This window comes from Mesorhizobium sp. CNPSo 4688, assembly GCF_057784295.1.
Genome location: NZ_JBWLUY010000011.1, coordinates 1 through 54908, shown reverse-complemented (window position 1 = coordinate 54908; position 54908 = coordinate 1). Strand labels below are relative to the sequence as shown.

The 54908-nt window shown below is 63.0% G+C and carries 60 protein-coding genes and 3 pseudogenes (1 of these 63 running past the window's edge); 22 read left to right on the top strand and 41 right to left on the bottom strand.

Annotated features, from left to right (window positions below):
- Positions 1 to 264, bottom strand: the 5' portion of a protein-coding gene (locus AC04SH_RS21705; RefSeq protein ID WP_488576572.1) for a LysM peptidoglycan-binding domain-containing protein. Its footprint begins 1227 nt before the window's first position; the window shows 264 of its 1491 coding nt (coding positions 1-264); its start codon is at positions 262 to 264; its stop codon lies beyond the left edge, outside the window.
- Between the two features lie 125 nt (positions 265 to 389).
- On the opposite strand from AC04SH_RS21705, the gene AC04SH_RS21700 reads away from it, so the two are divergent.
- From AC04SH_RS21700 to AC04SH_RS21690, 3 genes are all read left to right on the top strand, one after another.
- Positions 390 to 1001 carry an LOG family protein gene (locus AC04SH_RS21700; RefSeq protein ID WP_192256764.1) on the top strand — a complete coding sequence of 204 codons (612 nt, stop codon included), beginning with the start codon at positions 390 to 392 and terminating at the stop codon, positions 999 to 1001.
- A gap of 202 nt (positions 1002 to 1203) precedes the next feature.
- Positions 1204 to 1500, top strand: a complete 297-nt coding sequence (locus tag AC04SH_RS21695) for a GNAT family N-acetyltransferase (protein WP_488576571.1) — start codon at positions 1204 to 1206, stop codon at positions 1498 to 1500.
- A 138-nt stretch (positions 1501 to 1638) separates the two neighbouring features.
- Positions 1639 to 2637, top strand: coding sequence for a transporter (locus AC04SH_RS21690; RefSeq protein ID WP_488576570.1), 999 nt, complete (start codon positions 1639 to 1641; stop codon positions 2635 to 2637).
- Positions 2638 to 2648: 11 nt separating this feature from the next.
- Here the strand turns inward: AC04SH_RS21690 and AC04SH_RS21685 are convergent, their stop codons facing one another.
- The 9 genes from AC04SH_RS21685 to cysS form a co-directional block, all read right to left on the bottom strand.
- Positions 2649 to 3335, bottom strand: coding sequence for a glutathione S-transferase family protein (locus AC04SH_RS21685; protein WP_488576569.1), 687 nt, complete (start codon positions 3333 to 3335; stop codon positions 2649 to 2651).
- Between the two features lie 11 nt (positions 3336 to 3346).
- Positions 3347 to 4276 (bottom strand): EamA family transporter RarD, encoded by a 930-nt coding sequence (rarD, locus tag AC04SH_RS21680; RefSeq protein WP_488576568.1) that lies wholly within the window; start codon positions 4274 to 4276, stop codon positions 3347 to 3349.
- Between the two features lie 124 nt (positions 4277 to 4400).
- Positions 4401 to 6017: a citramalate synthase gene (gene cimA / locus AC04SH_RS21675; protein ID WP_488576567.1), complete on the bottom strand. Its 1617-nt coding sequence runs from the start codon at positions 6015 to 6017 to the stop codon at positions 4401 to 4403.
- A 46-nt stretch (positions 6018 to 6063) separates the two neighbouring features.
- Positions 6064 to 7032, bottom strand: a complete 969-nt coding sequence (gene pip / locus AC04SH_RS21670; protein ID WP_488576566.1) for a prolyl aminopeptidase — start codon at positions 7030 to 7032, stop codon at positions 6064 to 6066.
- Complete coding sequence (locus AC04SH_RS21665; protein ID WP_488576565.1) at positions 7029 to 7505, bottom strand: GFA family protein; 477 nt, start codon at positions 7503 to 7505, stop codon at positions 7029 to 7031. The genes pip and AC04SH_RS21665 overlap by 4 nt, the downstream gene beginning before the upstream one ends.
- Positions 7502 to 7993 carry a GFA family protein gene (locus AC04SH_RS21660; protein ID WP_488576564.1) on the bottom strand — a complete coding sequence of 164 codons (492 nt, stop codon included), beginning with the start codon at positions 7991 to 7993 and terminating at the stop codon, positions 7502 to 7504. The genes AC04SH_RS21665 and AC04SH_RS21660 overlap by 4 nt, the downstream gene beginning before the upstream one ends.
- A gap of 22 nt (positions 7994 to 8015) precedes the next feature.
- Positions 8016 to 8402 (bottom strand): VOC family protein, encoded by a 387-nt coding sequence (locus AC04SH_RS21655; RefSeq protein ID WP_192256744.1) that lies wholly within the window; start codon positions 8400 to 8402, stop codon positions 8016 to 8018.
- Entirely contained in the window at positions 8399 to 8809 is a 411-nt protein-coding gene (locus AC04SH_RS21650) for an endonuclease domain-containing protein (protein ID WP_488576563.1), read from the bottom strand. Before AC04SH_RS21650 ends, AC04SH_RS21655 begins: the two co-directional genes overlap by 4 nt.
- A gap of 280 nt (positions 8810 to 9089) precedes the next feature.
- Positions 9090 to 10523: a cysteine--tRNA ligase gene (gene cysS / locus AC04SH_RS21645; protein WP_488576562.1), complete on the bottom strand. Its 1434-nt coding sequence runs from the start codon at positions 10521 to 10523 to the stop codon at positions 9090 to 9092.
- 438 nt (positions 10524 to 10961) lie between these two features.
- On the opposite strand from cysS, the gene AC04SH_RS21640 reads away from it, so the two are divergent.
- Positions 10962 to 11117 carry a hypothetical protein gene (locus tag AC04SH_RS21640; protein WP_112560752.1) on the top strand — a complete coding sequence of 52 codons (156 nt, stop codon included), beginning with the start codon at positions 10962 to 10964 and terminating at the stop codon, positions 11115 to 11117.
- 132 nt (positions 11118 to 11249) lie between these two features.
- On the opposite strand, the gene AC04SH_RS21635 is transcribed toward AC04SH_RS21640, so the two are convergent.
- Positions 11250 to 12014, bottom strand: coding sequence for an SOS response-associated peptidase (locus AC04SH_RS21635; protein WP_488576561.1), 765 nt, complete (start codon positions 12012 to 12014; stop codon positions 11250 to 11252).
- 125 nt (positions 12015 to 12139) lie between these two features.
- Here AC04SH_RS21635 and AC04SH_RS21630 point away from each other — a divergent pair, with 125 nt between their 5' ends.
- The 4 genes from AC04SH_RS21630 to AC04SH_RS21615 all read left to right on the top strand — a co-directional run bounded on the left by AC04SH_RS21630 (position 12140) and on the right by AC04SH_RS21615 (position 14510).
- Entirely contained in the window at positions 12140 to 12565 is a 426-nt protein-coding gene (locus AC04SH_RS21630; protein ID WP_488576560.1) for an NUDIX hydrolase, read from the top strand.
- A gap of 49 nt (positions 12566 to 12614) precedes the next feature.
- Positions 12615 to 12989, top strand: coding sequence for a TIGR02301 family protein (locus AC04SH_RS21625; protein WP_488576559.1), 375 nt, complete (start codon positions 12615 to 12617; stop codon positions 12987 to 12989).
- Positions 12990 to 13322: 333 nt separating this feature from the next.
- Entirely contained in the window at positions 13323 to 13580 is a 258-nt protein-coding gene (locus AC04SH_RS21620; RefSeq protein ID WP_477234348.1) for a hypothetical protein, read from the top strand.
- Between the two features lie 126 nt (positions 13581 to 13706).
- Positions 13707 to 14510, top strand: coding sequence for a hypothetical protein (locus AC04SH_RS21615; protein ID WP_488576558.1), 804 nt, complete (start codon positions 13707 to 13709; stop codon positions 14508 to 14510).
- A 15-nt stretch (positions 14511 to 14525) separates the two neighbouring features.
- Here AC04SH_RS21615 and AC04SH_RS21610 read toward each other — a convergent pair whose 3' ends face one another.
- Positions 14526 to 15857 (bottom strand): dihydroorotase, encoded by a 1332-nt coding sequence (locus AC04SH_RS21610; RefSeq protein WP_488576557.1) that lies wholly within the window; start codon positions 15855 to 15857, stop codon positions 14526 to 14528.
- A gap of 82 nt (positions 15858 to 15939) precedes the next feature.
- Between AC04SH_RS21610 and ygfZ the strand changes: the two genes are divergently transcribed.
- From ygfZ to AC04SH_RS21595, 3 genes are all read left to right on the top strand, one after another.
- Positions 15940 to 16800 carry a CAF17-like 4Fe-4S cluster assembly/insertion protein YgfZ gene (ygfZ, locus tag AC04SH_RS21605; protein WP_488576556.1) on the top strand — a complete coding sequence of 287 codons (861 nt, stop codon included), beginning with the start codon at positions 15940 to 15942 and terminating at the stop codon, positions 16798 to 16800.
- The gene (locus tag AC04SH_RS21600; protein ID WP_477234340.1) at positions 16800 to 17438 is read left to right on the top strand and encodes an HD domain-containing protein; all 639 of its coding nucleotides are present in this window, start codon (positions 16800 to 16802) and stop codon (positions 17436 to 17438) included. The genes ygfZ and AC04SH_RS21600 overlap by 1 nt, the downstream gene beginning before the upstream one ends.
- 66 nt (positions 17439 to 17504) lie before the next feature.
- Positions 17505 to 19643 (top strand): putative bifunctional diguanylate cyclase/phosphodiesterase, encoded by a 2139-nt coding sequence (locus AC04SH_RS21595; RefSeq protein WP_488576555.1) that lies wholly within the window; start codon positions 17505 to 17507, stop codon positions 19641 to 19643.
- Here AC04SH_RS21595 and AC04SH_RS21590 read toward each other — a convergent pair.
- Positions 19612 to 20460 carry an AraC family transcriptional regulator gene (locus AC04SH_RS21590; protein ID WP_488576554.1) on the bottom strand — a complete coding sequence of 283 codons (849 nt, stop codon included), beginning with the start codon at positions 20458 to 20460 and terminating at the stop codon, positions 19612 to 19614. The two genes, AC04SH_RS21595 and AC04SH_RS21590, sit on opposite strands and share 32 nt — an antisense overlap.
- A gap of 91 nt (positions 20461 to 20551) precedes the next feature.
- Here AC04SH_RS21590 and AC04SH_RS21585 point away from each other — a divergent pair, with 91 nt between their 5' ends.
- The gene (locus tag AC04SH_RS21585; RefSeq protein WP_488576553.1) at positions 20552 to 21733 is read left to right on the top strand and encodes a M20 aminoacylase family protein; all 1182 of its coding nucleotides are present in this window, start codon (positions 20552 to 20554) and stop codon (positions 21731 to 21733) included.
- Between the two features lie 10 nt (positions 21734 to 21743).
- Here AC04SH_RS21585 and AC04SH_RS21580 read toward each other — a convergent pair whose 3' ends face one another.
- Complete coding sequence (locus AC04SH_RS21580) at positions 21744 to 22661, bottom strand: fatty acid desaturase family protein (RefSeq protein WP_488576552.1); 918 nt, start codon at positions 22659 to 22661, stop codon at positions 21744 to 21746.
- A gap of 87 nt (positions 22662 to 22748) precedes the next feature.
- Between AC04SH_RS21580 and AC04SH_RS21575 the strand changes: the two genes are divergently transcribed.
- Entirely contained in the window at positions 22749 to 23648 is a 900-nt protein-coding gene (locus tag AC04SH_RS21575) for a LysR substrate-binding domain-containing protein (RefSeq protein ID WP_488576551.1), read from the top strand.
- Between the two features lie 12 nt (positions 23649 to 23660).
- On the opposite strand, the gene AC04SH_RS21570 is transcribed toward AC04SH_RS21575, so the two are convergent.
- From AC04SH_RS21570 to AC04SH_RS21535, 8 genes are all read right to left on the bottom strand, one after another.
- Positions 23661 to 23933: a DUF3303 domain-containing protein gene (locus tag AC04SH_RS21570; RefSeq protein ID WP_477234328.1), complete on the bottom strand. Its 273-nt coding sequence runs from the start codon at positions 23931 to 23933 to the stop codon at positions 23661 to 23663.
- A 19-nt stretch (positions 23934 to 23952) separates the two neighbouring features.
- Positions 23953 to 25416, bottom strand: coding sequence for a RimK family ATP-grasp domain-containing protein (locus AC04SH_RS21565; RefSeq protein WP_488576550.1), 1464 nt, complete (start codon positions 25414 to 25416; stop codon positions 23953 to 23955).
- 5 nt (positions 25417 to 25421) lie between these two features.
- Positions 25422 to 26519 carry a peptidase C39 family protein gene (locus tag AC04SH_RS21560; protein WP_488576549.1) on the bottom strand — a complete coding sequence of 366 codons (1098 nt, stop codon included), beginning with the start codon at positions 26517 to 26519 and terminating at the stop codon, positions 25422 to 25424.
- Positions 26520 to 26725: 206 nt separating this feature from the next.
- Positions 26726 to 27517 (bottom strand): anti-sigma factor family protein, encoded by a 792-nt coding sequence (locus AC04SH_RS21555; RefSeq protein WP_488576548.1) that lies wholly within the window; start codon positions 27515 to 27517, stop codon positions 26726 to 26728.
- A complete protein-coding gene (locus AC04SH_RS21550) occupies positions 27514 to 28032 on the bottom strand; it encodes a sigma-70 family RNA polymerase sigma factor (RefSeq protein ID WP_488576547.1) in 519 nt (172 codons plus the stop codon). Before AC04SH_RS21550 ends, AC04SH_RS21555 begins: the two co-directional genes overlap by 4 nt.
- 162 nt (positions 28033 to 28194) lie before the next feature.
- Positions 28195 to 28611 (bottom strand): type II toxin-antitoxin system VapC family toxin, encoded by a 417-nt coding sequence (locus AC04SH_RS21545; RefSeq protein ID WP_477234318.1) that lies wholly within the window; start codon positions 28609 to 28611, stop codon positions 28195 to 28197.
- Positions 28611 to 28853, bottom strand: coding sequence for a type II toxin-antitoxin system VapB family antitoxin (locus AC04SH_RS21540; RefSeq protein ID WP_477234316.1), 243 nt, complete (start codon positions 28851 to 28853; stop codon positions 28611 to 28613). The genes AC04SH_RS21545 and AC04SH_RS21540 overlap by 1 nt, the downstream gene beginning before the upstream one ends.
- A 47-nt stretch (positions 28854 to 28900) precedes the next feature.
- On the bottom strand, positions 28901 to 31690 hold the full coding sequence (locus AC04SH_RS21535) for a DUF2339 domain-containing protein (RefSeq protein WP_488576546.1): 2790 nt from the start codon (positions 31688 to 31690) through the stop codon (positions 28901 to 28903).
- Between the two features lie 246 nt (positions 31691 to 31936).
- Between AC04SH_RS21535 and AC04SH_RS21530 the strand changes: the two genes are divergently transcribed.
- On the top strand, positions 31937 to 32401 hold the full coding sequence (locus AC04SH_RS21530; RefSeq protein ID WP_477234312.1) for an NUDIX hydrolase: 465 nt from the start codon (positions 31937 to 31939) through the stop codon (positions 32399 to 32401).
- Positions 32402 to 32416: 15 nt separating this feature from the next.
- Here the strand turns inward: AC04SH_RS21530 and AC04SH_RS21525 are convergent, their stop codons facing one another.
- The 9 genes from AC04SH_RS21525 to AC04SH_RS21485 all read right to left on the bottom strand — a co-directional run bounded on the left by AC04SH_RS21525 (position 32417) and on the right by AC04SH_RS21485 (position 38888).
- Positions 32417 to 32935: a PaaI family thioesterase gene (locus AC04SH_RS21525; protein ID WP_477234310.1), complete on the bottom strand. Its 519-nt coding sequence runs from the start codon at positions 32933 to 32935 to the stop codon at positions 32417 to 32419.
- A gap of 7 nt (positions 32936 to 32942) precedes the next feature.
- Positions 32943 to 33719, bottom strand: a complete 777-nt coding sequence (recO, locus tag AC04SH_RS21520) for a DNA repair protein RecO (protein ID WP_142867706.1) — start codon at positions 33717 to 33719, stop codon at positions 32943 to 32945.
- A 102-nt stretch (positions 33720 to 33821) separates the two neighbouring features.
- Positions 33822 to 34715: an aminoglycoside phosphotransferase family protein gene (locus AC04SH_RS21515; protein ID WP_488576545.1), complete on the bottom strand. Its 894-nt coding sequence runs from the start codon at positions 34713 to 34715 to the stop codon at positions 33822 to 33824.
- Between the two features lie 45 nt (positions 34716 to 34760).
- A complete protein-coding gene (gene era, locus AC04SH_RS21510) occupies positions 34761 to 35693 on the bottom strand; it encodes a GTPase Era (protein WP_477234305.1) in 933 nt (310 codons plus the stop codon).
- The gene (rnc, locus tag AC04SH_RS21505) at positions 35690 to 36406 is read right to left on the bottom strand and encodes a ribonuclease III (RefSeq protein WP_477234303.1); all 717 of its coding nucleotides are present in this window, start codon (positions 36404 to 36406) and stop codon (positions 35690 to 35692) included. The genes era and rnc overlap by 4 nt, the downstream gene beginning before the upstream one ends.
- On the bottom strand, positions 36406 to 37155 hold the full coding sequence (lepB, locus tag AC04SH_RS21500) for a signal peptidase I (RefSeq protein ID WP_112560730.1): 750 nt from the start codon (positions 37153 to 37155) through the stop codon (positions 36406 to 36408). Before lepB ends, rnc begins: the two co-directional genes overlap by 1 nt.
- 95 nt (positions 37156 to 37250) lie before the next feature.
- Entirely contained in the window at positions 37251 to 37664 is a 414-nt protein-coding gene (gene acpS, locus AC04SH_RS21495) for a holo-ACP synthase (RefSeq protein ID WP_477234301.1), read from the bottom strand.
- Positions 37661 to 38245 (bottom strand): DUF2062 domain-containing protein, encoded by a 585-nt coding sequence (locus AC04SH_RS21490; RefSeq protein WP_142867701.1) that lies wholly within the window; start codon positions 38243 to 38245, stop codon positions 37661 to 37663. The genes acpS and AC04SH_RS21490 overlap by 4 nt, the downstream gene beginning before the upstream one ends.
- A gap of 262 nt (positions 38246 to 38507) precedes the next feature.
- Positions 38508 to 38888, bottom strand: coding sequence for a VOC family protein (locus AC04SH_RS21485; RefSeq protein WP_477234298.1), 381 nt, complete (start codon positions 38886 to 38888; stop codon positions 38508 to 38510).
- A gap of 121 nt (positions 38889 to 39009) precedes the next feature.
- Here AC04SH_RS21485 and AC04SH_RS21480 point away from each other — a divergent pair.
- Together AC04SH_RS21480 and AC04SH_RS21475 are read left to right on the top strand one after the other, a co-directional pair.
- A pseudogene (locus AC04SH_RS21480) lies at positions 39010 to 39175 on the top strand (type II toxin-antitoxin system HicA family toxin).
- Between the two features lie 5 nt (positions 39176 to 39180).
- Positions 39181 to 39582, top strand: coding sequence for a type II toxin-antitoxin system HicB family antitoxin (locus AC04SH_RS21475; protein WP_488576544.1), 402 nt, complete (start codon positions 39181 to 39183; stop codon positions 39580 to 39582).
- Between the two features lie 47 nt (positions 39583 to 39629).
- Here the strand turns inward: AC04SH_RS21475 and pyrE are convergent, their stop codons facing one another.
- From pyrE to rpoZ, 3 genes are all read right to left on the bottom strand, one after another.
- A complete protein-coding gene (pyrE, locus tag AC04SH_RS21470) occupies positions 39630 to 40208 on the bottom strand; it encodes an orotate phosphoribosyltransferase (protein ID WP_477234292.1) in 579 nt (192 codons plus the stop codon).
- Between the two features lie 24 nt (positions 40209 to 40232).
- Positions 40233 to 42464 carry a RelA/SpoT family protein gene (locus tag AC04SH_RS21465; protein ID WP_477234290.1) on the bottom strand — a complete coding sequence of 744 codons (2232 nt, stop codon included), beginning with the start codon at positions 42462 to 42464 and terminating at the stop codon, positions 40233 to 40235.
- A 127-nt stretch (positions 42465 to 42591) separates the two neighbouring features.
- Complete coding sequence (gene rpoZ, locus AC04SH_RS21460; protein WP_027045279.1) at positions 42592 to 42993, bottom strand: DNA-directed RNA polymerase subunit omega; 402 nt, start codon at positions 42991 to 42993, stop codon at positions 42592 to 42594.
- Between the two features lie 331 nt (positions 42994 to 43324).
- Here rpoZ and AC04SH_RS21455 point away from each other — a divergent pair, with 331 nt between their 5' ends.
- Together AC04SH_RS21455 and AC04SH_RS21450 are read left to right on the top strand one after the other, a co-directional pair.
- Positions 43325 to 43906, top strand: a complete 582-nt coding sequence (locus AC04SH_RS21455; RefSeq protein WP_112560724.1) for a LabA-like NYN domain-containing protein — start codon at positions 43325 to 43327, stop codon at positions 43904 to 43906.
- 12 nt (positions 43907 to 43918) lie between these two features.
- On the top strand, positions 43919 to 44569 hold the full coding sequence (locus AC04SH_RS21450; RefSeq protein ID WP_477234287.1) for a uracil-DNA glycosylase: 651 nt from the start codon (positions 43919 to 43921) through the stop codon (positions 44567 to 44569).
- Between the two features lie 9 nt (positions 44570 to 44578).
- On the opposite strand, the pseudogene AC04SH_RS21445 reads toward AC04SH_RS21450, so the two are convergent.
- A pseudogene (locus tag AC04SH_RS21445) lies at positions 44579 to 44776 on the bottom strand (zinc-binding dehydrogenase); the annotation flags it as partial.
- Here AC04SH_RS21445 and AC04SH_RS21440 point away from each other — a divergent pair.
- Positions 44777 to 45013: pseudogene (locus AC04SH_RS21440) on the top strand (winged helix-turn-helix transcriptional regulator); the annotation flags it as partial.
- 16 nt (positions 45014 to 45029) lie between these two features.
- Here the strand turns inward: AC04SH_RS21440 and AC04SH_RS21435 are convergent.
- On the bottom strand, positions 45030 to 45503 hold the full coding sequence (locus tag AC04SH_RS21435; RefSeq protein ID WP_477234285.1) for an Lrp/AsnC family transcriptional regulator: 474 nt from the start codon (positions 45501 to 45503) through the stop codon (positions 45030 to 45032).
- 139 nt (positions 45504 to 45642) lie between these two features.
- Here AC04SH_RS21435 and AC04SH_RS21430 point away from each other — a divergent pair, with 139 nt between their 5' ends.
- A complete protein-coding gene (locus tag AC04SH_RS21430; protein WP_488576543.1) occupies positions 45643 to 46554 on the top strand; it encodes a DMT family transporter in 912 nt (303 codons plus the stop codon).
- Between the two features lies 1 nt (position 46555).
- On the opposite strand, the gene AC04SH_RS21425 is transcribed toward AC04SH_RS21430, so the two are convergent.
- From AC04SH_RS21425 to dapA, 3 genes are all read right to left on the bottom strand, one after another.
- Positions 46556 to 47284, bottom strand: coding sequence for a glycoside hydrolase family 25 protein (locus AC04SH_RS21425; RefSeq protein WP_477234281.1), 729 nt, complete (start codon positions 47282 to 47284; stop codon positions 46556 to 46558).
- A gap of 89 nt (positions 47285 to 47373) precedes the next feature.
- Positions 47374 to 47853: an SsrA-binding protein SmpB gene (gene smpB, locus AC04SH_RS21420; RefSeq protein ID WP_025583626.1), complete on the bottom strand. Its 480-nt coding sequence runs from the start codon at positions 47851 to 47853 to the stop codon at positions 47374 to 47376.
- Between the two features lie 25 nt (positions 47854 to 47878).
- Positions 47879 to 48760, bottom strand: a complete 882-nt coding sequence (gene dapA / locus AC04SH_RS21415; RefSeq protein WP_488576542.1) for a 4-hydroxy-tetrahydrodipicolinate synthase — start codon at positions 48758 to 48760, stop codon at positions 47879 to 47881.
- Between the two features lie 242 nt (positions 48761 to 49002).
- Between dapA and AC04SH_RS21410 the strand changes: the two genes are divergently transcribed.
- Together AC04SH_RS21410 and AC04SH_RS21405 are read left to right on the top strand one after the other, a co-directional pair.
- Positions 49003 to 51036, top strand: coding sequence for a lytic transglycosylase domain-containing protein (locus AC04SH_RS21410; protein WP_488576541.1), 2034 nt, complete (start codon positions 49003 to 49005; stop codon positions 51034 to 51036).
- 435 nt (positions 51037 to 51471) lie between these two features.
- Positions 51472 to 52371: an alpha/beta fold hydrolase gene (locus tag AC04SH_RS21405; RefSeq protein ID WP_488576540.1), complete on the top strand. Its 900-nt coding sequence runs from the start codon at positions 51472 to 51474 to the stop codon at positions 52369 to 52371.
- A gap of 60 nt (positions 52372 to 52431) precedes the next feature.
- Here the strand turns inward: AC04SH_RS21405 and AC04SH_RS21400 are convergent, their stop codons facing one another.
- Both AC04SH_RS21400 and AC04SH_RS21395 read right to left on the bottom strand, forming a co-directional pair.
- Positions 52432 to 53505: a tyrosine-type recombinase/integrase gene (locus AC04SH_RS21400; protein ID WP_488576539.1), complete on the bottom strand. Its 1074-nt coding sequence runs from the start codon at positions 53503 to 53505 to the stop codon at positions 52432 to 52434.
- 238 nt (positions 53506 to 53743) lie between these two features.
- Positions 53744 to 54908 (bottom strand): porin (locus AC04SH_RS21395; protein ID WP_488576538.1); only part of this gene is annotated, 1165 nt, incomplete at its 5' end.

Below are 54908 nucleotides of genomic sequence, written 5' to 3'. Positions count from 1 at the left end.
AGCCGGTGCTCCCGGGGCTGTCGCGGGAGCTGTTGCGTCGGCAGGCGCCGGTGCCGGCACAGCCTTGGCATCGGTTGGGGCGGCAGGCGCCGGCGGCAGCCTTCCCTCGGTCCCGGAGTCGGCCGGCGGCGTCAGCGACGCAATCTCCGCCGGCGGCGTGGGATTGAGATACGGGTCGAGTGCACCCGATACATAGGCCGTTCCGACGACCGCGACGGTCCCACCCGCCGCGAACAGAAACGCCTTCAATGGATTAACAGCCATATTTCCCCTGCCCCTTAGCCACCTAACGCCGGTCTAGCGCGTTTTGCCGGAACCGACAAGAAAAAGCCCGGGCTTGGAAGCCTCTGGGGCTTGACCCCGCATTCAGACCCAATCACCAATCACGCATGAACACGATTCGATCCGTCTGCGTCTACTGCGGCTCGTCTCCGGGCCGCGATGAAATCTACGCCAAGGCCGGACACCTGCTTGGCCGCTCGCTCGCCAAATCCGGCCTGCGACTGGTCTACGGCGGCGGCACCAAAGGCATTATGGGCGCCGTTGCCGAAGGCGCGCTCAAGGCCGGCGGCAAGGTAACGGGCATCATTCCGCGCTTCCTCATCAACAAGGAGGCGACCGAAACCGCGCTTGACCGGCTCGACGAGTTGCTGATCACCGACAACATGCACGAGCGCAAGCACAAGATGTTCGAAAAATCCGACGCCTTTGTGGCGCTGCCGGGCGGCATCGGCACGGTCGAGGAGATCGTCGAAGTCATGACGTGGGGCCAGCTCGGCCATCACCGCAAGCCGATCGTCTTCGCCAACGTCAAAGGATTCTGGAATCCGATGCTGGCGCTGCTCGACCATATGTCGAGCGAAGGCTTCATTCACACCGCGCAGCGGGTCAAACCGTTGGTGATCGAAGACCCCGAAGCCATCGTCGCCGCCATCATGGTGGCGGGCTCGTCGGTCGATGCGCCGACGGAAGGCGTGCAGTCGGTGATTGATAAGATGTAGGGAATAAGGGAGTACGGCAGTATGTTTAGAAGGCCTCGAGCCTCTCTCTACTGCCCTACTGCCCTACTGCCCTACTGCCCTACTGCCCTACTGCCCTACTGCCCTACTGCCCTACTGCCCTACTGCCCTACTGCCCTACTGCCCTACTGCCCTACTGCCCTACTGCCCTACTGTCTCCCTCAACTCCGCAATCACCGCTCGCTTGTCCTGGCGCCGCCAGGCGAGATGGATCGAGACGGTGCGCTCGAACCAGGGCAGGTCACGAAACGCGATCCCTGACGGTGCAGCACTCCGGAGGTTTGCCTGTAGGCCCGATCTGCAGGGCCAGGGCGTGAATCCGGTGGTGCTGCGCCGCGTCGTGCTGGCGCTAAAAGCCGCCGGCTATGAGACGCTGGGCAACACCTGGATAGGCGACACCAACACGGCCAGCCTCGCCCAGAAGCAGAAGTCCAATGCCAGGCCGCTGCATCGCCTGCATCTGTTTCGCAAGAATCTCTGACGCCGGGCATCGCTGATCGACGGACTGTGATCGCCCTGTCAAGAAACTGTCACACAGAACCCGGTTAGCCCATGCTACGAATGGCGTGCCGGCATCCGCGCACGGCGTGGTCGAAATCTGTATCTGGCGAGGCGAGCCGTGAACATCGCTCTCAACGCGGAAGGCACTCCCCTGTCGCCTTACCTGCCCGACGAGCACGGGCTGTTCTTCATCTATCATTTCACCGCCGACGGCCTGCGCACCAAGGACGCGGCCGAGGCTGCGTGGACATGGCGCAGCTACCAACTGTCCGACCTGCGCGCCCGCCGCGAGATCGCTGCCGAGCAGGCACTGCCGGCGCCGGTGCGCGAAGCCTTTCTTGGCGCCAGCCAGGGCTGCCATATCGATCTCGAGGATGACTGGCTCTATGGCGATCTGCCGGATCTGCGGCACGACTATTCGGCGGAGGCGCGCGGGCTCGGCCATTTCCGCTTCGCCCTCAACGAAAAAATGCTGATCGGCGCGCGCAAGCAGCCGTTGGAATCGGTCGATCTAGTCCGCAAGGCGGTCGAGAGCGGATCGCGCAAATTCCGCTCCCCGGCCGACCTGATCGAGGCGGTGATGGGCCAGTCGCTCGACGGCATGGCGGCCGAGCTCCACGGCCTTGGCGATACGCTGGACGGCATCGAGGACCGTATCGTGCGCGATGCCTGGCACAGCGAGCGGCAGTCACTGGTCGAGGCGCGCCGTCAGCTGGTGGTCATCCACCGGCAGATGGCGACGCTGACCAACCTCTTCCGCCATCTCGACCATTCACATCGCAACGAACTGCCTGACCCGATCAACGACATGGCGACAAGGCTGTCGCACCGGGCGCACACGCTCTATCACGACGGCGAGCAGTTGCAGGCGCGCACCAGGCTGCTGCAGGACGAATTGATGGCCAAGCTGACGATGCAGTCGAACCAGCTGCTCTATGTGCTGTCGGTCATGACGGCGGTGCTGTTGCCGATGACGATCATTTCGGGCCTCTTCGGCATGAATGTCGGCGGCCTGCCGCTGGTCAACACGCCGATGGGCTTCTGGGTGGTGTCAGCGGTTTCGATCGTGATCGCCGCGGCGACCTATCTGTTCGTCAGGCGGCTCGGGCGGATGTAGCCCGGCTGATTTCACGCCGTGGCGCGCAGATCCTCCGTGACGGTGCCGGCGGCAGCGACTTCCGCTTCATGGTCCGGTTCACGCCATGTCTCTGCGAGGCCCGCCGCATACCATTCCTGCATCGCCGGTAGCCCGAGCAATTGCGCCGGATAGGCGGCAGCTGCCCCTTCGAAAGAGAGCCCATAGGACTGCACGCGAAATGCCACCGGGGCGAAGAAGGCATCGACGGCGGTGAAATGGCCGCCGGCAAGAAACGGCCCGCCGAACCGGGCAAGGCCATCATTCCAGACATCGCCGAGGCGGAAGAGATCCTGCTTCAGCGCGTCAGACATAGGAAATGGCTTTACCCGCACGCCGCAGTTCATCGGACATGCGCCGCGCAAAGTGGTGAAACCCGAATGTATTTCGGCGGCGGCCGAACGCGCCCAGGCGCGTGCTTTGGCCTCAATCGGCCACACACCGTGGTGGTGCTCGGCGAGATATTCGGCGATGGCCAGCGAATCCCAGACAGCCCAGCCGTCATCGACCATGCAAGGCACACGGCCACTGGGCGAGAAAGCCCGGTAGAGGTCGAAGCTCGATCCGGTCGGGAACGGCGTCAGCCGCTCCTCGAACGGAATGTCGAGGGTACGCATCAGCACCCATGGCCGCAGCGACCATGACGAATAATTCTTGTTGGCAATGTGCAGCACGTACATCGAAAAGTTCCCTACTTCGCGGCCAGCGCCGCCGGGCGGGTTTCACGGCCGCGGAACATCGACCAGGAATACATCGCCAGCGCCGCCCAGATCAGCGCGAAGGCTATCGCCTGCGTGGTGCCGAACGGCTCGTCGAAAGCAAGCACGGCGATCAGGAACACCATGGTCGGCGCGATGTACTGCATGATGCCGATGGTCGACAGGCGCAGAAGCTTGGCGCCGAAGGCGAACAGAAGCAGCGGCACGGAGGTGACCGGGCCGCAGCCGATCAGCAGCGCCGTGTCGGTGCCGGTGCTGGAAATGAAATGGTCCTGGCCGTTGGCGATCAGGAAGACGATGTAGGCAAGCGCCGGCACCGACAGCAAAAGCACTTCGAGCAGAAAACCCTGACTCGGGCCGATCGGCAGCGTCTTGCGGAAAAAACCGTAGGCGGCGAAGGAGAACGCCAGCGCCAGCGACACCCAGGGTAGTTTGCCACCTTCGATGGTCAAGACCGTGACCGCGACTGCTGCGAGCATCACCGCCGCGATCTGCAGCCGGTCCAGCCGCTCGCCCAGCAGCACCGCGCCGACGACGACCACCACCAGCGGGTTGATGTAGTAGCCGAGCGCGGTCTCGACCGTGCGGTCAACCGAGATCGCCCAGACATAGATGGCCCAGTTGATCGAAATCAGCGTCGCCGTCAGCGCCGCCATGCCGATGCTGCGCGGCGAGCGGATCGCCGCCTTGAAATCTGCCGTGCGGCCTGCCCAGACCAGCACCGCAGCGGCAATCGGAACCGACCAGACGATGCGGTGGGCGATCACCTCGATCAGCGGCAGATGCGCGACCGCCTTCATGTAAAAGGGCAGCAGCCCCCACAGGAGATAGGCGCCCAGCGCCAGCAGGAAGCCGTTGCGGGCCTTGGAGTCGGCATCGGGGGCGAGTGCGTCGGTGGCCATGGCGCAACGCTATGGCTCAACGGCTCGGCCAAGACCATCGCAAAGTTGTGATGGATCAACGGACTTTTGCTGATGGTTCAAAGGGCCGGGCCACCTCCCCGCTCTCGCGGGGCGAGGAAAAGGCCTACTCGGCCGCCACCAGCCCTGCCATCTCGCGGTTCTTCATCAGCTTGTAGACGATGGAATCCATCAGCGCCTGGAAGGAGGCGTCGATGATGTTTTCGGACACACCGACCGTCCACCAGCGGGCGCCGGTGCCGTCATGCGATTCGATCAGGACACGGGTGATGGCTTCGGTGCCGCCATTGAGGATACGCACCTTGAAGTCGGCCAGTTCCATGTCGGCGATCTCGCCCTGGAACTTGCCGAGATCCTTGCGCAGCGCGATGTCGAGCGCGTTGACCGGGCCGTGGCCCTCGGCCACCGACATCTTCTCCTCGCCATCGACCATCACCTTGACGATCGCCTCGGAGACCGTCTTCAGCTGGCCATTGGCATCGAAGCGGCGCTCGACCATGCAGCGGAACGAGGTGACGTTGAAGAACTCCGGCAGGCCGTGGAGCATCTTGCGCGCCAAGAGCTCGAAGGAGGCATCGGCGCCCTCATAGGCGTAGCCCTCGGCCTCGCGTTCCTTGACCACCGAGATCAGCGCGTCGAGACGGTGATCGTCCTTTGGCACGTCGATGCCGCGCCGCTTCAGTTCGGCGAGGAAATTGGCCTTGCCGCCCTGGTCGGAGACCATGACGCGGCGGCGGTTGCCGACGGCTTGCGGCTCGACGTGCTCATAGGTCGCCGGCTCCTTGGCCAGTGCCGAGGCATGGATGCCGGCTTTGGTGGCGAAGGCCGAGGCGCCGACATAGGGCGCCTGCGCTTCCGGCGCGCGGTTCAAGAGTTCGTCGAAGGCACGGGATAGCCGCGAAATGCCGGTCAGCGCCTCAGCCGAGATGCCGGTCTCAAAGCGGTCAGCGAAGGCCGGCTTCAGTGCCAGCGTCGGCACGATCGAGACCAGATTGGCGTTGCCGCAGCGTTCGCCGATGCCGTTCAGCGTGCCCTGGATCTGGCGCACGCCGGCTTCGACGGCGGCGAGCGAATTGGCCACCGCCTGGCCCGTGTCGTCATGGGCATGGATGCCGAGATGATCGCCGGAGATGCCAGATGCGATGACCTTGCCGACGATGGCGCGCACTTCCGAAGGCTGTGTGCCGCCATTGGTGTCGCACAACACCACCCAGCGCGCGCCGGCATCGTAGGCGGTTTTGGCGCAGGCCAGCGCGTAGTCCGGATTGGCCTTGAAGCCATCGAAGAAATGCTCGCAATCGACCATCGCTTCCTTGCCGGCGGCAACAGCTGCTTCGACCGAAGCCTTGATGGAGTCGAGGTTCTCCTCATTGGTGCAGCCAAGCGCGACGCGGACATGATAGTCCCAGCTCTTGGCCACGAAACAGATGGCGTCGGATTTCGACTGTACCAGCGCCGCCAGGCCCGGATCGTTGGACGCCGATACGCCTGCCCGCTTGGTCATGCCGAAGGCGACGAATTTTGCCTTCGCCGTGCGCTTCTGCTGGAAGAATGCGGTGTCGGTCGGATTGGCGCCGGGATACCCGCCTTCGACATAGTCCATGCCGAACTCATCGAGCAGCTTGGCAATCGCAATCTTGTCCTCGACGGAAAAGTCGATGCCCGGCGTCTGCTGGCCGTCGCGCAATGTGGTGTCGAAGAGATAGAGGCGTTGCTTTGTCATGGCTGCGCGGGTGCGTACGCACCCTCCTCTGGCCCGAAGGCCGATGTCATTTCTTTCCTGCGAACTTGTCCGTTGCCCTGATCAGCTGATCGAGGATCCCCGGTTCCGAATAGGCATGGCCAGCGCCTTCGATGAGATGGAAATCCGCCTTCGGCCAGGCCTTGTGCAGCGCCCAGGCGTAGCGCGCCGGACATGGCATGTCGTAGCGACCATGGACGATGGTGCCGGGAATGTCCTTCAGTTTGTGCGCGTCGCGCAGCAGCTGTCCCTCCTCGAGCCAGCCGGCGTGAACGAAATAGTGGTTCTCGATGCGGGCAAAGGCGATGGCGAAATCGTCCTCGCCGAACTTGTCGCTGGTTTCCGGTTCCGGCAGCAACGTGATCGTCTCGCCTTCCCACAGGCTCCACGCAAGGGCGGCTTCGAGCTGCGCCTTGCGGTCGGAGCCGACCAGCCGCTTGCGGTAGGCGGCCATCATGTCGCCGCGCTCGGCTTCCGGGATCGGCGCCTGAAAACGCTCCCACTTCTCGGGAAACATTTCGGAGACGCCGAACTGATAGTACCATTCGAGTTCGGCGCGGGTGAGCGTGTAGATGCCGCGCACCACAAGCTCGCTGACGCGATCTGGGTGCGTCTCGGCATAGGCGAGCGCCAACGTCGAGCCCCAGGAGCCGCCGAACACGAGCCATTTATCGAAGCCGCACATTACGCGCAGGCGTTCGATGTCGGCGACCAGATGCCAGGTGGTGTTGGCGTCGAGCGAGGCGTTGGGCGTCGATTTTCCGCAGCCGCGCTGGTCGAACAGGATGACATCGTAAAGCTTCGGGTCGAATAACCGCCGATGTTTTGGCGAGATGCCGCCGCCGGGACCGCCATGCAGGAACACCGCCGGCTTGGCGCCCTTGGTGCCGGAGCGCTCCCAATAGATCTGGTGGCCGTCGCCGACATCGAGCATGCCGGAAGCGAAGGCCTCGATCTCGGGATAAAGCGTACGCAAGGAACTGCCGTGGATCGTCATAGTTTCAAGCCCTGCTGCGGCCAGTTGGCCGTTTCGTGGTCGGGATGCTGGAAGGAGATGATCTGCTCCTGCCGTCGATAGAAGTCGGGATCGTCGAGGATCGGCGCCTCGAAGATCTTCTCCACCCAGGGCAGCCGCACCGCGTAGTTGACCTGGATCTGGGGCGCCAGATCCGAGCGGTCGTCGAACGCGCCGATCGCGATCTCAAGCGCGCCCGGCTGGCGATAGGTCAGCGGCGTGCCGCACCGGGCGCAAAAGCCGCGATCGATGTTGACCGACGACTGAAAGTAGCTCGGCTCCTCGCGCACCCATTCGACACCGTCCTTGGGCACCGTCACCAGCGCACCGAAGAAAGAGCCGAACTGTTTCTGGCACATGCGGCAATGGCAGATGGATGGGCGGCCGAGCTTGCCCCTGATGCGGAAGCGCACGGCGCCGCACTGGCAGCCGCCGGTTCGAATTTCATCGGTCATGGTCTTTCCTCTGGCGGCCATTGTTCGGTGTCGTGGTCGGGATGCTGGTAGGAGACGAGTTCGGCGAGATAAGGCGCCGATGATATGTCGGCCATCGTGTCCTCGCCGGGCAGTTGCGGGATGGTGTCGACATAGGGCAGCTTTGCCTCTGTGCCCCACTGGATCAGCGGCACGATTTCGGCCGGATTGTCGAACGCCCCAATGGCGAGGCCGACGCCATCAGGCGCGGTAAAAGTCAGCGGCGTGCCGCAATTGGCGCAGAAGCCGCGGTCGACGTGACTGGACGAGGCGAAATATTTCGGTTCGCCGCGCGTCCAGTCGAGCTTGGCGCCACGCACCGAAACCAGCGGTGCGTAGAAGGAGCCAAACGCCTTCTGGCACATGCGGCAATGGCAGATCGAGGCATCGCCCAGCGCGCCCTCGACGCGGAAGCGCACCGCGCCGCATTGGCAGCCGCCGGTGTAGATCGGCCGGTTGTCGAGGCTCATCGCGTCTCACTCCGTTTCATATTCATTCCGGGGCATGGCAGACAGCCTCGACATTGTTGCCGTCGGGATCGAAGACGAAGGCGCCGTAATAGTGCGGGTGATAATGCGGCCGCAGGCCCGGCCCGCCATTGTCCTTGCCGCCGGCGGCAAGGGCGGCGGCATGGAACGCATCGACCTCAGCGCGGCTGCGCGCGGTGAAGGCGACATGCTGATGGGTCCTCGGCTCATCGTTGCTGGCCTGCAACCAGAACACCGGCCGGTCGCGGCCATAGCCACCGACCTTGGCGCCGCCGGTATATTCCAGCGGCACCATGTAGATCAGCGAGGCGCCTAGCGGCGCCATCGCCTGGTCGTAAAAGGCTTTCGAAGCGTCGAAATCGGCGACGTTGATGCCGAGATGGTCGATCATGAAACTGCCCCCCTTGCTGCTGGTTCGTGTGCCGTCATATCAGCGCCAGCCAAGCCGGCCTCGATGACGATATGCTGGCAGACATTGTCGATATCGCGGATGACATCGTCGTTCCAGAAGCGCAGGATGGTCCAGCCACTTGCCTTCAAATAGACGCTGCGTGCCTTGTCGCGTTCTGCGTGCTCAGTATCGGAATGCTGGCTGCCATCAACCTCGACTATGAGATGGTGGGCCGAACAGGCGAAGTCGACAATGTAAGGTCCAATCGGTACCTGTCGGCGAAAGCTCATCCCCATCAGCCGGTGAGCCCGCAACTCATTCCATAGTTTCAGCTCGGCATCGGTCATGACGCGACGCATGGACTTTGCATTCTTGCGCTGACGCGATGGAACGCGGTCGTGGCCCATCACGCACCGCCACACTGGACATTATAGAAAACCGAGGTGACGGCTGATCTCCCCCCTTGCGGGGGAGATGTCCGGCAGGACAGAGGGGGGTGCTGTCCCGCCAGCATCTCAACTGGCGATCGCTGCATTCTCGGGAAGTAGCTGGAACCAGAACGAGCAAGTAGGAACGTTGGTGTTCCTTCACACCCCCCTCTGTCCTGCCGGACATCTCCCCCGCAAGGGGGGAGATCAGCTGTCATCGGCGCCTTCGCCAACCTCGCAACGGTGCCTCGCGTCACCCTCACCGCTTCACCTCCCAGGTCGTCACGCGCTCTCCGGTCGCCGGGTCCTTGCCGTCCTTCAACTGCACGCCTTGCGCCAGCAGCTCATCACGCACGCGGTCGGCTTCGGCCCAGTTTTTCGCGGCGATCAGTTCCAGGCGCTTGGCGATGGCTTTGGCGACCGCGGCCTCATCGACCTTGGCCGCACCGACATCGAAGCCGAGGAACAGTAGTGAGGCCTTCAACGAAGCGGCAGCTTCGTTGCCGTCCGCGGCCTCGCCGGCAAGCTGCGTCAGCTGCTGGAAGGCGGCGTAGGTGGCGAGGTCGTCCGACAGCGCTGCCACGACTTCCGCCGGCACCTGCCCTGCGGCCGGCGCCAAGTCCGCGGCGCGTTTCCATTTGCGCAGCGTGTTCTCAGCCTCCTCCAGCTTGCGGACCGAAAAATCGATCGGCTCGCGATAATGCGTCATCAGCATCGCCAGCCGCAGCACCTCGCCCGGCCATTTGCGGCCGCCGAATGTGTCGGTCTCCAGCAGTTCGGCGATGGCGTAGAAATTGCCGAGGCTCTTCGACATCTTCTGGCCCTCGACCTGCAGGAAGCCATTGTGCATCCAGACATTGGCCATGACGTCGGTGCCGTGCGCGCAGCGCGACTGGGCAATCTCGTTCTCATGGTGGGGGAAGATCAGGTCGAGGCCGCCACCATGGATGTCGAAGACGTCGCCGAGATAGGCGGCCGACATGGCCGAGCACTCGATGTGCCAGCCCGGACGGCCCCTGCCCCACGGGCTGTCCCAGCCGGGCTCTTCCGGCGACGACAATTTCCACAAAACGAAATCGCCGGGGTTCTTCTTGTGCGCATCGACGGCGATGCGGGCGCCGGCCTGCTGCTCATCGAGATTGCGCTTCGACAGTTCGCCGTAATCCGGCATCGAGGCGGTGTCGAACAGTACCTCGCCGGCGGCGACATAGGCATGGCCGCGCTCGATCAGCCGCTCGATGAGGGTGATCATGTCGGCCTTGCCGTCGGCGCGACGCGCGACGAACTCGGTGGCGCGCGGCTCGACCGTCGGCGGCAAGCAGCCGAGGGCCGCGACATCCTTGTGATACTGGTCGGCCGTCTTTTCCGTGACGCGGCGGATCGCCTCGTTGAGCGTCAGTTTTCCCGACGCGATCTCGGCGCCGAAATCGCGCAGCGCGCGGGCGTTAATCTTGTCGTCGACATCTGTGATGTTGCGCACATACGTGACACCAGCCTCGCCATAGAGGTGACGCAGCAAACGAAACAGCACGTCGAAGACGATCGCCGGCCGCGCATTGCCGATATGGGCGAAGTCGTAGACGGTCGGGCCGCAGACATACATGCGCACATTGCTAGGATCGATCGGGACGAACACGTCCTTCGTCCGCGTTAGCGTGTTGTAGAGGCTGAGACCCTTCGATGCGTCAGACATGCGTGCCCTTCCGGTCCGTTACTCTTTGGTTGAGCATGATCTTATCCGAAACCCACTTTTCGGGATCATGCTCTGGGCAGAGCCGTCCTTGCGCCGAGGCACAAATCGGGCTCCAGCCTGCTGGCCGGGGCGTTTGTCCACTCTGGGGAAAGATGAGGCGAAAACGTCCGGACCAGCGCGAGGCTAGCCAATAATGCAAATGCCACAAATGGCGAAAGACGTTTTCATGGGCGGCTTTATCGCCTTGGCCGGTGTTGCCGTCAAGTCGCAACTTCCGGCAAAAGCGTCGCTGGATCACAGGTCATGAGGCACTGAAACATTTTATTAAACATGTCGGCACAGTCATGAAACATTCGCCGGCTAGTTCACCATGGGTCACGATTCGGTCAGATTCAGCCGGCAAACGCAGACACGGAAATGTTACCAGGGAAGAGATTGATGTCACGAACCAAGCAGGAATCGAGCCGCGCCAAGCAACCGGCGCTCGCCAACCACTACCGCGCGATCGGCCCGGCCGCGATTGTCGCCGCCCTTCTGCACACCGCCAAGAAGAAGAAGCCGGCACCGAAAATCACTTCACCCCGCGCTGCCTGATCAAAGCTCGGGCACCGGCCGCCGCCAAGGCGTACGCCGGCACGGAAGGCTGAGGCGCCCAAGCGCGCCTGAAACAACAGCACTTCCTAATTGAGCAGGTTCTTCCCGAAGACTGGTTTCTTGGGTCGTGCTCTAAAACAGCGTCATTTGACTGTCGTCCGCGCCGGGCTTCTGGCGCCTGACCTTCTCGGGCTCCGGCCCGACGATGCCCCTGTCCTGTATCTCGGGCCCGGTGTTTGCGACCTTGTTGACGAGGTCGGAGACCGGCACAGCCTCGAAGAAATCGGGCTGTGCAGGTCTGAGCAGGTCGGCCACGTCGCGCGGCTCGAGCGTGCGGCAGTCCAGCCAGCGGGCGAAATCCTCAGGCGCGATCACCACCGGCATGCGGTCATGGATATGGGCGATGCCGGCATTGGCGTTGACGGTGAGAATGGCGCCGGTATCCATTTCCGAACCGCCCGGCTCGGCGTAGGTCTCGATCAGCCCGGCAAAGGCGACGAGCCCGCCATTCCTCGGCCGTATCCAGTAGGGCTGGCCCTTCTTGCCGTTGCCGGATTGCTGCCACTCATAAAAGCCGGAGGCCGGAACCAATGCGCGGCGGTGGCGCATGGCGGCTTTGAACGAGGCCTTCTCCGCCGCTCCTTCCGAGCGCGCATTGAACAGCAGCGGAAATTCCCTGGTGTCCTTGACCCAGGCCGGGACAAGACCCCAGCGCACCAGCATCGCCTGGCGGTCCGGGAAATTCGAGCCCGGCATGCGCGGCGGTCCGGAGAGCGCCATCAGCACCGGCTGCGTCGGCGCGATGTTGTAGCGGGCCGGAAAATCCTCCAACTCCGCCAGGCCGAGCAAGGCAGCGGTCTGGTCCGGAGTGGCCGTCAGGGCAAAGCGTCCGCACATAGAGCAAGCTCGATGAAATGATCCGACCGCGAAAGTGGCGATGGAACCAGCCTTGCGCAACCGCTAAAGCTCAATGCCGCCAGCCGTCCACAAGGGTCTGACCTCATATAGGCGAATCGCGATCGATGAACGAGCAGCGCAAGACACTTCCCGCCGTCTCCGTCGCCGTCGTGCGCGGCAAGACGGTGCTGCTGGTCAAGCGGGCGCGGCCGCCGTCGCAAGGGGTCTATGCCTTTCCCGGCGGCAAGGTCGAGCCCGGCGAAACGCTTGAGCAAGCGGCAGCGCGCGAATTGATGGAGGAAACCGGTCTGCAGGCCCGAAACTATCGACCGCTTCGGGCCATCCACATCGACGGCAGCGGCGAGAATCATCCGGTCGACTATCTCCTGACGGTCTTCGGCGCTGCCTATGCCGGCGGCGAAGCGACAGCCAGCGACGACGCCGAGACCGCCGCCTTCTATACACTGAACGAAATGACCGACATGCCGCTCGCAGGCGATGTGTTTGAGGTCGCTGAGGAGCTTCTGGGCTCAAGCGGTCCCGGTATCTGAAGATAGAGAATCGCCTTGCAGGCGACAAATTGTTTGGCCAGAAAGACTTATGACCCGCGCCGCGCTGTTCCTTGCCGCATGCCTCGCCGCCAGCACGGCTGCCGTGCAGCCGGCGCTGGCCGCCGAGTCGCCGTTCGAGCCTGGGCTGATGCGGCTGGCCGAGGTACTGGGGTCGCTGCATTTCCTGCGCAATCTATGCGGCGAAAAGGGCGACCAGTGGCGCACGGAGATGGAAAAGCTGATCGATTCGGAAAATCCCGATCCGGAACGGCGCGCCCGCTTCATCGCCAGCTTCAATCGCGGCTACCGTTCCTTCGGCGGCACCTACACGCAGTGCACGCCATCAGCGACCGCGGCCATCAGCCGCTACATGAAGGAAGGCGAGACGCTGACCCGCGACATTGCTTCGCGCTATGGCAACTGACGAGCGCCGGACTGCGTTATAGCCACACCTTTTCGTGTACCTCCGCCTTGTATCCACGGCATGTTGATGCAATGTTGGTGTTGCACTTTGGCAACAGTATTAACGAAACGTTAGCGCGTGGATGTGGAATTAACTCAAACTGAAGGTTTTCATCCCGCTCACCGGTCTAATCGGCTAAGTTTAACCTGGACCGAACGCAGGCGATGAAGTTTGTAAAAGACGATCAAAAAAATGTCGTATTTACAAATACTTACTTAGCCTGTGTGGAGACAGGGACAGCCCAAGCCGGATTCGACCCGTCGGATCGCCGCTTGAAAAGGGTGGACATCGCAAATGGAACATGGCGTCAACGACATCGACGCGCTGGTCAGGGAAGAAAAGCGCCTGACCGCGGTGGAAAGCCATAGCGAGGCCTGGGCGGAAGGTCTGTCGGCCGGCATCGAGCCGGAAATCATCGCCGAGGCAGCACTTGAAATGGCGTTCGGCGAGATGCTGCGCGCCAATGGTGAGACTTCAGCTCTTGCCCTGCTCGACCGCATGCGTGAAAAGGTGATCGCCGGCGCTTTCGAGCCGGAGCGGCTGCGCCACTAGATCTGCCTGCGTCCCTCTGGGCGCAAACCGGCGCTCCGGCGCCTTGATCGGTTCTTTGACGACGGCGCGCCGTTTGGGCATCATGCCTGGCACCTGAAGGAGCCCAGGCCCAAGGAGAGGCAAGCGGTGAATTTTTCGATGTCAGGCCAGCCTCGCGGACTGGTCCTCAGCATCTGGCTTGCCGCTTCCTGCGCCGCGGTTCCGCCGGCACTTGTCCTGACAAGCAGCCCTGCCTACGCGCTGAGCGAGATCAAGCGCGAGGAGCTTCCGGCGCCGGCCGCGCCGCCAACCAATGGTGAGACGGCGCCATCCGAAAATTCCGTGCCGATGCCAGATCTGCCCGGCACGACGCCGCCAGCGGCCAGCCAGCCGAAGTCACCCGCAGAGCCTGAACAAAGCGAGCCGGAAGGGCCGACCGACGATGGCGGCGTGGCCAACCCGCGTGCAGATCCCGATGCGCCGGTGCCTGAAGTCGTCTACGACCTTTCCAAATTGCCGGAGCCGGTCAGGCGCATGCACGACCTGATGGTCGAAGCCTGCGTCAGCGGCGACATCGAGAAGCTGCGGCCCCTTATCGGCACCGGCGAGACCATGACCCAATTGTCGCTGGGCGAGATCGAGGGCGACCCGATCGCCTTCCTGAAGGGGCTTTCGGGCGACAAGGAAGGCCAGGAAATCCTCGCCATCATGGAAGAGGTGCTCAATGCCGGCTATGTCCATGTCGATGTCGGCACGCCGCAGGAGCTCTATGTCTGGCCATACTTCTTCGCCATGCCCCTGGACAAGCTCGACGCCAAACAGCGGGTCGAACTGTTCAAGATCGTCACCGCCGGCGACTATGACGACATGAAACAGTTCGGCGCCTACATCTTCTACCGCGTCGGCATCACGCCCGCCGGGCAATGGACATTCTTCGTCGCCGGGGATTGAGTTTTTGCCGTCAGGCTATTTCGGCAAAGCCTCGGAAAACTCCACCGGCCTGCCCTGCCCGGGCGTGACGATCTCGCCATCCCACATGATGCGGCGGCCGCGCACGACGGTGCCGACCGGCCAGCCGGTGACCTGCTTGCCGTCATAGGGCGTCCAGCCGGCCTTGGAGCCGGCCTGCGCATTGGTGATGGTCTCGCGGCGCTTCATGTCGACGATGGTGAAATCGGCGTCGTAGCCGGCGGCGATGCGGCCTTTCCGGGCCATCCCGAAGATGCGCTGCGGGCCGTGGCTGGACAGGTCTACGAAGCGCTGCAGGGTCAGCCGGCCTGAATTGACGTGGTCGAGCATGATCGGCACCAGCGTCTGCACCCCGGTCATCCCCGACGGCGAGGCCGGATAGGGCTTTGCCTTCTCGGCCAGCGTGTGCGGGGCGTGGTCGGAGCCCAGCACATCGACGATTCCTTGCGCAATGCCGTGCCAGACGCCGTCACGATGGCGTGCCGCCCGCACCGGCGGGTTCATCTGGATCAGTGTGCCCAGCCGCGCGTAGTCGTCGGCCGCGAGCGTCAAATGATGCGGCGTCGCCTCGCAGGTGGCAACATCCTTGTGCTGTTCGAGGAACAGGATTTCTTCCGCGGTCGAGATGTGCAGGACATGGATGCGGGCGCGGGTGTTTCGCGCAATACGCACCAGCCGCTCGGTACAGCGCAAGGCGGCGATCTCGTCGCGCCAGACGGGGTGCGATGACGGATCGCCCTCAATTCGTTCGCCAAGCCGTTCGCGCAGACGGAACTCATCCTCCGAATGAAAGGCGGCGCGGCGGCGGGTGTTTCTTAGGATCGATGCGACACCCCCGTCATCCTCGACCAGCAAGTCGCCGGTGGAGGAACCCATGAACACCTTGATGCCGGCCGCACCGGGGAGCCGCTCGAGTTCGCCGACATCTCCGGCGTTTTCGCGCGTACCGCCGACCCAGAAGGCGAAGTCGCAATGCATGCGGCCGGTGGCGCGCCGCACCTTGTCGGCAAGCGCCGCTTCGCTGGTGGTCAGCGGGTTGGTATTGGGCATTTCGAACACGGCGGTGACGCCGCCCAGCACCGCCGCGCGCGAGCCCGTCTCCAGATCTTCCTTGTGCTCCAGCCCCGGCTCGCGGAAATGCACCTGGCTGTCGACGACGCCCGGCAGTATGTGCAGGCCGCGACAGTCGATCGTTTCGCCGGCCGAAGCTTGGCGAAGATCCCCAATGGCCGCGATGCGGCCGTCCCTGACGCCGACATCGCGGGCGCCCTCGCCGTCATGGTTGACCACCGTGCCGCCTGTCAGGATGAGGTCGTAGGTGCTGGCCATGGGCGTTCGGTCTCTTGCGGGGGGAGTATCAGGGGCTTACGTAATGACCGTCTGTTTTGCAAGATCAGGTTCTTTGCCGCCCATGCCCTTTGCCCTTCTCGACAACCGCGCCCTCATTTCCGTGTCAGGCCCGGATGCCGAGCATTTTTTGCAAAACATCCTCACCACCGACCTCGACACGCTGGCCGCCGCAGAGGCAAAGCCCGGCGCACTGCTTTCGCCGCAGGGCAAGATCCTGTTCGATTTTCTGATCGCGCGCGCCGGCAAAAGCGGCTTCCAGCTGGAATGCCGGGCCGACGTCGCAGACGATTTCCTGCGCCGGCTGATGCTTTACAAGCTGCGCGCCAAGGCCGAGATTGCCAAGCAGGATCAATCGCTTGTTACGGTTGCATGGGGCGATGATTCAACCGCTTCACATTCTGATTCAACGACACTTGCCGATACCCGCTTCCGTGACGTAGCCGTCAGCCGCTCCTATGGCGGCGCATCCGAAGGCGGCGATCCGGCTGCGTGGCAAACCCTGCGCATCGCCCACGGCATTGCCGAAAGCGGGCCGGACTACCAGCTCGGCGAGGCCTTCCCGCATGACGTGCTGCTCGACGAGACCGGCGGGGTCGGCTTCAAGAAGGGCTGCTATGTCGGCCAGGAAGTGGTCTCGCGCATGCAGCATCGCGGCACCGCCAGACGGCGCGTGCTGATCGTTTCGGCTGACCATGCTTTGCCCGCGCCGGGCACGGAGTTGACCGTGGCCGGGCGGCCGGTCGGCACGCTCGGCTCGAGCGAAGGCACGAACGGCCTAGCCATTGCCCGCATCGACCGGGTCAAGGCGGCGCTCGACGCCGGCCAACCGATCCTGGCGGGTGACGTCGCTGTTTCGCTCGCCATTCCGGCCTGGGCAAAGTTCAGCTTTCCCAGGGAAGCGGTCGGCGCGGAGGACGCCTGATGGCCGCCGACCGTGTCGGGGCGCCGCCGCGCGCCTGGCAGCGCATGCTGTCGGGACGGCGGCTAGACCTGCTCGATCCCTCGCCGCTCGACATCGAAATCTCCGACATCGCCCACGGGCTTGCCCGCGTCGCCCGCTGGAATGGTCAGACACGCGGCGATCACGCCTTTTCGGTTGCCCAGCATTCGCTGCTGGTCGAGGCGCTTTTTGGCGAATTGCAGCCGGATGCCTCGGCCAATGCGCGGCTGGCGGCGCTGCTGCACGACGCGCCGGAATATGTCATCGGCGACATGATCTCGCCATTCAAATCGGTGATGGGCGGCTCCTATAAGGACTGTGAGTTGAGGCTGCAGCGCGCGATCCACCAGCGCTTTTCGCTGCCGGCGGAACTCGGCGCCGGCCTGCGCAAGGAGATCAAGCGCGCCGACCAGATCGCTGCCTACTATGAGGCGACGCTGCTCGCCGGCTTTTCGACTGCGGAGGCAACCGAGTTCTTCGGCCGGCCGCGCGGCTTCAATGCCGACCGTTTCGATTTCAACCCGCGCTCGGTGACCTCGGCGCAGGCGGCGTTCCTCAAGCGTTATGCGACGCTTGAAAAGCAGCGCCAGGCAGCGGTTGCTGTGCATTCGGCCGAGTGAACATACGCTAAATTAACCAGCGGTAACCACAGTACCGGGTTCGATCACGGTCAGCAGGTACGCCTCATGTCCGTTGCGCACGTCAAGGGTGGTTCGCCCGTCCGCAGACGGGGAGCCGGAGGCGTCGCCGCCCCACAGCAGATCGCAGACGAATTGCGCCACCAGAACGAGCGCTTTTCGGCGGCCGTCGAAAACATGTCGCATGGCCTGTGCATGTTCGATGCCGACGAGCGGATGATCATCTGCAACGGCAATTATCTCAGCATCTTCTCCCTCGATGCGAAGATCGTGCGGCCCGGCATCGCGTTCCTGGATATTCTCCAACACAGCGTCGACATCGGCGTCGCCTCGCAGAGCGCCGCAGACCTCTATGCCATCCGCAAGCCCTATATCGAGCGCGCGCAAGCCTCGACCTACGAGGAAATACTGTCGGACGGACGCATCATTTCCATCACGCACCGGCCGCTGGCCTCGGGCGGCTGGGTGTCGATCTATGAGGACATCACGGAGCAAAGGCGGGCCGAGCAGGAACTGAAGGAGCAGCACCGCCGCTTCGATGCGGCGCTCGCCAACATGTCGCAAGGCTTGTTGATGTATGACGCCGACGGCACGCTGATCGTGCGCAATCAGCGCTTCTTCGACCTCTACAACGTCACACCCAGCGACTTCCCGCTCGGAATGAGCCATCGCGCCCTGCTCGAACAGATGGTGCGCCTGCGCATCTATCCGTCGATCGACATCGACGGCGAGATCTCCAAGACCAGGGCCAGCCTGCAGGCCGGCGAAACGCGCTCGACAAATCGAATCCTTGCCGATGGCCGGACATTGCTGATTGCGCGCCGGCCGCTTGCCGGGGGCGGCTGGGTGGCGACGTTCGAAGACATCACCGAGCGCCGGCGCGCCGAAGAGCGCATGAGCCACCTTGCCCATTACGACACGCTGACCGACCTGCCTAACCGCTCGATGTTCCGCGAGCGGCTCGACCAGGCGCTTGGCGAAACCCCGGCTACTCCGCTGGCGATCTTCTCGCTCGACCTTGATCGCTTCAAGGCCGTCAACGACACCTGGGGACATCCCGCCGGCGACTGGCTGCTGAAATGCGTGGCCGAGCGGCTGCGGCACAGCCTGCGCAGCGAGACCGATGTGGTCGCCCGTCTCGGCGGCGACGAGTTCGCCATCCTGCAGTTCAATCCCAAAGGTGCCACCGATGCGGAACAACTGGCAAAGCGCATCGTCGCTGTCGTCAGCCAGCCGTTTCGCGACAAGGGCCGCGACATGCATGTCGGCATCAGCGTTGGCATCGCGCTGTATCCCGGTGACGGCAAGGACGCCGACACGCTGTTGAAGAATGCCGACATGGCGCTCTACAGCGGCAAGAGCGAAGGCCGCAACGTCTACCGCTTTTTCGAACCCGGCATGGATGCCTTGGTGCGAGAGCGCCGGGCGCTCGAAACCGATCTCGAGACGGCACTGAAGCGGCAGGAATTCGTCCTGGACTTCCAGCCCATCACCAACATCGCGTCGGGCGAAATCGTCGGGGCCGAGGCTTTGATGCGGTGGAATTCGCCGACGCGCGGCCTGGTGGCGCCCGACGATTTCATCGCGGCCGCCGAAGACAGCGGACTGATCGTTCCGCTGGGCGAATGGGCGCTGAAACAGGCCTGCAGCGTGGCCGCCGGCTGGCCGCCCGAAATGCGCATCGCCGTCAACGTCTCGGCCGTGCAGATCAGAAGCGCCGACTTTGCCCGCAGCGTGATTTCGGCGCTGGCCGTTTCCGGCGTGCCGGCCAGGCGGCTTGAGCTGGAGATCACCGAAACCGTGCTGATGGATGAGAGCAAGACGGTGCTGAAGACGCTGAGGCAGCTGCGCGAACTCGGCGTCCGCATTGCGCTCGACGATTTCGGCACCGGCTATTCGTCGCTTGGCTATCTCAGGCGTTTTCCCGTCGACAAGATCAAGATCGACCGCTCGTTCATCCATGATATCGACAACCGGGACACGGCGGCGATCGTGCGCACGATCATCGGGCTTGGCGCCGAGCTCGGCATCACCGTCACCGCTGAAGGCGTCGAGACCGAAGCGCAGCTCGACATATTGCGCAAGGCTGGCTGTGTCGAGGCGCAGGGCTTTCTGATCGGCGTTCCGTCAAAGGCGGCTGACATGGCACGACTGCTCAAGTCGAAGGCCGCGTCCCGGCCCGCCTGAACATCCCCGGCGTCATTCCATGCGCCGCGCGGAAGGTGCGCGAGAGATGGCTCTGGTCGGAGAAGCCGGCCGCAAGGGCGGCGTCGGCGAGGTTTGAGCCTTGGCGGATCAGGAGATCGGCGCGGCGCAACCGGCGGTCACGGATGAAGGCAGCGGGCGTGAGACCCAGCACCTTCCTGAAATCCCGGATGACCTGAAAGCGCGTCACGCCTGCAGCTTCGGCGAGCCGCCGCAAATCGAGGTCCGAGTTCAGATGGTCTTCGATGACCTGTTCATAGACCTGGAGCCGGCTTTTCGATCCGAAGCTTTCGACCGCCTCGCGCCGCCGGCCGCCCCAATCGCCATGGCGCAGGATGAGCCTGCGCAAGGCGATCAGCATGGATGTTTCGGCACTTGTGGCATCGCTTGATGTCGAGCTCTGATGCGCTACGGCCACAGCCTGGACGAGGTCGGCATCATCGACGATCGATTGCGAAAACAGTGGCGCACGATCCTGCCCGAGCTCTGCAGCGATCGCGCCCATGAGTGGGGTCGAGGGATAAAAGGTCCGATAGGCCCAGCCCTGCTCGGCACCCGCCTCGCCGTCGTGCCATATCTCCGGATTAACGAGGAGGACGGTGCCCGACGGCGCGACGACGGTCTCGTTGCCGATGCGGACACGCTCGCAGCCTTGCGTGATCAGGGCGACGACATAGGTCGGGTGCGTGTGCAGCTGATAGCGATGCCGGGTGAAACGCGCCTTGAGCATGCCAAGATCGCGAAAGCGCGGATGACGCCAGAACTGCGTTGTCTCCTGCGGCTCCTGAATTCCCGACACGGTCAATCCTGTTCAAGACGCTGCCGGCGCAAACCCTTTAGGTGCTGGCATCGACAAGGCCGAATTTACGACGGCCGGCAAGGAGAGCGCAATGCTACACAACGACCCCGTCGCCGCCCTCACCCCGCAGGTGGTGGAATGGCGGCACCACATCCACGCCAATCCCGAGCTCGGCTTCGGCGAATACGAGACCGCGCGCTTTGTTGCCGACAGACTGCGCGCCTTCGGGCTTGACGAAATTCATGAAGGCGTAGGCGGCACCGGCGTGGTCGGCGTCCTCAGGGGACGGCCGGGGACACGCGCCATCGGGCTCAGGGCCGAGCTCGATGCCTTGCCTGTGCTGGAGAAGACCGGATTGCCATATGCCTCGAAAAAGGACGGCGTAATGCATGCCTGCGGCCATGACGGCCACACCGCGATGCTGCTCGGCGCCGCCAAGCTGCTCGCCGACAGCAGAGCCTTCGACGGAACCGTCTATTTCATCTTCCAGCCGGCGGAGGAAAATGAAGGGGGCAGCATGCGCATGATCGAGGACAGGCTGTTCGAGCGCTTCCCGGTGGAAGCCGTCTACGCCGTCCACAACTGGCCGGGACTGCCGCTTGGAACGATCGCTACTCGCGCCGGTGCGATGATGGCGGCCGTCGACACCTTCGAGTTGAGTTTCGAGGGAACCGGCGCACATGCCGCCATGCCGCAGCTTGGCGACGACCCGGTGCTTGCGGCCGGCGCTTTCGTTCAGGCCGCGCAGCGCATCGTCAGCCGCTCGGTCGATCCACAGACGGCGCTGGTCGTCTCGATCACGCAGATCCATGGCGGCAATGTCGGCAACATCGTGCCGGGCAAGGTCTGGCTGCAGGGGACCTGCCGCTTCTTCGAGTCCGCTCTGTCGGATCATTGTGAAAGGCTGATCGGCGACATCGCGGACGGTATCGCCTCGGCGCACGGCCTGACCGCAAAGCTGGCCTACAGGAAAGGCTATCCGCCGCTGGTCAACACATCGGTCGCGACCGAACAGGCCGTGCAGGCCGCCACCGCCGTCGTCGGCAGCGAGCAGGTCGAGACCGCGTTCAACCCGAGCCTCGGTTGCGAGGATTTCGCCTATATGGTCCGCGAAGCCGGCGGTTGCTATGCGTGGATCGGCGCCGGCTCAGTCGGACCGGGCGAAGGACTGCATGGCGATCGCTATGTCTTCAACGACGCAATCGTTCCGACCGTGCTGAGCTATTTCGTCACCCTCGTCGAGCAGACGCTGGCGGCCAATACAGCAGATTGAATGCCGCTATTCAGCGCAGCGTCTCGATGTATTTTTCGTGGAAGCTGACATAGCCGGGCTCGACCACTTTAAGATGGCGTTCTATCAGCTGGTGGAACGCCGGCAGCTGATGGAACGGCACGCCGGGATAAGTGTGATGCTCGGCGTGGTAGGGCATGTTCCAGGCAAGTTTGCGCACCAGCCAGTTGGTCAGCGTGGTACGGGTGTTTTCGAGCATGTTGGCGACGAGCGGGCAGCGGCCATGTTCGGCCAGCAGATAGAGCCTGAGGAATGGCTGTCCGAGCAGCGCCGGCACGATCCAGACATAGAGCAGCACCGTCGCGTTGAACCAGAGCGCCAGTGCGGCGACTACGACGTAGAAAGCGATCATGGCGCGGGCCTCAGAACGCACCTTGGGCAGGCCCTTCGGCGGCACGTAGCTGTCGCGGCAGCCGCCGGTCGCGTTGGTGTAGAGCGTCTGCAAATGCCCCCACCAGACTGGCAGGCCGGAGACGTGGACGATGTATTGCCGCACCGTCTCTGGCTTCGGAAAGGCGAGTTCGGGATCGTTCTCGGGATCCTGGGTGAAGCGATGATGAGAGAAATGGAAGTAGCGGAACCAGTCGGCCGGCAGCGCGATCGCCAGGCTGCAGACCCTTGCCACGGCATCGTTGACCCACTGTGTCTCGAAGGCCGTCCTGTGCACTGTCTCATGCAGCAGCGTGAACAGGAAGACGATGAGGATGCCTTGCGGCAGCATGAGCAGCGGCCAGTACGGCACCTCAGCCACAATCAGCGCGCCGATAACGATGATCCCGCCGAGATGGAATGCGAGCTGGACCAGGCCCGGCCCGTCCGATTTGCCGGTCAGGCGGCTGCGCTGCTCATTGGTCAGCGACGCGATGACATCGCGATGGTCTCTGGGTTCAGTCTGGGCCGATATGTTCATGGCGCCACGCTACCCCAACAAGAAACCTTTCTAAAAACGAGGATTTCTGCAAAATAGATAAGCTAAGCTTATTTATCGGATCACCAAATGGCCGCGCGTCCATCCCTGAAAGGACTGCAAGCCTTCGAGGCGGCTGCACGCTCGGGGAGCTTTGCCGCGGCGGCGGAAGAGCTGTCGATCTCGGCGGCGGCCGTCAGCCAGCTTATCCGCACCGTCGAGGAGCAGATGGGCCGCAAGCTGTTCCATCGCGTCAACCGCCGCGTGGTGCTGACCGAGGCCGGCGTCGAGATGCTGCCGAGGCTGACCTTGGCCTTCCAGGAAATCGGCAGCATCGCGCGCGGCAGCGATGCCTTCCGCCCGCGGCTTGTCATATCGGTGCCGCCGTCCATGGCGATGGGCTGGCTTTCGGAACGTCTCGCCGGCTTTGTCGCCAGCCACGGCGCCGTCGACATATCCCTGCGCGGCGATGACGACCCGGTGCCGTTCGACCGTGAACTGATCGACCTCAGACTGTCCTTCGGACCGCACTATCGTGAGCACCCGACCGAGGACATTGTCAGGGACGCCGTCTATCCCGTCTGCGCACCTGGACTTGCCACCAGATCGGAAAAACTGGCCGGCCTGCCGCTGATCCATACCGATTGGGGACCGACTGGCGCGTCATTTCCCTCGTGGCGCAACTGGTTCGAGGCAGCTGGCATCGAGCCCGGCCGGGCAGTCCAGCGCGGCCTGTCGGCAAACTCGTCGCGGGCAGCGCTCGACCTTGCCATTTCAGGGTTGGGCGTGACGCTGGCACAAGGCATCTATTGCGGCCAGGCGCTGGAAGACGGCCGGCTGGTCCGGCCGAATACCCTGTCGATCGCGCTGCGCCAACCCTATTGCCTGACGATCCCCGAGCGCAGCGCAAGGCGCGATGTGGTGGCGGCGTTTCGCGCCTGGCTAGTCGAGGAATGCCGGCGGGCGGTAGGTTCGCCGGCGCTTCTATGATGGCTTGCCCACTCAGAGATGGCCCGCCAGCGCCGCCACCATGTCCTTGCTCGTCGCCACGGGAACGATCTCGAACTCCACCAGGTCGGACCATTCGATGACCCAGCGCTGCAGCAGCGTGACGTCATCGGCTTCGACCAGAAGGAAGCAGCGGCTCATATCCGCCGCGATCCAGGAGTGGTGCACGACAAGCTCATCCGGCTTCAGGCGGCCGCGTTCGCCGAAGCGACGATAGATCTCCTTACGGTCGCAGCCGGTGAAATCCTCGATCACGATGAACTGCATACGTCCCCCTCGCCTTGAATTACCGCCCGGGACGGTCGAGCCGTTCCAGGAACCATTGCGTCAGCCGTACCCAGACCTCGTCCTTCTCGCCGGAATCCTCCCAGCCATGGTCGAGATTGGGGTTGTCGTTGACCTCGATGACGAAGACGCCGTCCTTGGTTTCCTTGAGGTCGACGCCGTAAAGCCCGTCGCCGATGCAGCGCGCCGCCTTCACCGCCGTCTCGACGACATGCGGCGGCGTCTCTTTCAGCGTGAAGGTCTTGATGCCGCCCTGGTCGGGCTTGCCGCTGGCCTTGTGGTTGACGATCTGCCAGTGCTTCTTGGCCATCAGATAGTGCACGGCAAACAGCGGCTGGCCGCCGAGCACGCCGACACGCCAGTCATATTCGGTCGGAATGAATTTCTGCGCGATCAGAAGATCGGAATCCTCCAGCCACTCGGTGGCGAGTGTCTTCAGTTCCTCGAAGCTGCCACATTTCTTGACGCCGCGCGAAAACGATGAATCCGGGATCTTCAGCACCAGCGGAAAGCCCAGCGTCTGCGCCGCCAAGTCGAGGTCCGTGGTGCCGGCAATCATCACCGTCGGCGGCACCGGTACCTTGTTGTAGGCCATCAGCTCGTTGAGATAGACCTTGTTGGTGCAGCGGATCATCGACAGCGGGTCGTCGATCACCGGCATGCCTTCCTGCTGGGCGCGGCGCGCGAAGCGGTAGGTATGGTTGGAGATCGAGGTGGTCTCGCGGATGAACAGCGCGTCGTAATTGGCGAGCTTGGCCAGGTCCTTCCTGGTGATCGGTTCGATTTCGACGCCCATCTTTTCGGCGATCTTGGCCCAGTAGCGCAGCGAGGAAATCTCCGACGGCGGCAACTCCTCATGCGGATCGACCAGCGTGGCGAAGGTGTAGCGCGCCGGTGTGCGGCCCTTGGTGTCACGCCACTCGCGGTTGGTGTAGGTCTCGAGCGCCTGGACGAAGAAGGCCTCTTCCTCCTCGGTCATCCTGGCCAGCGGCAGGAAGCCGATCTTGCGGATCGAGGCCCATTCGGCACTGTCCTTGATGTGGACCTCAAGCGCCGGGGCGCGGAACCAGTCGAATAACAGCTTGGCGAAGCGATCCCAGATCTTCGACGGGCCGATGCCGAAGAAGATGCAGACTTTTTGCGGAAAGACGCCGCCGAGATCCTTGCGGCATTTGTTGAGCGCCAGTTCCAGTTCTGGCAGCGCGTGCTCGTAGAGCTTGCGCTCCGACAGGTCGATCATCGTCTCGACCGTCGGGATGACCTTGTGGCCACGCGAACCGGCGAGCAGTGAGGCATAGTAGCCGCGGCTCTGGTAGGCGTAGTTGTTCGACAGGTTGATGACCTTCGGCTGCTGGCCGCGAAACAGCGCCGGATGCGCAAGATAATCACGGTTGGTGATGATCTTGTGCGGCGTCGCGGCCTGGTCGAGATCGTTCTGCCGGCCGGTGAGGATGACCCAGGTCATTGTTATCAGCGTTTCCCAAGAGTGATGGCAGCACGCAGTCCGTCGCGGCCGAATTGCGCCATGTTCATGAAGATGCCGTAGGGGACGGGAATGTTTGCGGCATCGAGGATGGTCTCCTGTCTTTCGTCCTCGACCCAGGGATCGTGGATCAGGATGTGATCGCCGTCATCGCCGATGGCCAGCACCCAATGCGGCACCTTCTTGCCGAACATCAGGAAACCGCTGATCAGCACCAGCACCAGTTTGCCTTCGGCCAAAGCGCCACGGATGTCGTCGATGGCGAATGAACGGTAATTCACCGGGACGCCGTATTGTTCCGCGCGGCGGCGAAAGTCGACCTGGGCGAGTTCCATCACCCGGCGCTTGTCCTCGCTGCGCACCGACTGCAGGAACAGCGCGCCATAGAAGGACACGAAGATTTCCGCCGCTAGCCCGTTTTCGTGGCCTGCCACCGCAAGGCCGAACGGCTCGCAGCCGCCAGGGCCTGACATCATGAACACCGTCGTCGCCTCACGCCACAGGCGGATTTCCATGACCGGATCGGGCACGAAGCCGGAATCGAAATTGGCCATCGCCATCATCAGGCAGCATGGGCCGCAGGTGAATTCGCAGGTCTGCTGGTAGAACGGCACTTTGGTGGCGACGGGAATATCGCCGCGCAAGGTCTTTTCGTAGCGCAGCGCCGTCTCGCCATCCTCGTAATAGTCGGGTTCGCGACCGATCTTGCGGTAGCCGCTCTGCTCATAGATGCGGATGGCGCGAAGATTGTCCTCGCGCACTTCGAGGCGCAGCATCATGCGGTCGTGTTCGAAGGCGGCCTCTTCGGCCGCTGCAAGCAGCATGCGGCCAGTGCCGCGACCACTGAAAAACGGGCTGGTGGCAAGCGAATAGAGCCGCGCGACGCCGCTGCCCTTGCGAAACAGCACGACGGCGTAGCCGGCGACGCGGCCATCGCTTTCGGCGACCAGCATCTCGGCGGTCTCGCGTTCGATCAACAGGCGAAAGGAACGCCGGGAAATGCGGTCACTGGAAAAAACCGCCTTCTCGATGGCGGCGAGGTCATCGACGTCGGACGCGCGGGCCTTGCGAATCTCGGCAGGCATGCGGGTTCAGAAAACCTCGATTGAGTGGGTGGAAAGCCCCGGTCGAACACGTCGCAAACATCAGCCGAAACGCCGATATCAGCCAAGCGCTATCGCACCTTGAATAGGGCCGAATTGTGACAGGTTCCGCCGCGAGTGGGGGGCGATGGGAGCGGCACCGCGAAGTGCGCCGCCGCCCCGGTGCATGACGCGAAAACGGAATGCGCTCAACTGGCGAGACCCGCCAGAAGCTGGCCGTAGGCGCGCTTGGCGACCGCAGCCAGTTGCTCACGCGGCAGCGAGCCGACGACGGCGCAGGCATAGCCCTTGTCTAGCCAGTAGACCGCCTCGGGACCGTCGGCGTCGGCCATGTAGGTACCCTTGGACTTGGCCGAGGAATCAGCGGTAACGAACAGGGAGATGCGCTGGCCCTTGGCGTCCTCGTAAAGCAGCATGGCGGCCTTGCCCTGGCCGGCGGGCAGCAGCCGGCCACCAACCAGTTGGAAGCCCTCCGCCACCAGATCGGGCGCCACCAGTTTCAGGCCGATGCGGTTGGACAGCCAGGTCTGCAGATGATCCTTGTCGCTGGCCGGCACTTCCACCGCATGGCGTTGTTCGGCGGCATAGATGACATGGGCGGCGATCGCCTCTTCAGCCAGCTGGTCGTCTGCCCCGTCATCCCTGCCGATACCGTCGATGCCGGCAAAATAGCCGCCAAGACCGCCGACGACGAGCACCGCGGCCGCTGCGGCCGCAAGCCACCAGCGCGAATGCCGCGCAGCCACTTTGGTCGGGCCCTCGCCAAGCACGATCTGCTTGAACAGCGCCGGCACGGGCTCGTCGAGCACGCCGGCAAAGGCGGCGCGTAGCGCGGCGCGGTCGGCGGTGTAGCGGGCGCTTTTCGCCTTCATTTCGGGATTGGCGTCGATCCAGGCGTCATAGGCGGCGCGCTCGTCGCCCGGCAGCTCGCCGTCGAGGGCCATGTGGATATCGCGTTCGGAAAAATCGCGGCGGGTCATTTCTCGACGATCCTTATCGAGCGGCGGCGCGCGGTGTCGTCGAGCAGGCTGCGCAGTTCCTCGCGCCCGCGCGCTATGCGCGACATCAGTGTGCCGGCGGGCACGCCGAGAATGTTGGCGGCCTCGGCATAGGAAAATCCTTCGATGGCGACCATGACCAGGGCGGCGCGGCGGTCGGGGCTGATCGCCTGCAGAGCGTCAATGATCTCGCGCGAGGCGGCGTTCTCCGCCTGCTCGGCGGGGACTGCCTGCGCCTCGTTTGCGTCGAGCGGCAGGATCGCCGCCTCACCGCGCCGGTTCACCTTGCGCATCTGATCGATGAACAAATGATGCATGATCGTAAACAGCCACCTCCGGGGGCTCTCTCCTGTCTGCCAGCTCTCGAGCCGCAAGAGCGCCCGTTCGAGGCAATCCTGGACGAGATCGTCGGCGGAATCGTGGTCGCGCAGAAGCGAGCGTGCGTAGCGGCGCAGGCGCGGTATTTCACCAAGGATTGCTGCCTTCTTTTCGTCCATGACCGCTGGTTCTGAGGTCGCCCTTGTTTAACCCGATTGAACGCGCCTTCCCGGCGCGGCGCAAGCAGCCAGCGCGAAGCGGTCTGCCGCCCCGGCCACCCAAGCAATGAGATAACGAGAGGATTGGCCAAATTATTCCCGGCAATCAACAAGAAAGCCGAATTATCCCAAATCAGTCAGTGCGAAATCATTGCCCTTGTAGAGCAGCGGAAGATCGCGGCTTTTCGCGCAGGCATAGGCGAAACAGTCTCCGAGATTCAGATCCGCCTTGTGTCCAACAGCTTTGCCGTAACGGGCACTAGCGTCAATGGCCCGAGAGCCGATGTCGTCGTCGATGGCCAGACTCTCTCCCATGACCTCCACAATGAACTCATCGACCAGATCGCGAGCGTGGAGAAGGGCTTCGGCGCTGGGTTTGCGTGACCCGGCGCCGGCGCGTGCCAGCGCCTGTGTTGCTTCGAAGTGCACCAACGGCGAAACACGGACCTGCCCGGAAAAACCGGAAAGCCGCTTCAGCAATTCCTCCCACCCCGCCTCTTGGTTGAGAATTGCGACGATCACTGATGCGTCAACAAACATCAGTCTTCCCACATCTCATCGGTAAATTTCTTCATATCGAAATCGGGATTGGGCAGGCCAAGCTGCCTGGCCTTGTCCTGAAGACTGGCGATCCGGTCGCGTAGCGGCACAGCGGCGCGGTTGCGTTCGAGTTCGTGGACAAGCGCAATCCGCACAGCTTCCGTCTTGCTCGGAGCGTTCGTCTCACGCTGCAATCTGGTGGCCAGCGCATCCACTTCGTCGTCACGTATATAGAGCGGCATGGAATATCCTCCGATGGATATCTATATATCCCATCCTGGATATTCCATCAAGATTCCGGAACGCTCTCCTTCGCCGCCCGCGTCAGCAGCCGCTGGTAGAACAGCCCGATGCCGATCAGCACGGCGCCAAGGCCGATGAAGGACAGGGCCCTGAGCACGCCTTCCAGTTCCGACATGTCGAACAGGAAGACTTTCACCACGGCAATCGCGATCAGCGCCGCCGAGGCAATGCGCAGCACCTGCGATTTCAGCCAGACGCCGGCGGTGAGCAGGACGACGCCGATGACCAGCCAGAGCGCCGAATAGGTGTAGGTCTCGAGCTGGCCGAGGCCGCTCCACAGGCCGATGAACTCGCCCTTGAACACGCGCCTGACCGACAGTGTGGCGTAGGCAAAAACAAGCAGTGCCGCGACCACCGCCAGCATCTGCGCATACCATGGCGGCCGCTTGTCCCTGGCATAGAGCGCCAGCCCGCCGGCGGCGATGGCCGGCAGGAGATAGGCCAGGAACAACAGGTTGAACACCGGGATCTGGCCGGTCGATTCGTCAGTGAACAGCGGATTCAGCACCAGGAAATGCTGGAAGACGATGAAGGCGACCGAGACCACGCCGGCGGCCATCGAGCCGTAGCGGAGTACCGAGCTTGGCGAGCGCATGTCGACGGCGACCAGCATGGCGCCGGCGCCGATGGCGATCAGCGTGTAGATCGCCTGTTCGGCGAGCGTGACCGGGCCGGTGTCGATGACGCCGCCATGCATGGCGTGGCGCACCAGCATGGCGATGGTGAGCAGCGCAAAAAGGGCTGCACCCGCCTCCATGGCAAGGCGCGGCCGGCCATTTGTGGTACGGGCCAATTGCCAAGCGGCAAAGCCGAAGGCCAGCGCCGGCACGCCATAGCCCGGCAGCAGCCAGTTGAACACCGGCGTCGTCGTCAGAAATTCGGCGCCGACGATGGTCGGATCGAAAGCAACGCGGCCAAGCACGGCGACAGCCGCGCCGACCGAAATCCAGCCGAGCACCAGATAGGAGCGCCAGCGCGTCGCCAGCGCCGGCACGATGGCGGCAACGCCGGCGAGAATGGTCGTCCAGCCGGAACCGAAGGCCATATGCAGCATCAGAAGGCCGGCCAGAGCCGAGCCGCACAGCGCGAAGGAGACGGCGACATCGCCCTTGAGCGGCGGCTGTTCGGCACGCGCGATCCACTCGCCGCCGGCGGCGAAGACGACAACCAGAAGGGCAGCGACGGCGGCGTAAGCAAGATCGCGGTCGAGATTGCCGTAGGCGAACCAAAGCGCCAGCAGGATGACCAGCGGCGCGGCCACGCCCCATGCCGCCCAGCACGCCGCGCGAACTTGCGCGGTGGCGGCGAAGCGGCAGGCGGCCCAGAAACCGGCGCCGATGAAGACCAGGCCGAGACCGATGCCGATGTGCAGCGTCCACGGGTTTCCGGCCGTCACCGGCATGCCGTCAAAGCCAATATTTCCCTGGGCTAAGTCTGAGCCGATGGTGGCGGGCGGAATGATGCCGAGATAGATCATCACGCTCACCACACCGGCGGTATGAAGCAGGGGCAAAGCGCGCGGCCGGTAGAGTGCGGTGGCGACAAGGGCAACGAGGACGGTTGCGCCCGGCAAGGCGCCGCCGGCGGCGACAAGTGTCATGTCGACGGACAGGCCAAGTGCTGAAAACGCAACGAAGACACCAGGCACGATCGAGGGCCAGTCGAAACCGTTCCTTGCGGTTTCCGCTTCACCGCCACGGCTGCCCAGCCAGACAAAGGCAAGTGCAGCCAGCGTCACCGCGTCGATGAACAGGATGACGGCAAGGTCGGTGCCGGGCGCAGCCATCATGTAGGCGATGGTCCAGGCGCCGGTGCCGAAGAAGGCCGCCCCGATCAGGAATTTCCAGTCGCGCATGCGGGCGATCACCGCGGTGGCGGCAAGCACGATGGCGAGATAGATGAACAGCGCCCATGGGTTGGGTGCCTGCGAGGTCACAAGCGCCGGCGTTGCCATTGAGCCGACAAGGCCGATGCCGGCCAGTGCCTGGCCGTGGACGAGAGCGGCGACAATCGTTGCCACGCCTATGGCGCCAAGCACGGTGAAGGCGAAGGCCGGGTCGACGAAGCCGTAAACGGCATGGGCGGCATAGACCGTGCCGAACAGGATGAAAGCGCCGGCGGCCGTCAGGATCGCCGGGATGTAGGCGCCAGCCACTCCTTCTACCGGGACCTTGAAGCCCGTGCGGCGGATGAACTCGCCGCCGCCGATCAGCACCAGACCGAGCAATGCCGCCAGGGCAAGCCGCACTTCCGGGCCGAAAATGCCGGCCTCGATGGTGTAGCGGATCAGGAACAGGCCGCCCAAGGCCAGTGCAATGCCGCCGACCCAGACCGCCCAGCGTGTGCCGAGCGCCGTTTCGACTTCGGACTGGCGAGCTGCTTTCGCGGTGGCAGCCGGCGCGGATCCGGTCAACGCCGCCTTGGCCGCTGCTGACAGTTCCGGCATGGGCTCGCTGGTGGCCGCTTCGGCAGTCGCAGCCGGTGCCTGTGCCGCTTCGGTCGCCGCGGCCGGCGTCTCTGCCTGCGCCGCTTCGGCTACTGTTGGCGAAGCCATGTCGGCAATCGCTGCGGTGGCCTGAGCGGCATCCGCCGGCACGCTGTCATTTGCAGCCGCCTCAACCGCCTTGGCAGCGGGCGCGGCAACAGTCACGCCGGACAGAACCAGGCTGCGCAGCGCGCCGAGTTCGCGCTCGATCAGGCCGATGCGGCCCTGCTGGCGTAGCACGATGACGAAAAGCACGATGACAACGACAGCGCCGATCAGGCTCTCAAACATGGCGGTTCCCCCAAACCAGGCCCGTTTTCACTGACAATTGCGGCGGCCACACGGCCAACCCGGACAGCCAATCAAGTCACGCCACCGCATTGGTGACCGACCATAAATCATCGAGCATGTTTCGTCGGCAAATTCCAGCGGTCTACAGCCGTTATCCTCACTCATCATCTCGGAAGGTCAGGAATGGCGCCGCCGCTACTTGCCAGGAAGCCATGCTATCCTCAGATGAGCTACGAGGAAAACCGAATGCCGAAACGAAGCGCGGGGCTGCTGATTCACCGGACAAAGGCCGGCATTCTCGAGTTTCTGCTCATCCATCCCGGCGGCCCGTTCTGGGCAAGGAAGGACGAGGGTGCGTGGTCTATCCCCAAGGGTCTCATCGAAGAGAACGAGGATGAACTGGCAGCAGCCCGGCGCGAGGCCGGGGAAGAACTCGGCATAGCTGTCGAAGGCGATTTCGAGCCTGTCGGCAGCTATCGGCAACCCGGCGGCAAGATCGTCATCGCCTGGAGCGTCGAAGCCGATGTCGACGCCGATGCCGTCAAAAGCAACATGTTCAGCATGGAATGGCCACCGAGGTCCGGCTCGATGAAGGAATTCCCCGAAGTCGACAAAGCCGGCTGGTTTTCGTTGGCTGAAGCCAGAATCAAGATCCTCAGCGGTCAGCGCGCCATCCTCGATGATTTCATGGAACGGCGCAAAGCCGGCTGAGCCAAGCCGCCTTCCTCAGCGCGCCGCCAGATTGGCGGCTGGAAAGATCGAGCACGTCTCGGTGCCGAAGGCCAGCAATTTGCCCTGCACATCCTTCAGCGTCGCTTCCGACACCGCCAGCGTGCGGCCCTTGTGGACGATCTTGCCCTCGCAGATCACTTCGCCGGTCTTTGGCGTGATCGGCCGCGTAAAATTCACCTTGAACTCCGCCGTCGTGTAGGCCTCGCCCTTCTCAAGCAACGTCTGTACTGCGCAGGCGAGCGCCGAATCCAGCAGCGTCGCCGCCCAGCCGCCATGCACGCCGCCCAACGGGTTGAGATGGCGCTCGCTCGGCACGCCGCGAAACACCGCGCGACCCTCCGACACTTCGGTCAGGGTAAAATTCAGCTGGAAGGAAATCGGCGGCGCCGGATATTTGCCGTCGATGATGCGCTGCAAAAGGTCGATGCCGCTATATTCGAGCAGGTCGCCATGCGGAATGGTGCCGAGGCCAAGCGGCGACACCCGGCCGGGATAAAGTTCGACTTCGCTCATATGATTCTCACGTCGTGATTTCTGGGAGGGCGCCTGCTGTTGCGGCGGCCTTGCCGCCCGAATGATGCTTGCGCAAGGCGGCGAGAAAACCGGCGCGCGCGTCTGGCTGTTCCATGCCGCGCGGCTCGTAGACATGGCGGGTGAAGAAGAAACCGGTCAGCCGGAACGCATCCTCGAGTGCCGCCTGATCGGCGCGCAGACCGGAGCCGCGCTGCAGGAAGGCCGGCAGCGCCAGCATCTTGTCGCGCCATGGCGCGCCGGCCTGGCGCGACACGGCGCGGCCGGATTTCGGCGAGACATAGGCCAGATCCTGCCGGGCGCCGGTCGCCGCGCACTGGCTGAGATCGAGGCCGAAGCCGAGTTCGTCGAGGATGAGCAGTTCGAAGCGCGCCACCAGTTCACCGGCGGCGTCGGCATCGTCGAGATGGGCAATCATCACCGCCAGCGTCTCGTAGAGGCCGCCATGAGCGTCGCGCTCCGGCAGGAGCCTCAGATGCGCGGCCATGGTCTGCAGCCCGTAGACGGCCACCGCGCTGTCCATCAGCCGCGCGGCATTCATCTCGATCGCCTCGGCCTGGAAGGTGCCGAGATGCTCGTCGAGGCGGGCCCGCCACAACAGGTCGACGCGGTTGCCGGGCTGCAGCACCGGCTGCTGCTTGCGCGAGCGGCCGCCGCGCACCAAGCCGAGATGGCGGCCATGCGCGCGCGTCATCACCTCAAGGATGGCGCTGGTTTCGCCATGCTTACGAGTGCCGAGAATGATTCCCTCGTCGCGCCATTCCATGGATCGAGCTTTTCACCGATTGGGAGGCGAAATCAAGGATTGGGCGGAGACGCGCGATCTGTACTGACATTGGACGGCCGACGCGTAGTCAAAATACCACGGTCATGCGAACTTCCTGTGGTCGGCCAGCACCTCATCGATCACGCGCCGGGATCTTTCGGCCTCGGCCTGGTTGGCGTCGTGGCCGGCAACGGTGATCAGCGCCTTCCACAGCGTCCAGCCGCGGCCGCGCGCCCAGGTCGCCTCATCGACGTCGATGGCGGCGCGAAACGCTTCCCGGCTTTCACCTTCGAAGAACGTCCAGGTGATCGCCAGGTCGCAGGAGGGATCGCCGACGCCGGAAGTACCGAAGTCGATGACGGCGCTCAAGCGGCCGTTTTCAACCAGAAGATTGCCCCAGGCAACATCGCCGTGAAACCAGACGGGCGAACCATGCCAGGTGGAGGCAAGAGCCGCGTTCCAGACACGGGTGGCCGACTCGGTGTCGATCTGCCCCTGCAGCGCCTGCAGTGCTTCCCTTGTCTGGTTGTCATACACACTCAGCGGTCCACCGCGGAAGAAATTGTGCTGGCCCGCAGCCGGCCCGCCCTCCGGATCGATCTCTCGCAGGGCGATGAGGAAATCGGCCAACGTGACCGCAAACTGCCTGATATCGGCGATTTCGGCAGTCTTGGCGGTTTCGCCTTCGATCCAGCGGTAGACGGACCAATCCCAAGGGTACCCCTCCCCCGGCTCGCCCATCGCCAGAGGCACCGGGATTGGCAGCGGCAGAAGCGGCGCCAGCCTGGGCAGCCAGCGGTGCTCTTTTTCGACCTGCAGCGCATACGGCGCGGCACTTGGCAGGCGCACGGTCATCTCATCGCCGAGATGGAAGGTACGATTGTCCCAGCCGCCTGATGCCACCGGACTCACCGGCAGATGCCGCCATTGCGGGAACTGCGTAATCATCAACCGACGCACCAGATCGGTATCGATGGTCAGTTTTGGGTCACTCATATCGTCGTCTCAAACTGCCGGGGCGGCAGTTCTAGACGACGAAGCTCAGTGGGGAAACTCAAGCCCCATCTCGCGGTAGCGCTCGGGGTCGTCGCCCCAGTTCTCGCGCACCTTGACGAACAGGAACAGGTGCACCTTCTGTTCGAGGATGCCTGCTATCTCCATGCGCGCGGCCTGCCCGATGGCGCGGATCGTCTCGCCCTTGTGGCCGAGCACGATCTTCTTCTGGCTGTCGCGCTCGACATAGATGGTCTGGTCGATGCGCACCGAGCCGTCCGGCTTCTCTTCCCATTTTTCGGTCTCGATATGGGAGGAATAGGGCAACTCCTGATGCAGCCGCAAATACAGCTTTTCGCGCGTGATCTCGGCTGCCAGCTGGCGCATCGGCAGGTCGGAGATCTGATCCTCCGGATAGTACCAGGGGCCGACTGGCAGCGCCTGCGCGAGGTAATCGAGCAAATCCTTGCAGCCGGAGCCGGTAAGCGCCGAGACCATGAAGGTGCGCTTGAACGGCACTTTGTCGTTCGCTGCCGCGGACAGTGCCAACAGCGCCTCGTGCTTGACCCGGTCGACCTTGTTGAGGATCAGCACCATCGGCTGGCGGACATCCTTCAGCCGCTCGAGGATGGCGTCGGCGTCGCCCCGGATGCCACGCTCGGCATCGATCAAGAGCAGCACGATATCGGCGTCCTTGGCGCCGCCCCAGGCGGTGGTCACCATGGCTGTGTCGAGCCGCCGCTTCGGCTTGAAGATGCCGGGTGTGTCGACGAAGACAATCTGCGCATTGTCGTGCGTGGCGATGCCGCGCACGATGGCGCGGGTGGTCTGCACCTTGTGGGTGACGATCGACACCTTGGCGCCGACCAGCTGGTTGACCAGCGTCGACTTGCCGGCATTGGGGGCGCCGATCAGGGCGACGAAGCCGGAATGGGTGGCGGGGGTTTCCGCTGCCGGAGGGAGGTCTTCGCTGGCGGTCATGCCGCACTCCCTTGGTTGGCCCAGATGCCTTCGCGCACAAGAAATGCCGATGCCGCCGCTTCTTCGGCTGCACGGCGAGAGCCGCCCATGCCGCTTGCCGGGGCAAAACCAGTGACCTTCACGGACACCGTGAAGACCGGTTGGTGTTCAGGTCCTTCGCGTTTTTCGATCGCGTATTCGGGCCTGACATCGCTGCTCTTGGCGATCCATTCCTGCAGGTCGGATTTCGGATTGGGCGGCTTTGCCACGACCTTTTGCGAGCGCGGTTCCCAGTATCGCAGGACGAATTGCCTGGCGGCATCGAGGCCGCCATCGATATAGACCGCCGCGATCAGCGCCTCGACCGCATCCGCCAGATAGTTTCCGCCCGAGCCGCGCGAGCGCGCCTTCAAGGCGGCGTCGGCGCGGACCAGATCTTCCAGCTGCATTTCAATGCCGATCTCGGAGCATGTCCGCGCATCGACCAGGGCATTGAAGCGAGGGGCGATCTCACCTTCCGGCGCTTCGGGAAATTTTTCGAAAAGCAGGTCGGCAACGATCAGGCCGAGCACTCGGTCGCCGAGGAATTCGAGGCGCTGGTTGTTGCTGTTGGCCCTGACCGCACTGGAATGGGTCAGCGCGGTCTCGAGCAAACGGACATCCCGGAAGGAATGGCCGGTTCTGGCTTTCACCAAATCGGCCAGAGTTCCACCGGTCGGGCGCTTCAAAGCCATCAATTTACGAAATGGAACATGCGCGACAGGCGCACCAGCGACGGCCATTTCCAGATCTCGAGCGGGCTCGCCTTGCCTGCGATCGAGAAGAAAACGATGTTGGCGCGGCCGACCAGGTTTTCAGCCGGTACGTAGCCGACGCTCAGGCGGCTGTCGGAGGAATTGTCGCGGTTATCGCCCATCATGAAATAGTTGCCGGGCGGCACGACGAACTCGCGGGTGTTGTCGGTGATCGAATTCGGTGTCAGGTCGAGCGTGTCGTAGCTGACGCCATTGGGCAGAGTCTCGCGATAGACGTCGACCGGCTCAGGCACTTCCGTGATATCGGGATTTTGGATCTGGCCGGTCTTCACACGCGGAACGCCCTGGCCGTTGATGAACAGCTGGCCGTCCTTCATCTGGATCCGGTCGCCGGGTAGGCCGACGACGCGCTTGATGTAATCGAGCGACGGATCCGGCGGGAACTTGAACACCACCACGTCGCCACGCTTCGGGTCGGAACCCCAGATGCGGCCCGAAAAGATGTCGGGCCCGAACGGCAGCGAATAGCGCGAGAAGCCATAGGACCATTTGGTGACGAAGAGATAGTCGCCTTCGAGCAAGGTCGGCCGCATCGATCCCGACGGGATCGAGAAGGGCTGGAACAGCAGCGTGCGGATGACCATGGCCAGCAGCAAAGCCTGGATGATGACGCTGACGATTTCGCCAAGCCCGCCGGATTTCTTCTCGGATTTTTCAGCCACGCTCATGTCGTCCTCGATTGTGCTTGGATGGTATAGAGTCTCGGCGCGCGCTGGGCAACGTCATGCCAGCGCTAGATATAATCGCTGGTCGTCAGATGCAATCAATGTGGCGCTTGTTCGGCGGGCAGCGCCTCGATGATCACAAAGGCTTGAGCAAGCGGGAAATCATCGGTGATTGTGAGGTGGATCGCCGCTTTGTGTCCCTGCGGCAGGATTTTGGCCAGCCGCGCGGCCGCCCCGCCGGTCAGCGCCATGGTCGGCTTGCCGCTGGGCAGGTTGACAACCCCCATATCGCGCCAGAACACACCTTCCGCCAGGCCGGTGCCGAGCGCCTTGGCGCAGGCTTCCTTGGCGGCGAAGCGCTTGGCATAGGAGGCGGCACGCCCGCCACGGCCCTCGGAGCGGGCCTGCTCGACCTCGGTGTAGATGCGCTGGATGAAACGCTGGCCATGCCGTTCCAGCGACTTTTCAATGCGTCTGATGTCGATCAGGTCGCTGCCGATGCCGATGATCATTCGGCCGGAACTTCCCGTCCGCCGTGGCCGGCTTTGTGCGCCCGTTCGGCCATGCGCTTCCGGCGCTGCTCGCGAAAGGCGGTCATGCCCCAGCGGGTGATGCCGTAGAAGATGAGACCGAAGACCAGCCCGAGCGGCACAGCGCCGATCAGCATCGGCTCCAGGATCGGGTGCCACAGTTTGGCAAACGACAGCGTGTGCATCATTTCGCCGAGATGCGCGGGTGGTCCGTTCTTGGGCAGGCGCTCATGCAGGATCAGCTTGCCGACTTCCCAGGACGCCCCCCACAGCAGCGGGAAAGTCAGCGGATTGCCGAAGAATACCGCGCCGAGGGCGGCGGCCACCAGATTGCCGGCGATTACCCAGCAGAGCACGGCGGCGACGGCGAAATGGAAGCCGAGCGGGAAGAAAGAGGCGAACACGCCGGCCGCGACGCCGGCCGCGACTGCGTGTGGCGTGGCCTTCAGCCTGAGGATGCGCTTGGAGAAATACTGCAACGAGCGGGAAAACGAGCGGCGCGGCCACAGATAGGTACGCACCCGCTCCAACAGGCCATCAGGCTTGCGGCGTCGAAAAAGCACTCTGTTTCAATTCCCGTTCAGCAACGCCCCAACCATCACAGGCCAGGCGCGATAGGTCTATCTTGCGCTTCGAGGGCGCAGAAAGGCAACAACGACTTTAATATAGCGACTGCCTTGCCCCGGAACAACGAAACGCCGCCGCGCTGGTCTGCCGCAGTCCTGTAAAAGAGCGCTATTGGGGCGAAACTGAGGACGACCTCAGGTGAGAGGTTAGATAACGACGATAAGGCCCGCCCGCGAAGACGACGCCGAGGCGGATAGACTATTCCCGATATTCGCTGACTTCGACCAGATTGCCGTCCGGATCGCGAAAATAGACCGACATCATTGGGCCGCGAGCACCGGTACGTTCGACCGGACCGACTTCTACTGCCACGCCATTGGCCTCCAGGCTGCCACAGATCTCGGCAAGCGGCCTGGCGGCGACCAGACAGAAATCGCCGGACCCGGCAGTCGGCGTCTTGGCTTTCGGCTCAAAAGTGCGACCGACTTCATGCAGGTTGATCTTCTGCGACCCGAACAGCAGCGCCGTCGGCCGGTTCGGCTCGTCGAGACGTTTCAGGCCAAGCACGCGCTGATAGAACGCGCAGGTGGCCTCCACAGAGCGGACCGTCAGCACGAAATGATCGATACCGGCGATCATAGTGTTTTTCCCTTATGCATGTCGTTGCTCCAAAACCGCCGCACACTTTCGAACGACCTTCATCTTCTACCAGACCGGTTTTCATTGACATCGTACGGCATTGGTGTGTATTTATACACACATGAAGAGTGCCGACGTGATTGTAAAGTTGGTTGCCGATGGTTGGTTTGAAGTTGCTCGAAAAGGCAGTCATGCTCAATTCAAGCACGACAAACCGGGACGGGTCACCGTACCACATCGGCACCCTGCGCAGCATCGAAAAACAATCCGGACTGAAACTGAGGTGAGACCCGTGCAGCAGTATATCGGACTTATCCATAAGGATGCTGAAAGCGACTTTGGCGTCTCTTTTCCTGATTTTCCCGGCCTGGTTACGGCGGGTGAAAACTTGGACGACGCCCGAGGCATGGCCGAAGAAGCCCTTGCCTTCCACATCGAAGGACTCGTTGAGGACGGAGAGGCAATTCCGGAGCCCTCGTCTCTGTCTGAGATTATGGCATCAGCGATCAATCGCGATGGCGTAGCTATCCTGGTTGGGGTGAAAACCGATGCTAAAAAGGTGGTGCGAGTAAACGTCACCCTACCGGCTGATGTTCTTCAACGGATCGACGCGTTTGCTGAGGCTCACGGCTATACGCGATCTGGTTTTCTCGCCAAGGCGGCGGAGAAGGCAATGCAGCAAGAGGCTGCCTGACTTTCATTGTGGAAGGTCCAGCGCACTGTCGGGCGAGATGCATTCCCTCAGATGTTGCGGCTGCCGGGCTTGATCGCCGGTATGGCGGCCAGTTCCGGCGGCAGGCGGTCGGCGGGATAGGCCGGCACTTCATATTCGGCAAGCGCGATCAGCGGCACGCCGACATTGGTCTTGCCGGCCGAGCGATCGATGATGCAGGCGGCGGCCACCACTTCGGCGCCGAGTTCACGCAGACAGTCGATGGTCTCGCGGATCGACAGGCCGGTGGTGACGATGTCCTCGACGATGACGACGCGCGATCCCGGCGCAATCTCGAAGCGGCGCAGCCGGAACTCGCCGCCTTCGCGCTCGACCCAGATCGCCGGGACGCCGAGATGGCGCGAGGTCTCGTAGGCCGGGATCAGCCCGCCGATCGCCGGGCCGACGATATAGTCGATCTTGCCCGGCACCGCCTTGCGGATCTTTTCAGCCAGCGCCTTGCACAGGCGCTCGGTCTTGTCGGCATGCATGAAGACCCGCGCCTTCTGCAGGAAGATCGGACTGCGCAGGCCGGACGTCAGGATGAAATGTCCCTCCAGAACAGCGCCCGCCTCGCGGAATATGCCCAGCACTTCGTCCGTATTCATCCTGCCCTGCCCCGAAATCAGTGGTTAGCCGTTGACGCGCCGCGCATCGCTGACGCTCGAATTGTCCTTGAGCTGCGACAGCAGCCGGTTGAGATGCTTCAGATCCCAGACTTCGAGATCGATCAGCATTTCGGTGAAGTCGGGCGCGGTGCGCACCATCGACAGGGTATGGATGTTGGCGTCGTTCGAGGCAACCACCTGGGCGATGTCGGCCAACGACCCCGGTGCGTTGATGGCGGTGACCGAGACGCGCGCCGGAAAGCGTTCCTTGGTCTGCTCGTCAATGTCCCAGCGCACGTCGATCCAGCGCTCCGGCTGGTCATCGAAGGCCTGCAGCGCCGGCGACTGGATGGGATAGATGGTGATGCCAGTGCCGGGCTGGACGATGCCGACGATGCGGTCGCCGGGCACGGCTCCTTCCGGCGCGAAGCGCACCGGCAGGTCGCCTCGCACGCCGCGGATCGGCACAGCGCCATCGCGCGGCTGGCCCTTGTCCTTGCGCGCGGCTCGCGTACCGGGCATCTGGAACAGCATGCCGGCAGCGTTGCGGATCTTCGACCAGCCTTCCTCGCGCTGCTTGGGGGCACTCACGGTGACGCGCTCATCCTTGTAGTCGGGAAAGACCGCCTTCATGACGTCGGTGGAGGCAAGCTCGCCACGCCCGACGGAGGCCAGCACATCCTCGATGTCCTTGCGCGCCAGCCGGTGCAGCACCGGCTTCAGGTTTTCCTTGGTGAAGGTCTTGCCGGCGCGTTCGAAAGCGCGCTCGAGGATACGGGCGCCGAGACCCGAATACTGCTTGCGGATGGCGTTCTTGGTGGCGCGGCGGATGGCCGAGCGCGCCTTGCCGGTGACAACAACCGATTCCCAGGCAGCGGGCGGCACCTGCGCCTTGGAGCGGATGATCTCGACCTCGTCGCCGTTCTTGAGCTCGGTCATCAGCGGCATGATGCGGCCATTGACCTTGGCGCCGACGCAGGTGTCGCCGACATCGGTGTGCACGGCATAGGCAAAATCGATGGGGGTAGCGCCGCGCGGCAGCGCGATCAGCATGCCTTTCGGCGTGAAGCAGAAGACCTGGTCCTGGAACAGCTCGAGCTTAGTGTTTTCGAGGAAATCTTCCGGATTGTCGCCTTCGGCCAACTGCTCGATGGTGCGCCGCAACCAGGCGTAAGCGTTGGTCTCTTTTGAGATCGTATGCGCGGCACCGTTGGTCTTGCCGCCGGTGTCCTTGTAGATCGAATGGGCGGCGACGCCATATTCGGCGATCTTGTTCATCTCGCGGGTGCGGATCTGCAGTTCGACGCGCTGGCGCGACGGACCGACGATGGTGGTGTGGATCGAGCGGTAGTCGTTCTGCTTGGGCGTCGAGATGTAATCCTTGAAGCGGCCGGGCACCATCGACCATGTCGTGTGGATGGCGCCGAGCGCGCGATAACAGTCTTCGACGCTGTCGACGACGACGCGGAAGCCGAAAATGTCGGAGAGCTGCTCGAAGGACAGCGCCTTGGCCTCCATCTTGCGGAACACCGACCACGGCTTCTTCTGCCGGCTCTTCACGCCGGCGTTGATCGCGTGCTTCTCGAACAGCGCCGACAGCGCCTTCTCAATGTCGGTCAGCACCCCTTTGTTGCGCTCGAAGATCTCGGCAAGCCGCGCGGTGACGGCGCGGTAGGCTTCCGGATTGATGAAGCGGAAGGCGATCTCCTCCAGCTCCTCGCGCATGCCTTGCATGCCCATGCGCCCGGCGAGCGGCGCATAGATATCCATCGTCTCCTCGGCGATGCGCAGGCGCTTGGCCTCGGGCATATGGTCGAGGGTGCGCATATTGTGCAGGCGGTCGGCGAGCTTGACCAGAAGGACGCGCACATCCTCCGAGATGGCTAGCAACAGCTTGCGCAGGTTCTCCGCCTGCTCGGCCTTCTTGGAGACGAGATCGAGCTTCTTCAGCTTTGTCAGGCCCTCGACCAGTTTGCCCATTTCGGGGCCGAACAGATCGTCAATCTCGGCCCGCGTCGCGGTCGTGTCCTCGATCGTGTCGTGCAGCAGAGCGACGGCGATCGTCGCCTCGTCCATGTGCATTTCGGTGAGGATGGCGGCGACTTCGAGCGGATGGGAGAAATAGGGATCGCCGGACGCGCGCTTCTGGTGGCCATGCTTCTGCATGGCGTAGACATAGGCCTTGTTGAGCAACGCCTCGTTGACGTCAGGCTTGTAGCGCGCGACGCGCTCGACAAGCTCATACTGACGCATCATGGGCGGGTTCTCGCGGTGCTGAAATGATTGATGCGCCGCACTAGCGTACGGCGCATCTCATAGATAGCCACGAAACTGACGGGACGGAAGTGACGGAACCATATTCCCGGCAGGTCCAGAGCGCCGCTTAGTAGTCGTCGCTCTTTTCTGGCGGTACCAGGCCTTCGATGCCGGCCAGCAAGTCTTCCTCGGTCATGCGATCGAAGGTGACGTTTTCTTCGGCGTCGTCGGCATCGGTTGCCGCGACTGCGCCACCGGTCTGGTCGGCGATCGCCTCGCCGTCGGCTTCGGGCTCGTCGACCTCGACATGCTTCTGCAGCGAGTGGATCAGATCTTCCTTGAGGTCGTCGGGCGACAGCGTCTCATCGGCGATCTCGCGCAGCGCTACGACCGGATTCTTGTCGTTGTCGCGCGGCACGGTGATCGGCGCGCCCTGGCTGATCTGGCGGGCGCGATGGCCGGCGAGCAGCACGAGCTCGAAGCGGTTGTCGACCTTGTCGATGCAGTCTTCAACGGTTACGCGGGCCATTGATTGCCCCTTTCATGCCTGGATTTGATGGAAAACAGGCGCGGTCCATAACCCGAACGCCGCCAAAATACAAGCATTATGGCACTGTGACCTCGTGGGCCGACCAATACCGGTTTCGGGCGCCGATGAATGCCTTGCCGGCGAAGCCTGCCCACCGGCGACGATACGGCACCGATCACAATTGCTTGCAGTCGGCCCAGGCACCCTTGGATTGCCGTAAAACTGGCGCTATCTCGGTTGACGAAAGGTCAGCCGGTTTATTTACGAGCCGACCGATATATCAGACCCATTTCGATTAGTCCGCCACCTATTTCGAAAAAGGAATATTGCCATGTTCGACCCCCGTGAAAAAATCGCTCTTTTCATCGACGGCGCCAATCTTTACGCCACCTCGCGGGCACTCGGCTTCGACATAGACTACCGCAAACTGCTGTCGAGCTTTCAAAAGCGCGGCTATCTGCTGCGCGCTTACTACTACACTGCATTGGTCGAGGACCAGGAATACTCTTCGATACGGCCGCTGATCGACTGGCTCGACTATAATGGCTTCAAGGTGGTGACCAAGCCGGCCAAGGAATTCACCGACTCGACCGGCCGCCGCAAGATCAAGGGCAATATGGACATCGAGTTGACCGTCGATGCGCTCGAACTTGCCGATGTCGTCGACCACTATGTCATCTTCTCCGGCGATGGCGATTTCCGCACGCTGGTCGAAGCGCTGCAACGGCGCGGCCGCAAGGTCTCGATCGTCTCCACCATGGCCTCGCAGCCGCCGATGATCTCAGACGATCTGCGCCGCCAGGCCGACCACTTCATCGACCTGACATCGCTGAAGAACGAGGTTGGCCGCGATCCATCCGAGCGGCCGGTGCGCCGGCCCGAGCCGGCCGAGGTCGACGAGGAAGACTATTGAGAAGCGGCCGCCTTGAACGCCGCTTCCGAGCCGAACCGCGACTGCCCACTCTGCCCGCGCCTGCATGATTTCATCGCAGACTGGCGGCAGCGCGAGCCGTCATGGTTCAATGCGCCGGTGCCGACCTTCCTGCCGCCTGAGGGCGACGGCGCCGTCGAGCTGCTGATCGTCGGACTGGCGCCCGGCCTGCGCGGCGCCAACCGGACGGGGCGGCCTTTCACCGGCGACTATGCCGGCGACCTGCTCTATTCGACGCTGATCGCGCACGGCTTTGCGCGCGGCGAATTCAAGGCGCGGCCCGATGACGGCTTGCTGCTGGTCGGCACCGCGATCACCAATGCGGTGCGCTGCGTGCCGCCAGAGAACAAGCCGGTCGGCGCCGAGATCGCCACCTGCCGCAGTTTTTTGGTGCCGACGATTGCGCGCTTCCCCAGGCTGCGTGCGGTGCTGGCGCTGGGTTCGATCGCTCACCAGTCGACGGTCAGGGCGCTGGGCCAGCGCGTCGCCGCCTATCCATTCAAACATGGCGGCCGGCTCGAGGCCGGCGCTGTTACACTGTTTTCCAGCTATCACTGCTCGCGCTACAACACCAACACCGGTGTTTTGACGGAAGCCATGTTCGTCAGGGTATTCAGCGACATCGCGGAACTCCTGCGGACCTAACGCCTCCTCTCAGAACCCCTCCAGCACGATCTTGCCCTTGGCCTTGCCGGTCTCGATCAGCGCATGGGCGCGCTTCAGATTGGCGGCATTGATGGGACCGAACGTTTCGCCCAAAGTGGTGCGGATGGTGCCGGCGTCGACAAGCCGTGCCAGTTCGTTGAGATGTGCGCCCTGCGCGGCAATATCAGGCGTTTCATACAGTGAGCGCGCTTCAACGAGATACGCCGGCGCATTCCGAACTGCACCCAGCGCATGCTGACCAACCAGCTTCGCGAATTGGAAATGGATGGGCTGATCGCTCGCAAGGTCTATGCGCAGGTGCCGCCGAAGGTGGAATACAGCCTGACACCGCGCGGCAGAAGCCTGGAGCCAGTGATCACCGCCCTGAAAGTCTGGGGCGATGCGAATGTGACGCTGGCGCCTGAGGTCTCTCGAGCCGCCTGACTTCAGGCAGTCCGTCTCACACCGGCAGCAGCGCGTCCGGCTTCACATCCGATATCGAAGCATAGGTGTGGGTTTCCCGCACACCCGGCAGCGGCAGGATCACGCGCTTCAAAAAATCCTGATAGGCGGCCATCTCGGAAATTCGCGCCTTCACCAGATAATCGAAGCCGCCGACGACCATGTGGCATTCCAGCACTTCGGGGGCTTTCGCCACTGCGTCGGCGAAACGGTCGAACACATGCGGCGCCGCCTGGTCGAGCCTGACTTCGATGAAGACGAGCGTGCCCCGGCCGATCTTTTGCGGATTGAGCACGGCCCGTACGGCAGTGATGAACCCGTCACGAAACAGGCGCTTCACCCGCTGGCTGGCGCCGGTCGGCGACAGGCCGACTCGGGCGGCGAGATCGAGCGTGGTCCGGCGACCGTCCTCCTGCAGCAACCGCAGCAGGCTGCGGTCGATGGCATCAAGCTGATCGGATTCATGATTCACGTTCGTGGTGCCCCTGTGGTGTGATTTTCACTTCCCAATTGCGAAAACAGCATATTTTGTCGCACCATTTTCAACAATAGGCTGCGCTTTAAACGAGAGCCGCTAGAGGAAGAAACCTCCGCCGGCAGGATCCAACGGGATGAGAATGCGCGCGGCAGAGGACCGAAACACGAAGCCGGCAATTCTTGCCGGCCTGGCAATGATCGGCATTTACGCCTTGCAGTTCGTCGCCGCCCGGTTCAGCCTGCGGGAGCATCTGACGGCGACCGATCTCGCGACCTTGCGCTTTATCGGCGCCGGCATGGTCATGCTCCCGGTCGTCTGGAGAAGCGGCCTGGCGACTATCAACGCATTGGGCCGGAGACGTGCCTTGACGCTGGCGGCGCTGGCCGGACTGCCCTACCCGATCATCATTAATTGGGGCCTGACCTATGCGCCCGCCGCGCATGGCGCTGCACTTTGCCCTGCCTCGATCGTGTTCTTCTCGTTCGTGCTGTCGCACATGGCTACAACTGATAAAGCCTCGCGCCAGCGAACCATCGGCGTCGCCGCCATCATCGCCGGGCTGATCCTTTTCATCACGCCGGTGCGCCCCGGCAGCGGCGTGAAGGATGTCCCGTTCGGTGATCTTTTGTTCATCGCGTCGGGCGCAATGTTTGCCGCCTATGCCGTTCTCGTGCGGCGCTGGCGCGTCGATCCGGTCACGGCGACCGCAACGGTCGTGCTCCTGTCATGCGTGCCGCTGCCATTGCTCTATTTCTTTGCCCCGAGCGGGCTGCGCGCCGCATCAGTGGCCGAGATCGCCAGCCAGATCGTCATTCAAGGGTTTTTGGCAGGTGCGGCCGCCATGTTCCTCTACACCTATGTCGTCCGACAGCTGGGGTCGCAAACGGCATCACTGTTCATGCCATGCGTGCCGATCGCAACGGTCGTGATCGCCATGACGGTACTCGGCGAAACGCCGACCGGCACCCAGTTCGCCGCCATCGTGATCATGGCTGCGGGAATGGCCTTTTCGGCCATCACCAGACCTGCGGCCAAGACTGCCTGATTCAGGGCGATGGCGATGGTTGTGCAGATGGTGCAAACAACTCAGCCAGCGTTTGCTGCCCGCCCTGCAGCACATTGAGGTCGACATCGCCCTCGATGCCGTCGACGCGGCCCATATTGTGGTACTGCCAGTAGATCCAGCCGTCCTCGCTCGGTTTGATCGCCAGCGAGCGCAGCCAGCGCGGCCGCACAGCTATCTGTTCGGCATAGGCGTCCTCAGCCTCGTCGGTCAGGTAGATGATCGCCGGCTTGCCGAACGCGGCTTCAACCGGCCCGAGGAAGGCCTGGAGTTCCGCGCCCAGCTGTTGCGGCGACGGGCGCTGCGGGCAATTGCCGCCGAATTCGATGTCGACGACCGGCGGCAGTAGCGGCTGATCGTGCGGCACGACCGCGATGAAATTCTTCGCCTGGTCGGCGCCCGGCCGGCAGAAGGTGAAAAAGTGGTAGGCGCCGACGGCAAGGCCGGCCGCACGGGCCTCGCGCAGATTTTTGGCGAAGGCATCGTCGACATGGTCGCCACCCTCAGTCGCCTTGATGATGGCGAAAGCGACGTCATCGGCCGCAACGCGCCGCCAGTCGATCTCGCGCTGATGATGGGAAACGTCGATGCCCCTGACCGGATAGGCATCGCGATCCGGCGAGAAGGTTTGGAAATAGAAGAAGCCGCCTGCCGCGACGAGGCCGGCAAAGACCAAGCTGGCCGCGCCCCAAAGGATGATCCGGTTTCTCAAGACCATCCCCTGTTCATCGTCGTGGCTGATTGGTCGAAACCCTTGAAAGCCAAACCGTTGGCTTTTCTAAGGCTATTCTCCGAGGCCCCTCACCCACGCTCTTTGAGAAGCCGGCCCTTCTCGCGCGACCAGTCGCGCTGTTTTTCGGTTTCGCGCTTGTCGTGCAGTTTCTTGCCGCGGCCGACGGCGAGGAGCAGCTTGGCGCGGCCCTGATCGTTGAAATAAATCTTCAGCGGCACCAGCGTCATGCCTTCGCGCTCAATGCTTTGCGACAGTTTTGCCATCTCGCGCTTGTTGAGCAGCAGCTTGCGGCGCCGGCGCGGCTCATGGTTGAAGCGGTTGGCTTGCAGATATTCCGGCAGATAGGAATTGATCAGCCAGATCTCACCGCCTTCGACCGAGGCGTAACTGTCCTGGATGTTGGCCTGGCCCTGGCGCAAAGACTTGACCTCGGTGCCGGTCAGCACCAGGCCGGCCTCGACCGTGTCGAGGACCTCATAGGAAAACCGCGCCTTGCGGTTTTCCGCAACGGTCTTGTTGTTGGGATCGGCTTTTCTGACTTGGTTCATGATGCGGAGAGGTGGCGCCTCATCCTCAATTTATCAAGCCGGCGTGCTTCATCGCCGCATCGATCTTCTCGGCGGTCGATGCCTCGATCGTCACCAGCGGTGAGCGCACAACGTTCTCGACCTTGCCAATCTTCGACAGCGCGTATTTGACGCCGCACAGGCCGGGCTCGAGGAAGATGGCCTTGTGCAGCGGCAACAGACGGTCCTGCAACTCCAGCGCCTTGGCGCTGTCGCCGGACAGCGTGGCCTCCTGGAACTCGGCGCATAGCCGCGGCGCGACATTCGACGTCACCGAAATGCAGCCGACGCCGCCATGGGCGTTGAAGCCGAGGGCCGAGGCATCCTCGCCCGACAACTGGATGAAATCCTTGCCGCAGGTGGCGCGCTGTTCGGACACACGCTCGACCTTGCCGGTGGCATCCTTGACGCCAACGATGTTCTTGAAGTCGTGCGCCAGCCGGCCCATCGTTTCGGGCATCATGTCGATCACCGAGCGCGGCGGGATGTTGTAGATGATGATCGGCAGGCTGGTCGCCCGGGCGACGGCCGCGAAATGCTCGTAGAGGCCGCGCTGCGTCGGCCTGTTGTAATAGGGCGTGACGACCAGAGCCGCGTCGGCGCCCGCCTGCTCGGCATATTGCACCAGACCGACCGCTTCCGCGGTATTGTTGGAGCCGGCGCCGGCGACGACAGGCACCCTGCCCTTGGCGACCTCGATGCAGACCTTGACGACATGGCGATGCTCGTCATGCGAAAGCGTCGGCGACTCGCCGGTGGTGCCGACCGGGACCAGCCCCGTGGTGCCCTCGGCGATCTGCCATTCGACGAAAGCGCGAAAGGCTTTCTCGTCGAAACGCCCGCTCTTTTCGAACGGTGTCACGAGCGCAGTAAGCGAGCCTCTCAGCATGTCGTCCAACTCCTTGGGACTTTTCGGTTTCTTGGTGTGTTTTAGCGTCGGCGCCTTCTAGCCGAAAGCGAAGCCGCGCACCATAGTCTCGACACTGTTCAGCGGCAAGCATGCCGATGGTGCCAGCAAGCGTAATTCGAACGGCCTCGACAACCCTTTGTTTACGGGCTCTTCACGACCTAAGTCTAGGCTTCGAGGCACCTGGGCTTGCCATTTAAAGTGCCGCAACAGGGATCAGGATCATGCCGGCCAGTCGGCCCCTCCGCTTCGTATTGCTTGGCGCCGTTGCCCTGCTGATAGTAGGGACGGCGGCAAATGAGAGCGTCGATGAGCAGACAACCTCGTCGATCCCGATGCCTGGCCTGCAGGACGACGCGCAGATTGATGCGCCCTCCGCCAGTATCGTTGTGTTGAAAAGCGGTCTCGACGCCTTGGCGACCGGCGATATTGCCGCTGCGCGCACCGTACGCGAGACATTGCCGGCCAATTCGCTGGACCGCCATATCCTTGCCTGGGCGATCGCGCTCTATGGCGGCGACCGTGTGCCGAGCAGCGAGATTGCCGATACCGCAAAGATGTTGCCGACCTGGCCGGGCACCATCGCTCTGCGCAAGAACAGCGAACGCGCGCTCTACCGTGAAAGCCCGTCGCCGCAGACCGTGGTGAAGGCCTTCGATGGCAGCCAGCCGCTGACCTTCGAAGGCGTCGTGATCCTGGCCCGATCCTATGTGGCGCTGGGCAACGCCAAGGCCGCCCTTTCAGTTTTGTCGCCGTTCTGGCGCACCGAAAAGCTGGAAGCGAAAGATGAGGCGTCCGTCATCAAGGAGTTTGGCGCCATCATCCCAACTGCCGACCATCGTTTCCGCATGGAACGGATGTTTTATGCAGACCGGGAGAATTCGGCGCTGCGGGTCGCAGCACTTGCCGGCGCGCAACCGCTGGCCGATGCCTGGGCCGCCGCCTCGCGTGGTGACAAGAACGCGGCCAAGCTGTTGAAAGCAGTGCCTGCGGCGCAGCAATCGGCCAGCTATTTCTTCGCGCAAGCCGAATACCTGCGCAAGCAGCGGAAGTTTGCGGATGCCGCCGAGGTGGTGATGAAAGCGCCAACCGATCGCGACGCGCTGGTCGATCCCGATGCCTGGTGGGTCGAGCGCCGTGTGCTGTCGCGCGCACTGGTCGACCAGGGCGACTGGAAGACTGCCTACAAGATCGTTGCCGCGCATGCCGCCGAAAGCCCCGCCAGTGCCGCCGAGGCTGAATTCCACGCCGGCTGGTATGCGCTGCGCGGCCTCAACGATCCCGCGACAGCCTCGACCCATTTTGCACGCATCGCCGACCTCGCGCAGGGGCCGATGTCTCTGTCGCGCGCCTATTACTGGCTTGGCCGTGCAGCGGAAGTCGGCGGCCCCGGCGATGCGAAGACCTATTTCACCAAGGCGGCGGCCTATGGCACCACTTTCTACGGGCAGTTGGCGGCGGAACGGGTTGGTCTGCGCACGCTGAACATCGTCTATCCCGAGCCAAGCACCGCAGACCGCCAAAGCTTTGACGGACGCGAAGCGGTCAGCGCCATCAAGCGGCTGCAGGAGGCGGGCTATGACCGCTATGCCGAGACGCTCTACCGCGACCTCGCCGGACAGTTGACCAGCCCCGGCGAACTGGCGCTGCTGGCCGTGCTGGCGGAAAAGCAGGGCAACCATTTCATGGCGCTGAAGGTCGGCAAGATCGCCGGCGCGCGCGGCATCGATGTCGGCGCGCTGTCGCATCCGCTGGGCGTCATTCCCGACACCGCCGACATTTCCGGCTCGGGCAAGGCGCTGGCCTATGCCATCGCCCGCCAGGAGAGCGAGTTCAATGTCGGCGCCGTTTCCAGCGCCGGCGCGCGCGGCCTGCTGCAGCTGATGCCGGGCACCGCAAAGCAATTGGCGAAGAAGGCGGGACTGAGCTTTTCGCAGGATCGGCTGACGAGCGATGCCGGCTACAATGCGACGCTGGGCGCGGCCTTCCTCGGCGAGCAGCTCGACCGCTTCGGCGGGTCCTATGTGCTGACCTTCGCCGGCTACAATGCCGGCCCCAACCGCGCCAGCCAATGGGTGGCCAAATATGGCGACCCGCGCGGCAAGGGCATCGACGCCGTCGTCGACTGGATCGAACGGATTCCCTACACGGAAACAAGAAGCTACGTTCAGCGCGTGATGGAGAATTACGAAGTCTACAAGATGCGCATTTCGGGCAAGTACGACATTGTTGGTGACCTGGTGAACGGGCGGAGTTGAAGGCCTTCCCCTTCTCCCCTTGTGGGGCAGGGCAATCGCATATGAACTCTTTCGAGGAATCGAACGGCGAACAAATCGGAATCGCGTCGAGAACAAACGTCGCGAGATTCCATCTTTGTTCCGCATATGCGATTCCCCTGCCTTGTGGGGTGAGCAGCCGGTTCGCCGAAGGCGAATTCATCGTGCCGGTGGCACGATGAAAGGCCGGCGAACGCCGGGACGCTGCGAAGCAGCGGGGACCCGGCAGGTGGATCGGCCACCACCCGGCCCTTCGCAGGCTCAGGGCGTTCGAAGCTCTCAAAGCCAAGCAAGTGGCTTTTCGTCCGCTAACGCGGACCGCTTCTCAACCCACAAGGGGGAAGGGAAGACCTTATTTGACCGCCCCCACCCTCACCTGTAGCAGTCGGAGACGATCCGACCAGGGAGCCCCTTCAGATGTCGAGCAGCGACGGCTTTTCCGACTTTTTCTACACCGCGCCGGACGGACTCAAGCTTCACGCCCGCGTCTATGGCGAGACAAACTCGGGAACATGGCCGGTCGTCTGCCTGCCTGGGCTGACCCGCAACGCGCGCGACTTTCATGAGCTTGCGCTCTATCTGTCGCGGCGGGCCAACCATCGGCGCAAGGTCATCGCCTTCGACTATCGCGGCCGTGGCCAATCGGCCTATGACCCTGAAATCGGCCACTACAATGTCGGCATCGAGGCCGGCGACATTCTCGCCGGGCTCACGGCGCTCGACACCGCGGAAGCGGCCTTCATCGGCACGTCGCGCGGCGGGCTGATCATCCATGTGCTCGGCGCGCTGCGGCCAGCCGTGCTGAAAGCCATTGTGCTCAACGACATTGGCCCGGTGATCGAAGCGAACGGGCTCGCTCATATCCGCACCTATCTCGATCCGGCACCAAAGCCGAAGAGCCGCGCCGAGGCAATCGATGCCCAACGCAGCGCCCATGGCGCGGATTTTCCAGCGCTGACCGAGGCGGATTGGGAGCGGATGGTGTCGGCTCTCTATCGCGAGACGGATCAGGGGCTGATGCCGGATTTCGACCCAAGGCTGGTTGAGACACTGGCCGGCCTCGACCCCAGCAAGCCGTTGCCGGATTTGTGGCCGCAGTTCGAGGCGCTGGCAGCCATACCGCAGCTTGCCATACGCGGGGCCAACTCGAAACTTTTGTCGGTGGAGACGTTCGAAGAGATGGGCAAGCGTCATCCCGGCCTGGAAGCGATCACGGTCGACGGCCAGGGCCACGCGCCCTTCCTGGAGACAGGCGATCTGCCCGGCGCCATCGCAGCTTTCCTGGACAAGGCGGAAAACACGGCTCGAACAAAGTAAACCCCAAGATCAAATATGATCCTGGGGTCATCTTTTCAGTATAAGAGTGACTCGATGAAACTATTTGGCTTTCGAGCTTTTCCTGGGCGCCTTGGCCGGTTTCGCCGCGGTCGCTTCGCCCTTTTGCTTCGGCGCTGCCGCTGAAACAGTGGTCAGCGGAGATGCGAAGGCCGAGCTTTCGCCTGACATACCCTCGCCGCGCGGCGTCTCCAGCACGACGACGCAGCCGTCGAGATCGTTGGTGGCCAGGTGCGCATAACGCATTGTCATCGAAAGCGTCTGGTGGCCGAGCCACATTTGCACGCGGCGGATGTCGATGCCACCCTGGACCAGACGCGAGGCGCAGGTGTGGCGCAATATATGCGGCACCACCTGGTCGTCGGCGCCGAGACCGACTTCGGCCTTGGCATCGTTCCAGATGGCGCGAAATTGTGCCTGGCTGAGTTTGGTGAACGGACCCTTGGGCCTGCGACCCTCTGAAGGTGGCAGCTTGATCACCTCTTTGACCCGTTCGGTCATCGGAATGGTGCGGCTGCGGCCGGATTTGGTAATCCAGAACGAGACGCGATGTTCCTGGATGTCGTTCCAGATCAGTCCGAGGGCTTCGCCAAGGCGGCAGCCGGTGTCGACGAGGAAGACGGAGAGACGATAGGCATCCTCGCTGCGGCTCTTGATGGCAGCGAACAACCTTGCCTCTTCGTCCCTTTCGAGGAAACGAATCCGTCCCGCCCGCTCTTTCTGGCGGCGGAACTCGGGCAGGCTGTGGATATCCCCCATCTTGTAAGCCTTGCGCAGCAGTTTGCTGAGGGCAGCCATCTTTCGATTGATGGTTGCGTTGCTGTTGCCGCGCTGGCGCAAGGTGCCGATAAGATTGTCCAGGGTGCTCTGGTCGAAGGCGCTGAACCGTTCTCCGAGGAGAATCTCGTCTATTTCGCCGATGAAGGAGCTGACATTGTACTTATGTCGCCCATCATCCCAGAGTATGTCTCGGTATGCTGAAAAAAGCTCTCCGACCCTGTGCGACTTTACTTCTCTGATCTTGTTGTAGCTGTATTTTATCTTCGAGGTTTGAGAAGAGAACATTGAGAAATGTTCGGAGGGATCACCCTCTTGTATCGCTTCGATGGTCATCAAATGCCACACCCCCGAGTGGATAGAGTCAGACCTACCCGCTTGGAAGCGTCCTTTCAAGAGATTTAATCACGCAGTTGTGAATTCATCCGCCCATCAGCGGATCCCACGAACTCACCCTTACGGACTGTTCAGCTGCCGATTCCCCCTGTTCCTTCTGCTTGTCTTGACCCAGTCACGAAACAAAACAGCCCGGGCGTTGAAGCGCCCGGGCTGGTATTCACCTGTATAAAGCCAGCCCTTAGAACGAGCGCTGGAAGCGGAGCATGCCGCCGATGGCGTCGTCGCCATCAGTAATACCGGTCCAGTTGTGGTTCAGGCCATCGGTGCTGTCGATCGAACCTGCATTGACGTAGTCGACTTCGGCCGTGACCGTCAGGCCCGGGACAACGTCGTAGGCGATGTTGGCGGCGATGCCGAGGTTTTCACCCTCGTCATACGAAATCTGGGCGTTGAACGAGGTCTTCTCGTTGATGGTGTACGTGCCACCGCCCCAGACTGCCCAGTTACCATCCCACTGCTTGTAGAAGCCGCGACCACCAGCCGGGAAGGCATAGGTCCCATCCGTCAGGTTGTCGTCGGTGCCGTAGCCGCCCATGATGAAGAGCGACAGGTTCTGCATCGGGGTGATGTCCAAACGAACCTTGCCGGCGACTTCCTCGTAGTTGCTGTCGTAAGCGATGACGCCGGTGATGGCGCCCCAGCCCTGCGTGTACTTCACGCCGCCGACGACATGCGGAACGTAGCTGTCGATGGTGCCGACGCCGTAGGCACCAGGAGTGCCGGCGCCCGCGCCTTCTTCGAGCGAGATCACGGCCGAGAAGCCGTTGCCAGCGTCGAAGTAGTACTGGATGACGTTGGTGTCGAAATCGCCGTAGGGAACGAGCGTATCCTGGATGACGTTGCCGGCGTAGCCGATGAACGTGTTGAAGGCCGATTCATCCTTACCGACGCGCAGGCCACCGAGCTGGATCCAGGCGAAGTTCAGCGAAACACCGCCGTTGCCGGCAGCGTTGGGCGAGCCGAACCCGACGGGGAGCGGACCAGTGCCATCGGGATCAACGGGTGCGCCCGAATCACGGTTGTTGTTCTGGAAGTTGAAGCGGGTCTCGGTGTAGGTCTTCAAGGTGCCGAGCTCGGTTTCCTGGCCGGTCCAGGTCTTCAGCGAGAAACGGGCGTGCTTGAACCAGGTGTCGTTGCTGCCGCCGTCCTCAGTATCGGCGGACGTCGCACCGTCGAACGAACCGACGTCGCCGCCGCCGATGTCGTAACGGACATAGCCGCCGATGCGCAGGCAGGTTTCGGTGCCGGGGATGTAGAAGTAGCCCGAGCCGTAAACGTCGCAAATCTTGACGTATTCAGCCGGTTCCGGCTCGGCGACGACGACGGCGTCGGCGGCGCGCGCA

Bases quoted from the DNA above. Each gene is read 5' to 3' on its own strand.
- AC04SH_RS21530 (WP_477234312.1), top strand. From the start codon at position 31,937: ATGCCGAAACGAAGCGCGGGGCTGCTGATTCACCGGACAAAGGCCGGC.
- recO (WP_142867706.1), bottom strand. From the start codon at position 33,719: ATGGAATGGCGCGACGAGGGAATCATTCTCGGCACTCGTAAGCATGGC.
- AC04SH_RS21455 (WP_112560724.1), top strand. From the start codon at position 43,325: ATGTTCGACCCCCGTGAAAAAATCGCTCTTTTCATCGACGGCGCCAAT.
- AC04SH_RS21560 (WP_488576549.1), bottom strand. From the start codon at position 26,519: ATGCCTGCCGAGATTCGCAAGGCCCGCGCGTCCGACGTCGATGACCTC.
- AC04SH_RS21655 (WP_192256744.1), bottom strand. From the start codon at position 8,402: ATGATCGACCATCTCGGCATCAACGTCGCCGATTTCGACGCTTCGAAA.
- cysS (WP_488576562.1), bottom strand. From the start codon at position 10,523: ATGTCTGACGCATCGAAGGGTCTCAGCCTCTACAACACGCTAACGCGG.
- dapA (WP_488576542.1), bottom strand. From the start codon at position 48,760: ATGCTGAGAGGCTCGCTTACTGCGCTCGTGACACCGTTCGAAAAGAGC.
- AC04SH_RS21540 (WP_477234316.1), bottom strand. From the start codon at position 28,853: ATGCCGCTCTATATACGTGACGACGAAGTGGATGCGCTGGCCACCAGA.
- AC04SH_RS21430 (WP_488576543.1), top strand. From the start codon at position 45,643: ATGAGAATGCGCGCGGCAGAGGACCGAAACACGAAGCCGGCAATTCTT.
- AC04SH_RS21625 (WP_488576559.1), top strand. From the start codon at position 12,615: ATGACCCGCGCCGCGCTGTTCCTTGCCGCATGCCTCGCCGCCAGCACG.
- AC04SH_RS21535 (WP_488576546.1), bottom strand. From the start codon at position 31,690: ATGTTTGAGAGCCTGATCGGCGCTGTCGTTGTCATCGTGCTTTTCGTC.
- AC04SH_RS21635 (WP_488576561.1), bottom strand. From the start codon at position 12,014: ATGTGCGGACGCTTTGCCCTGACGGCCACTCCGGACCAGACCGCTGCC.
- ygfZ (WP_488576556.1), top strand. From the start codon at position 15,940: ATGCCCTTTGCCCTTCTCGACAACCGCGCCCTCATTTCCGTGTCAGGC.
- rarD (WP_488576568.1), bottom strand. From the start codon at position 4,276: ATGGCCACCGACGCACTCGCCCCCGATGCCGACTCCAAGGCCCGCAAC.
- AC04SH_RS21570 (WP_477234328.1), bottom strand. From the start codon at position 23,933: ATGCAGTTCATCGTGATCGAGGATTTCACCGGCTGCGACCGTAAGGAG.
- rnc (WP_477234303.1), bottom strand. From the start codon at position 36,406: ATGGCTTTGAAGCGCCCGACCGGTGGAACTCTGGCCGATTTGGTGAAA.
- AC04SH_RS21575 (WP_488576551.1), top strand. From the start codon at position 22,749: ATGGCCGCGCGTCCATCCCTGAAAGGACTGCAAGCCTTCGAGGCGGCT.
- AC04SH_RS21685 (WP_488576569.1), bottom strand. From the start codon at position 3,335: ATGTACGTGCTGCACATTGCCAACAAGAATTATTCGTCATGGTCGCTG.
- AC04SH_RS21545 (WP_477234318.1), bottom strand. From the start codon at position 28,611: ATGTTTGTTGACGCATCAGTGATCGTCGCAATTCTCAACCAAGAGGCG.
- AC04SH_RS21580 (WP_488576552.1), bottom strand. From the start codon at position 22,661: ATGAACATATCGGCCCAGACTGAACCCAGAGACCATCGCGATGTCATC.
- AC04SH_RS21405 (WP_488576540.1), top strand. From the start codon at position 51,472: ATGTCGAGCAGCGACGGCTTTTCCGACTTTTTCTACACCGCGCCGGAC.
- pyrE (WP_477234292.1), bottom strand. From the start codon at position 40,208: ATGAATACGGACGAAGTGCTGGGCATATTCCGCGAGGCGGGCGCTGTT.
- AC04SH_RS21485 (WP_477234298.1), bottom strand. From the start codon at position 38,888: ATGATCGCCGGTATCGATCATTTCGTGCTGACGGTCCGCTCTGTGGAG.
- rpoZ (WP_027045279.1), bottom strand. From the start codon at position 42,993: ATGGCCCGCGTAACCGTTGAAGACTGCATCGACAAGGTCGACAACCGC.
- acpS (WP_477234301.1), bottom strand. From the start codon at position 37,664: ATGATCATCGGCATCGGCAGCGACCTGATCGACATCAGACGCATTGAA.
- AC04SH_RS21620 (WP_477234348.1), top strand. From the start codon at position 13,323: ATGGAACATGGCGTCAACGACATCGACGCGCTGGTCAGGGAAGAAAAG.
- smpB (WP_025583626.1), bottom strand. From the start codon at position 47,853: ATGAACCAAGTCAGAAAAGCCGATCCCAACAACAAGACCGTTGCGGAA.
- AC04SH_RS21515 (WP_488576545.1), bottom strand. From the start codon at position 34,715: ATGAGTGACCCAAAACTGACCATCGATACCGATCTGGTGCGTCGGTTG.
- AC04SH_RS21665 (WP_488576565.1), bottom strand. From the start codon at position 7,505: ATGACCGATGAAATTCGAACCGGCGGCTGCCAGTGCGGCGCCGTGCGC.
- AC04SH_RS21640 (WP_112560752.1), top strand. From the start codon at position 10,962: ATGTCACGAACCAAGCAGGAATCGAGCCGCGCCAAGCAACCGGCGCTC.
- AC04SH_RS21630 (WP_488576560.1), top strand. From the start codon at position 12,140: ATGAACGAGCAGCGCAAGACACTTCCCGCCGTCTCCGTCGCCGTCGTG.
- AC04SH_RS21465 (WP_477234290.1), bottom strand. From the start codon at position 42,464: ATGATGCGTCAGTATGAGCTTGTCGAGCGCGTCGCGCGCTACAAGCCT.
- AC04SH_RS21410 (WP_488576541.1), top strand. From the start codon at position 49,003: ATGCCGGCCAGTCGGCCCCTCCGCTTCGTATTGCTTGGCGCCGTTGCC.
- AC04SH_RS21610 (WP_488576557.1), bottom strand. From the start codon at position 15,857: ATGGCCAGCACCTACGACCTCATCCTGACAGGCGGCACGGTGGTCAAC.
- era (WP_477234305.1), bottom strand. From the start codon at position 35,693: ATGACCGCCAGCGAAGACCTCCCTCCGGCAGCGGAAACCCCCGCCACC.
- AC04SH_RS21600 (WP_477234340.1), top strand. From the start codon at position 16,800: ATGGCCGCCGACCGTGTCGGGGCGCCGCCGCGCGCCTGGCAGCGCATG.
- AC04SH_RS21595 (WP_488576555.1), top strand. From the start codon at position 17,505: ATGTCCGTTGCGCACGTCAAGGGTGGTTCGCCCGTCCGCAGACGGGGA.
- lepB (WP_112560730.1), bottom strand. From the start codon at position 37,155: ATGAGCGTGGCTGAAAAATCCGAGAAGAAATCCGGCGGGCTTGGCGAA.
- AC04SH_RS21700 (WP_192256764.1), top strand. From the start codon at position 390: ATGAACACGATTCGATCCGTCTGCGTCTACTGCGGCTCGTCTCCGGGC.
- AC04SH_RS21565 (WP_488576550.1), bottom strand. From the start codon at position 25,416: ATGACCTGGGTCATCCTCACCGGCCGGCAGAACGATCTCGACCAGGCC.
- AC04SH_RS21650 (WP_488576563.1), bottom strand. From the start codon at position 8,809: ATGGGCCACGACCGCGTTCCATCGCGTCAGCGCAAGAATGCAAAGTCC.
- AC04SH_RS21550 (WP_488576547.1), bottom strand. From the start codon at position 28,032: ATGGACGAAAAGAAGGCAGCAATCCTTGGTGAAATACCGCGCCTGCGC.
- AC04SH_RS21585 (WP_488576553.1), top strand. From the start codon at position 20,552: ATGCTACACAACGACCCCGTCGCCGCCCTCACCCCGCAGGTGGTGGAA.
- AC04SH_RS21660 (WP_488576564.1), bottom strand. From the start codon at position 7,993: ATGAGCCTCGACAACCGGCCGATCTACACCGGCGGCTGCCAATGCGGC.
- cimA (WP_488576567.1), bottom strand. From the start codon at position 6,017: ATGACAAAGCAACGCCTCTATCTCTTCGACACCACATTGCGCGACGGC.
- AC04SH_RS21525 (WP_477234310.1), bottom strand. From the start codon at position 32,935: ATGAGCGAAGTCGAACTTTATCCCGGCCGGGTGTCGCCGCTTGGCCTC.
- AC04SH_RS21555 (WP_488576548.1), bottom strand. From the start codon at position 27,517: ATGACCCGCCGCGATTTTTCCGAACGCGATATCCACATGGCCCTCGAC.
- pip (WP_488576566.1), bottom strand. From the start codon at position 7,032: ATGACGATCCACGGCAGTTCCTTGCGTACGCTTTATCCCGAGATCGAG.